General features: G+C 71.9%; 35 protein-coding genes, 1 tRNA gene and 1 pseudogene (1 of these 37 cut by a window edge). 24 read left to right on the top strand and 13 right to left on the bottom strand.

Going from position 1 to position 47,669, the window contains the following annotated elements; genetic code table 11:
- Window positions 1-255 precede the first annotated feature (255 nt).
- The 8 genes from ACIBA9_RS31000 to ACIBA9_RS30965 all read left to right on the top strand — a co-directional run bounded on the left by ACIBA9_RS31000 (window position 256) and on the right by ACIBA9_RS30965 (window position 13,045).
- Entirely contained in the window at window positions 256-867 is a 612-nt protein-coding gene (locus ACIBA9_RS31000; RefSeq protein WP_399368199.1) for a small secreted protein, read from the top strand.
- A gap of 140 nt (window positions 868-1,007) precedes the next feature.
- Window positions 1,008-2,537 (top strand): methyltransferase, encoded by a 1,530-nt coding sequence (locus ACIBA9_RS30995; protein WP_399368197.1) that lies wholly within the window; start codon window positions 1,008-1,010, stop codon window positions 2,535-2,537.
- 357 nt (window positions 2,538-2,894) lie between these two features.
- A complete protein-coding gene (locus ACIBA9_RS30990) occupies window positions 2,895-3,092 on the top strand; it encodes a hypothetical protein (protein WP_362150214.1) in 198 nt (65 codons plus the stop codon).
- A 270-nt stretch (window positions 3,093-3,362) separates the two neighbouring features.
- Window positions 3,363-6,209: a type I DNA topoisomerase gene (topA, locus tag ACIBA9_RS30985; RefSeq protein ID WP_399368195.1), complete on the top strand. Its 2,847-nt coding sequence runs from the start codon at window positions 3,363-3,365 to the stop codon at window positions 6,207-6,209.
- A 121-nt stretch (window positions 6,210-6,330) separates the two neighbouring features.
- On the top strand, window positions 6,331-9,672 hold the full coding sequence (gene tmk, locus ACIBA9_RS30980) for a dTMP kinase (protein ID WP_399368193.1): 3,342 nt from the start codon (window positions 6,331-6,333) through the stop codon (window positions 9,670-9,672).
- 231 nt (window positions 9,673-9,903) lie between these two features.
- Window positions 9,904-11,109: a DNA polymerase III subunit delta' gene (locus ACIBA9_RS30975; protein WP_399368191.1), complete on the top strand. Its 1,206-nt coding sequence runs from the start codon at window positions 9,904-9,906 to the stop codon at window positions 11,107-11,109.
- Window positions 11,110-11,235: 126 nt separating this feature from the next.
- Window positions 11,236-12,861, top strand: a complete 1,626-nt coding sequence (locus tag ACIBA9_RS30970) for an alpha/beta hydrolase (RefSeq protein WP_399368189.1) — start codon at window positions 11,236-11,238, stop codon at window positions 12,859-12,861.
- A 107-nt stretch (window positions 12,862-12,968) separates the two neighbouring features.
- A tRNA-Thr gene (locus ACIBA9_RS30965) sits at window positions 12,969-13,045 on the top strand.
- A 272-nt stretch (window positions 13,046-13,317) separates the two neighbouring features.
- On the opposite strand, the pseudogene ACIBA9_RS30960 reads toward ACIBA9_RS30965, so the two are convergent.
- Window positions 13,318-13,847, bottom strand: a pseudogene (locus ACIBA9_RS30960) (DUF3631 domain-containing protein); the annotation flags it as partial.
- 341 nt (window positions 13,848-14,188) lie between these two features.
- On the opposite strand from ACIBA9_RS30960, the gene ACIBA9_RS30955 reads away from it, so the two are divergent.
- The 3 genes from ACIBA9_RS30955 to ACIBA9_RS30945 all read left to right on the top strand — a co-directional run bounded on the left by ACIBA9_RS30955 (window position 14,189) and on the right by ACIBA9_RS30945 (window position 21,078).
- Complete coding sequence (locus tag ACIBA9_RS30955; protein ID WP_399368187.1) at window positions 14,189-15,715, top strand: FAD-binding oxidoreductase; 1,527 nt, start codon at window positions 14,189-14,191, stop codon at window positions 15,713-15,715.
- A gap of 404 nt (window positions 15,716-16,119) precedes the next feature.
- Complete coding sequence (locus ACIBA9_RS30950; RefSeq protein ID WP_399368185.1) at window positions 16,120-17,013, top strand: glycosyltransferase family 2 protein; 894 nt, start codon at window positions 16,120-16,122, stop codon at window positions 17,011-17,013.
- A 459-nt stretch (window positions 17,014-17,472) separates the two neighbouring features.
- Window positions 17,473-21,078 carry a BTAD domain-containing putative transcriptional regulator gene (locus tag ACIBA9_RS30945; RefSeq protein WP_399368183.1) on the top strand — a complete coding sequence of 1,202 codons (3,606 nt, stop codon included), beginning with the start codon at window positions 17,473-17,475 and terminating at the stop codon, window positions 21,076-21,078.
- A 19-nt stretch (window positions 21,079-21,097) separates the two neighbouring features.
- On the opposite strand, the gene ACIBA9_RS30940 is transcribed toward ACIBA9_RS30945, so the two are convergent.
- Window positions 21,098-22,795 carry a bifunctional 3'-5' exonuclease/DNA polymerase gene (locus ACIBA9_RS30940; protein ID WP_399368181.1) on the bottom strand — a complete coding sequence of 566 codons (1,698 nt, stop codon included), beginning with the start codon at window positions 22,793-22,795 and terminating at the stop codon, window positions 21,098-21,100.
- A gap of 153 nt (window positions 22,796-22,948) precedes the next feature.
- Complete coding sequence (locus tag ACIBA9_RS30935) at window positions 22,949-23,728, bottom strand: Clp protease N-terminal domain-containing protein (protein WP_399368179.1); 780 nt, start codon at window positions 23,726-23,728, stop codon at window positions 22,949-22,951.
- A 166-nt stretch (window positions 23,729-23,894) separates the two neighbouring features.
- Between ACIBA9_RS30935 and ACIBA9_RS30930 the strand changes: the two genes are divergently transcribed.
- The gene (locus ACIBA9_RS30930; RefSeq protein ID WP_399368177.1) at window positions 23,895-25,004 is read left to right on the top strand and encodes a DUF2786 domain-containing protein; all 1,110 of its coding nucleotides are present in this window, start codon (window positions 23,895-23,897) and stop codon (window positions 25,002-25,004) included.
- A gap of 86 nt (window positions 25,005-25,090) precedes the next feature.
- Here ACIBA9_RS30930 and ACIBA9_RS30925 read toward each other — a convergent pair whose 3' ends face one another.
- Window positions 25,091-25,606: a DUF4232 domain-containing protein gene (locus ACIBA9_RS30925; protein WP_399368176.1), complete on the bottom strand. Its 516-nt coding sequence runs from the start codon at window positions 25,604-25,606 to the stop codon at window positions 25,091-25,093.
- A gap of 176 nt (window positions 25,607-25,782) precedes the next feature.
- Window positions 25,783-26,265: a hypothetical protein gene (locus ACIBA9_RS30920; RefSeq protein ID WP_399368174.1), complete on the bottom strand. Its 483-nt coding sequence runs from the start codon at window positions 26,263-26,265 to the stop codon at window positions 25,783-25,785.
- 725 nt (window positions 26,266-26,990) lie between these two features.
- Between ACIBA9_RS30920 and ACIBA9_RS30915 the strand changes: the two genes are divergently transcribed.
- Entirely contained in the window at window positions 26,991-27,209 is a 219-nt protein-coding gene (locus ACIBA9_RS30915) for a DUF397 domain-containing protein (protein WP_048910258.1), read from the top strand.
- Between the two features lie 198 nt (window positions 27,210-27,407).
- Here the strand turns inward: ACIBA9_RS30915 and ACIBA9_RS30910 are convergent, their stop codons facing one another.
- The gene (locus tag ACIBA9_RS30910) at window positions 27,408-27,905 is read right to left on the bottom strand and encodes an ATP-binding protein (protein WP_399368171.1); all 498 of its coding nucleotides are present in this window, start codon (window positions 27,903-27,905) and stop codon (window positions 27,408-27,410) included.
- 344 nt (window positions 27,906-28,249) lie between these two features.
- Between ACIBA9_RS30910 and ACIBA9_RS30905 the strand changes: the two genes are divergently transcribed.
- From ACIBA9_RS30905 to ACIBA9_RS30895, 3 genes are all read left to right on the top strand, one after another.
- On the top strand, window positions 28,250-29,074 hold the full coding sequence (locus ACIBA9_RS30905) for a helix-turn-helix transcriptional regulator (protein ID WP_362150476.1): 825 nt from the start codon (window positions 28,250-28,252) through the stop codon (window positions 29,072-29,074).
- 69 nt (window positions 29,075-29,143) lie between these two features.
- Window positions 29,144-30,604, top strand: coding sequence for an aldehyde dehydrogenase family protein (locus ACIBA9_RS30900; protein ID WP_362150251.1), 1,461 nt, complete (start codon window positions 29,144-29,146; stop codon window positions 30,602-30,604).
- Window positions 30,605-30,791: 187 nt separating this feature from the next.
- Window positions 30,792-31,331, top strand: a complete 540-nt coding sequence (locus ACIBA9_RS30895) for a DinB family protein (protein ID WP_399368169.1) — start codon at window positions 30,792-30,794, stop codon at window positions 31,329-31,331.
- 97 nt (window positions 31,332-31,428) lie between these two features.
- Here ACIBA9_RS30895 and ACIBA9_RS30890 read toward each other — a convergent pair whose 3' ends face one another.
- Both ACIBA9_RS30890 and ACIBA9_RS30885 read right to left on the bottom strand, forming a co-directional pair.
- Complete coding sequence (locus tag ACIBA9_RS30890; protein ID WP_399368167.1) at window positions 31,429-32,835, bottom strand: glutamate decarboxylase; 1,407 nt, start codon at window positions 32,833-32,835, stop codon at window positions 31,429-31,431.
- Window positions 32,836-32,866: 31 nt separating this feature from the next.
- Window positions 32,867-34,153 (bottom strand): ion channel protein, encoded by a 1,287-nt coding sequence (locus ACIBA9_RS30885; protein ID WP_399368165.1) that lies wholly within the window; start codon window positions 34,151-34,153, stop codon window positions 32,867-32,869.
- Window positions 34,154-34,266: 113 nt separating this feature from the next.
- Between ACIBA9_RS30885 and ACIBA9_RS30880 the strand changes: the two genes are divergently transcribed.
- A complete protein-coding gene (locus ACIBA9_RS30880) occupies window positions 34,267-35,028 on the top strand; it encodes a MerR family transcriptional regulator (protein ID WP_399368163.1) in 762 nt (253 codons plus the stop codon).
- 96 nt (window positions 35,029-35,124) lie between these two features.
- Window positions 35,125-36,228 carry a DedA family protein gene (locus ACIBA9_RS30875; protein WP_399368161.1) on the top strand — a complete coding sequence of 368 codons (1,104 nt, stop codon included), beginning with the start codon at window positions 35,125-35,127 and terminating at the stop codon, window positions 36,226-36,228.
- 5 nt (window positions 36,229-36,233) lie between these two features.
- Here the strand turns inward: ACIBA9_RS30875 and ACIBA9_RS30870 are convergent, their stop codons facing one another.
- Window positions 36,234-37,889, bottom strand: coding sequence for a threonine/serine exporter ThrE family protein (locus ACIBA9_RS30870; RefSeq protein ID WP_399368160.1), 1,656 nt, complete (start codon window positions 37,887-37,889; stop codon window positions 36,234-36,236).
- 116 nt (window positions 37,890-38,005) lie between these two features.
- Window positions 38,006-38,497 carry an inorganic diphosphatase gene (locus tag ACIBA9_RS30865; protein WP_362150479.1) on the bottom strand — a complete coding sequence of 164 codons (492 nt, stop codon included), beginning with the start codon at window positions 38,495-38,497 and terminating at the stop codon, window positions 38,006-38,008.
- Window positions 38,498-38,653: 156 nt separating this feature from the next.
- Here ACIBA9_RS30865 and dacB point away from each other — a divergent pair, with 156 nt between their 5' ends.
- The 6 genes from dacB to folE all read left to right on the top strand — a co-directional run bounded on the left by dacB (window position 38,654) and on the right by folE (window position 46,429).
- Window positions 38,654-40,177 carry a D-alanyl-D-alanine carboxypeptidase/D-alanyl-D-alanine-endopeptidase gene (gene dacB, locus ACIBA9_RS30860; protein WP_399368158.1) on the top strand — a complete coding sequence of 508 codons (1,524 nt, stop codon included), beginning with the start codon at window positions 38,654-38,656 and terminating at the stop codon, window positions 40,175-40,177.
- A gap of 243 nt (window positions 40,178-40,420) precedes the next feature.
- Window positions 40,421-41,557 carry a zinc-dependent metalloprotease gene (locus tag ACIBA9_RS30855; protein WP_362150273.1) on the top strand — a complete coding sequence of 379 codons (1,137 nt, stop codon included), beginning with the start codon at window positions 40,421-40,423 and terminating at the stop codon, window positions 41,555-41,557.
- Between the two features lie 192 nt (window positions 41,558-41,749).
- The gene (gene tilS, locus ACIBA9_RS30850; protein WP_399368155.1) at window positions 41,750-42,808 is read left to right on the top strand and encodes a tRNA lysidine(34) synthetase TilS; all 1,059 of its coding nucleotides are present in this window, start codon (window positions 41,750-41,752) and stop codon (window positions 42,806-42,808) included.
- Between the two features lie 88 nt (window positions 42,809-42,896).
- Entirely contained in the window at window positions 42,897-43,457 is a 561-nt protein-coding gene (gene hpt, locus ACIBA9_RS30845) for a hypoxanthine phosphoribosyltransferase (RefSeq protein WP_399368153.1), read from the top strand.
- 217 nt (window positions 43,458-43,674) lie between these two features.
- Window positions 43,675-45,714 (top strand): ATP-dependent zinc metalloprotease FtsH, encoded by a 2,040-nt coding sequence (ftsH, locus tag ACIBA9_RS30840; RefSeq protein WP_362150281.1) that lies wholly within the window; start codon window positions 43,675-43,677, stop codon window positions 45,712-45,714.
- 109 nt (window positions 45,715-45,823) lie between these two features.
- Window positions 45,824-46,429, top strand: coding sequence for a GTP cyclohydrolase I FolE (gene folE, locus ACIBA9_RS30835; RefSeq protein WP_399368151.1), 606 nt, complete (start codon window positions 45,824-45,826; stop codon window positions 46,427-46,429).
- A gap of 44 nt (window positions 46,430-46,473) precedes the next feature.
- On the opposite strand, the gene ACIBA9_RS30830 is transcribed toward folE, so the two are convergent.
- The 3 genes in view from ACIBA9_RS30830 to folB are tightly spaced (at most 58 nt apart) and all read right to left on the bottom strand, a layout consistent with a single transcriptional unit that may run on beyond the window.
- Entirely contained in the window at window positions 46,474-46,962 is a 489-nt protein-coding gene (locus ACIBA9_RS30830) for a DUF3180 domain-containing protein (RefSeq protein WP_393901875.1), read from the bottom strand.
- A 58-nt stretch (window positions 46,963-47,020) separates the two neighbouring features.
- A complete protein-coding gene (gene folK, locus ACIBA9_RS30825; RefSeq protein WP_362150288.1) occupies window positions 47,021-47,632 on the bottom strand; it encodes a 2-amino-4-hydroxy-6-hydroxymethyldihydropteridine diphosphokinase in 612 nt (203 codons plus the stop codon).
- Window positions 47,629-47,669 carry the end of a dihydroneopterin aldolase gene (folB, locus tag ACIBA9_RS30820; protein ID WP_399368148.1) on the bottom strand. Its footprint extends 319 nt past the window's final position, so the window shows 41 of its 360 coding nt (coding positions 320-360); its start codon lies beyond the right edge, outside the window; its stop codon occupies window positions 47,629-47,631. Before folB ends, folK begins: the two co-directional genes overlap by 4 nt.

Here is a 47,669-nt window from a genome sequence, read left to right as displayed (position 1 = left end):
GTGGGGCGCCGGGGGGGGGGGGCCCCCCCGGGGGGGGGGGGGGGGGGGGGGGCGGGGGGGGGGGGCGCCGCCCCCGGGGGGGGGGGGGGGGGGGCGGCCCCCCCCCCCCCCCCCCCCCCCCCGCCTCGGTGTGTGGGCTCGGCCACGTGGTGAGCCTTCTCTCTCATGGTGCGAAGAGTCACAAAAGCTGACTTATAGGCCGTTCGAGGGGCGGGAGGCGAGCGTCCGCCGTGTAGATTCCGGGGCCCGAGAGCCATGGAAGGGACCTATCCGGTGAACAAGAAGCTCGCGGCCGCACTGTCCGGCGGTGCGGTACTGGTAGTGGCGCTGTCGGGATGCGCCGGCAGCGGCGACAAGGGGCCCGACCCCAAGCTGGAGGCCTGGGCCAAGTCCGTGTGCGACGCGGTGCCCGCGCAGGACGCCAAGATCAAGGCGGCGAACGCGGCGATCAGCACGACGGCCGCCGACACCGCCAAGCCCGAGACCCTCCGCAAGACGGACTCGCAGGCCTTCCAGGACATGGCGGACGGCTACAAGGCGATCGCGGCGGCGATCAGCGGCGCCGGCGCGCCTCCCGGGGTGGACGGCGGCGCCAAGCGGCAGCAGGACGTGGTGCGCAACCTCAACAGCCTCGCCGCCTCCTACACCGGCCTGAAGAAGCAGGTCGACGACCTGAACACCAAGGACCAGGGGAAGTTCGCCTCGGGTCTGCACGAGGTCGCGGTGCAGATGACGGAGCTGGAGAAGAAGCACAAGAGCGGCACCGAGGCGCTGAAGAACCTCCAGCAGGGTGAGGTCAAGGACGCGATCGCCCAGCAGGCCAGCTGCAAGAAGGTCGCCTCCGGCACATCGCCCTCGGCGGGCTGACGGCCCTCCCGGCGAAGTTCCGTGCGGACGGCGGGCCTCCCGGCGGAGCGCCGTGCGGTCCGCCGGCCCGCCCGGAACCTCGCCACACGCACGGGCGCGGGGCGTGCTGAGGCCGCCCCCGGTGGGCGCCGCGGGCCACAATGGAGGGCGTGACTGACTCCGGACTCGCCCCCCTGCCCGCTTCCGACCGCCCCGAGATCGCGGCGCGTCTACGGGACGCGCTGCTGGCCGCCTCCTTCACCGCCGACGGGCTGCTCGACCTGCTCGGCGCCCCCGCGTACGCGGCGCTGGCCCGCAGCGAGACCGTGCCCGCCCTGCGGGCGACCCGTGGCGACACGCCGCTGGAGACACTCGTCCGGTTGTTCCTGCTCCAGCAACCCGTGCCGCACGCGCGCGTGGCGTCCGTGCTGCCGGTCGAGGACGCCGTGGAGGCGGGCTGGCTCACCCGCGTGGGCGGCGACGAGGTGGCCGCGACCGTGGACGTGCGCCCCTACGGCGGCCCGGGCGGCGAGGACTGGTTCATCGTCTCCGACCTCGGCTGCGCGGTCGGCGGCGCGGGCGGGATCGGCCAGCGCGACGAAGGTGTCGTCCTCGGCGTCGGCGGCGCCTCCACGACCCTCGCCGGCATCACCGTCCGCACCCCCGTCGCCTCCTCCCTGGACCTCGGCACCGGCTCCGGCATCCAGGCACTGCACGCCGCCCAGCACGCCACGCGCGTGACCGCCACGGATGTCAACCCGCGCGCGCTGCACATGACCGCGCTCACGATGGCGCTCTCCGGCGCGCCCGCGGCGGAGTTGCGCGAGGGCTCCCTGTTCGAGCCGGTCGCGGACGACGAGACGTTCGATCTGATCGTCTCCAACCCGCCCTTCGTGATCTCCCCCGGCGCCCGGCTGACCTACCGGGACGGCGGTATGGGCGGGGACGATCTGTGCCGCTCGCTCGTTCAGCAGGCGGGGGAACGGCTGAACGAGGGCGGGTTCGCGCAGTTCCTCGCCAACTGGCAGCACGTGGCGGGGGAGGACTGGCAGGACAGGCTCAGGTCGTGGGTGCCGCGCGGGTGTGACGCCTGGATCGTGCAGCGCGAGGTGCAGGACGTCACGCAGTACGCCGAGTTGTGGCTGAGGGACGCCGGTGACCACCGCGCGGACCCGGCGGAGTACCAGGCGCACTACGACGCCTGGCTCGACGAGTTCGAGGCGCGCAAGGTCAAGGCGGTCGGCTTCGGCTGGATCACCCTGCGCAGGACCGCGGCCGCGGAACCCGTCGTCACCGTGGAGGAGTGGCCGCACCCGGTCGAACAGCCCCTCGGGGACACGATCCGGGCGCACTTCGAGCGCCTCGACTACCTCCGGGAGCACGACGACGCCGCGCTGCTGGAGAGCCACTTCGAGCTCACCGCCGAAGTGGTCCAGGAGCAGGTCGGGCTGCCCGGCGCCGAGGACCCCGAGCACGTGGTGCTGCGCCAGCACCGCGGGATGCGGCGAGCCACCAAGGTGGACACGGTCGGCGCGGGGTTCGCGGGGGTGTGCGACGGCACCCTGAGCGCGGGCCGCATCCTGGACGCCATCGCCCAGCTCGTCGGCGACGACCCGGTGCGGCTGCGTGACCGGACGCCCGCCCAGATCCGTCTGCTGATCGAACAGGGCTTCCTGAGGCCGGTGCGCTGAGCCGGAGGGCACGGCAGGGGGCCGCGGCCGCCCCCCGGACAAGGGCGGCGGCCGTCGCCGTAGGTGACTCCTCGGAAGCCCGAGAGGGGGCCTCGGATCCTTGGCGTATGCCGGTGGCAGGAGGCGGGACAGGAGGCCGGGCACGAGGCCGGGCGGGGCCGGCGGCGCGCGGGGCGCGGGTGGCGGCGGGAAAAAGGCCGGAAAAATATGTGCGCCGCTGCCGGCCGGAGGCCACGCCCGTCCGCGATGGGTGACGCGTCGACTGTTCGTTCACCCCGATGTCGCCCGCCGGACTCCCTGGCATGCCACCCTCCCGGCGCTGGGCGGAGCCGACGGGGCGGAAGGGGTGGGCGGGGGATGGAGAGCGTGCCGGCGGTCTTCGGGGGAACGGTGTTCGCCCTGTTCGGAGGCGCCCTGCTGGCCTGGACAGGGGTCCGGGTGCGGCGCGGCGAGCCGGTGGCCCAGGGTGTGAACCAGGTCGCATCGGCCACGCTCGCGAGCGTGGCCGGGACCGTCGCGCTGGCCCTCGCCGCGTACTGCCTGACCTGCCTCTGACGTCGGCCCGCAGGCGGCCGTCAGGTGCCGCGAGCGTGAGGGGAGCGTCACGCTCCGGACAAGGGGCGCTCAGTTGCCGGGTACTCCGGGCGGCAGGAATGGCGGTAGTCGGGTTACCGTTCGAGTGGCCGTTGTGGGCTTTTCCCGTTTGACACGGGAGCGGGATGTACCGTCACACTCCGCAGCGTCACACGAGCCAGCAGTACGCCGCGACCCCGGGATACGAAGGCCTGGGGAGGCCCCCAGCGTCGACCGGAGAGAAGAGCCAAGTTGTCCCCGACCAGCGAGACCGCACAGGGCGGCCGCCGACTCGTCATCGTCGAGTCGCCTGCCAAGGCGAAGACGATCAAGGGCTATCTCGGCCCCGGCTACGTAGTCGAAGCGAGCGTCGGGCACATCCGTGACCTTCCCAACGGCGCCGCCGAGGTGCCGGAGAAGTACACCGGCGAGGTCCGCCGCCTGGGTGTGGACGTCGAACACGACTTCCAGCCGATCTATGTGGTCAACGCCGACAAGAAGGCCCAGGTCAAGAAGCTCAAGGACCTGCTGAAGGACTCCGACGAGCTCTTCCTCGCCACCGATGAGGACCGGGAGGGCGAGGCGATCGCCTGGCACCTCCAGGAGGTCCTCAAGCCGAAGATCCCCGTCAAGCGGATGGTCTTCCACGAGATCACCAAGGACGCGATCCGCGAGGCCGTCGCCAACCCGCGCCAGCTCAACCAGAAGTTGGTCGACGCCCAGGAGACCCGCCGCATCCTCGACCGCCTGTACGGCTACGAGGTCTCGCCGGTCCTGTGGAAGAAGGTCATGCCGCGTCTGTCGGCCGGCCGCGTCCAGTCCGTGGCGACCCGGCTCGTCGTCGAGCGGGAACGCGAGCGCATCGCGTTCCGCTCCGCCGAGTACTGGGACCTCACGGGCACCTTCTCGACCGGCCGCGCGGGGGACCCGTCCGACCCGTCGGCGCTCGTCGCCCGGCTGCAGACCGTCGACGGCAGGCGCGTGGCGCAGGGCCGTGACTTCGACTCCGTCGGACAGCTGAAGAGCCCGAGCATCCTCCACCTCGACGAGGCCAACGCCCGCGCCCTCGCCGCCGCGCTGGAGAACACCCGCTTCTCCGTGCGCTCCGTGGAGTCCAAGCCGTACCGGCGCTCGCCGTACGCCCCGTTCCGTACGACGACCCTCCAGCAGGAGGCCAGCCGCAAGCTCGGCTTCGGCGCGAAGGCGACCATGCAGGTCGCGCAGAAGCTGTACGAGAACGGCTACATCACGTACATGCGTACGGACTCCACGACGCTGAGCGAGACCGCGATCGCGGCCGCCCGCGCCCAGGTCACACAGCTGTACGGCGCCGACTACCTGCCGCCCCAGCCCCGCACGTACGCCGGGAAGGTCAAGAACGCCCAGGAGGCGCACGAGGCGATCCGCCCCTCGGGTGATCGTTTCCGCACTCCGGCCGAGACCGGTCTGACCGGCGACCAGTTCAAGCTGTACGAGCTGATCTGGAAGCGGACCGTCGCCTCCCAGATGAAGGACGCCACGGGCAACTCCGTCACCGTGAAGATCGGTGGCACCGCCGCCGACGGCCGGGACGTCGAGTTCAGCGCCTCCGGCAAGACGATCACCTTCCACGGCTTCCTCAAGGCCTACGTGGAGGGCGCCGACGACCCGAACGCCGAGCTGGACGACCGCGAGCGCCGTCTGCCGCAGGTCGCCGAGGGCGACCCGCTGTCCGCCGAGGAGATCACGGTCGACGGCCACGCCACCAAGCCGCCGGCCCGCTACACCGAGGCCTCGCTGGTCAAGGAGCTGGAAGAGCGCGAGATCGGCCGCCCGTCGACGTACGCGTCGATCATCGGCACGATCCTCGACCGCGGCTACGTGTTCAAGAAGGGCACGGCCCTCGTCCCCTCCTTCCTGTCGTTCGCCGTGGTCAACCTCCTGGAGAAGCACTTCGGGCGGCTCGTCGACTACGACTTCACCGCCCGGATGGAGGACGACCTCGACCGCATCGCCCGGGGTGAGGCGCAGGCCGTGCCGTGGCTGAGGCGCTTCTACTTCGGCGAGGGCGCGGTCATCGGCGCCGCGGCCGACGCCGGCAACGGCGACGGGGACCACCTCGGCGGCCTCAAGGAACTGGTGACCGACCTGGGCGCGATCGACGCGCGCGAGGTGTCCTCGTTCCCTGTGGGCAGTGGCATCGTGCTGCGCGTCGGCCGCTACGGCCCCTACATCGAGCGTGGTGAGAAGGACTCCGAGGGCCACCAGCGCGCGGACATCCCCGAGGACCTGGCGCCGGACGAGCTGTCCGTCGAGCTGGCCGAGGAACTGCTCGCCAAGCCCAGCGGCGACTTCGAGCTGGGCAACGACCCCGAGAGCGGCCACCAGATCGTCGCCAAGGACGGCCGTTACGGCCCGTACGTCACCGAGATTCTGCCCGAGGGCACCCCGAAGACCGGCAAGAACGCGGTCAAGCCGCGCACGGCCTCCCTCTTCAAGTCCATGTCGCTGGACACGGTCACTCTCGCGGACGCGCTGAAGCTGATGTCGCTGCCGCGTGTCGTCGGCACGGACGCGGACGGCGTGGAGATCACCGCGCAGAACGGCCGGTACGGCCCCTATCTGAAGAAGGGCACGGACTCGCGCTCGCTGCAGACCGAGGACCAGCTCTTCACGATCACGCTGGAGGAGGCGCAGGCGATCTACGCCCAGCCGAAGCAGCGTGGCCGCGCCGCCGCCAAGCCGCCGCTGAAGGAACTGGGCGAGGACCCGGTCTCCGGCCAGCCGGTCGTGGTCAAGGACGGTCGCTTCGGGCCGTACGTCACCGACGGCGAGACGAACGCCACCCTGCGGTCCGGCGACAGCGTCGAGGAGATCACCCCGGAGCGCGGTTTCGAGCTCCTCGCGGAGAAGCGCGCGAAGGCACCGGCGAAGAAGACCGCGAAGAAGGCGGCCGCCAAGAAGGCCGCGCCGGCGAAGAAGACCGCGGCCAAGAAGACGGCCGCGAAGAAGACGACGGCCGCCGCGAAGAAGACGACCGCCAAGAAGACCACCACCAGGAAGGCGGCGGCCTCGAAGGCCACGGCTTCCAAGGTGACGGCTTCCGGCACGGAGGACTGAGGCGGACAACCTCCGCTCCTGCTTCGCGGAAACGTACGCCCCGGCATCACTTTGGTGTCGGGGCGTACGTACGCCCCGACGGGCGAGGTGTGGTGTCGGCGGCTGCGGATAGGCTGAACGCATGACGCGAGCCGAGCAGCCAACGGCCCCCACCACAGCCCCGGACGACGCCCTGGTCGCGGACTCCCGCGAGCGCGCCGTCCGTTCCCTGCTGCGCCGACCGCAACTGCGGCGCCTGTGGAGCGCACAGCTCGTGAGCGGGGTCGGCGACGCACTCGCCCTCCTTGTGCTGATCGTCCTCGCCCTCCAGGCGGCCCTGTCCGAAGGCACCTTCGGCGGCGGCTACCGGGGCGTGGCGTTCGCGGTGGCGGCGATCTTCGCGGCGCGCATCGTCGCCGTCCTGCTCTTCGGAGCGGTCCTCCTCGGGCCGATCACCGCGCTCATCGCCCAGGACGGCCCGCTCGACCGCCGCTGGACCATGGTCGGCGCCGACGGCGTGCGCGCCGCGCTGCTGATCGTCGCGCCGCTGTGGATCGACTGGACCCCGGACAACGCGCTCGCCGCCCTGCTGGTCACCGCCTTCGTGGTCGGCGTCGCCGAGCGGCTGTGGACGATGTGCCGGGAGAGCGCGGCCCCCGCGCTGCTGCCCGCCCCGCCCCCGGAGGGCGCCACCGTACGACCGCTGCCCGACCACCTGGACGCGCTGCGCCGTCTCGCGCTGCGCACCGGCTTCCTGGCGATCCCGCTGGCCGCCGTCGTCCTGCTCGTGGCCGCCCTGCTCAACAACCTGCTGGGCACCGGCCTGGCCTGGTTCGACCAGCACCAGGTGGCCCTCGGGTCCTATGTGGCGGCGGGCCTGTTCGCCGCCTCCCTGTCCGTGCTGACCTTCCTGGAACTGCCCGACACCCGCACCCCGCGCCCGCGGTCCCCGCTGGAGGGCCTGCGTCGCCCGCGCACCGGTGCCGGCGTCGACAAGGGCCGTACCGGCGTGATCCCGCTCCTCGTGCCGGCCTGCGCCGCCGTGGCCGGGGCCATCGCCGCCGCGGTCGCGGTGTGCGTGCTGCACGCCAAGGACCTGGGCGGCGGCCCGGCCCTCTACGGCCTGCTGGTGCTGGGCCTGACCGGCGGTGTCGCCGTCGGTATCCGCACCGCCCCCGCCCTGCTGCCCTCGCTCTCGCGCCGTCGGCTGCTGGCCCTCGCCATCGCGTTCACCGGTGTCGCACTGCTGGCCGCGGGACTCGTCCCGGACGTCACCACGGTGCTGCTGATCGTCACCCTGGCCGGTATCGGTGCGGGCGTGGCCGCCAACACGGGACACTCCCTGCTCGACCAGGAGGCCGAGGAACACCGCCGGGCGCGCACCACCGAGCACCTGCACGCGGTCGTCCGGGTCGCCATCGCGCTCGGCGCCCTCATCGCACCCCTGGTCGCCGCGCTGATCGGCCCGCACCGGCTGGAGAACGGCAAGTTCGTCTTCGCGCACGGCGGGGCCGCCTTCACCCTGATGCTGGTCGGGGCGCTGCTGCTGCCGGTGGCCGCGCTGGTGCTCGCCAAGGTCGACGACCGGTCCGGTGTGCCGCTGCGCCAGGACCTCAAGGACGCGCTCCTCGGCGGCGACGACCCGGTCCAGGCGCCGACGTCGAACGGATTCTTCATCGCCCTGGAGGGCGGCGACGGCGCCGGGAAGTCCACCCAGGCCGAGGCCCTCGCCGAGTGGATCCGCGCCAAGGGCCACGAGGTCGTGCTCACCCGCGAGCCGGGGGCCACCCCCGTCGGCAAGCGGCTGCGCTCGATCCTGCTCGACGTGTCCTCGGCCGGGCTGTCGCACCGCGCGGAGGCGCTGCTGTACGCCGCGGACCGCGCGGAGCATGTCGACACCGTCGTCCGTCCCGCCCTGGAGCGTGGCGCGATTGTCATCTCCGACCGCTACATCGACTCCTCCGTGGCCTACCAGGGCGCCGGCCGCGATCTGTCGCCGACCGAGATCGCCCGCATCAACCGCTGGGCGACCGACGGTCTCGTCCCGCACCTCACCGTCCTGCTGGACGTCTCCCCGGAGGCGGCCCGCGAGCGGTTCACCGAGGCGCCTGACCGGCTGGAGTCCGAACCGGCGGAGTTCCACGCGCGCGTGCGGTCCGGTTTCCTCACGCTGGCCGCCTCCGACCCCGGCCGCTACCTCGTCGTGGACGCCGGACAGGAGCCCGAGGCCGTCACCACCGTGATCCGGCATCGCCTCGACACCGTGCTGCCGCTGTCCGAGGCCGAGATCAAGGCCCAGGAGGAGGCGCGGAGGAAGGCCGAGGAGGAGGCCCGCCGCAAGGCCGAGGAAGAGGCCGCCCGCAAGGCCGAGGAGGAGCGGCTGGAGCGTGAGCGCCAGGAGCAGCTCGCCAGGCTGCGCGCCGAGGAGGAGGAGCGCAAGCGGCGCGAGCTGGAGGAGGCGCAGCGCCGCGAGGCCGAACGCCAGGCGGAGGAGGCCCGGCTGCGGGCCGAGGAGGCGCACCGGCGTGCCGAGGAGGAGCGGCAGCGGCTGCTCGCCGAGGAGAAGGCCCGGGCCGAGGAGGAGGCCCGCCGCAGGGCCGAGGAGGAGCGTCGGCGCCGACAGGCCGAGGAAGAGGCGCGGCTGCGCGCCGAGGAGGAGGCCCGGCAGGCCCGGCTCCGCGCGGAGGAGGAGGCGCGGCGCCTGGAGAAGCAGCGCAAGGCCGAGGAGGCGCTGTTGCGCGCCGAGGAGGCCCGACGCCAGGCGGCCGCTGCCGCGGCCGCCGCAGACGCGGCGGCCCGCAGGCCCAGCACGCCCCGCCCGGGCGTGACGCCGGACGCGGCGACGGTCGCGACACCGGCGGTGTCGTCACCCGCGGCGCGGCCGGGCACCCCTGAGGCGGGCGTCGAGGAGACGGCGGTGCTGCGGCCGGTGCGCGACCAGCGCGGCGGCTCGGGCGCGGGCGCTCAGGAAACCCACGCCGACTCCGAGGTGACCGCCGAGCTGCCGCAGCCGCCGGCCGCTGTGGGACCCGCGGACGAGACGGCGGTACTGCCGCCGGTGCGCCCGGTGGGCGCGGCCGACGAGACGGCCGTACTGCCTTCCGTTCCCCCGGCGGGCGCGGCGGACGAGACGGCCGTGCTGCCGCCCGTACGGGACGAGGCCCCGGCGCACCGGGTGCCGCCCGGCTTCTTCCGGGACGAGTGGTCCGGCGACGGGTACGCCGGTGCGGCCGGCCCCGCCGGTTCGGCCGGCCCCGCCGGTTCGGCCGGTGCGGCGGACCCCGAGGACCGTACGCGCGAGATGCCCCAGATCGACGCCGACGGCAACCCCCGGCGCCGGCCGCGCTCCGACTGGGCCGAGGAGACCCCGCTGGACCATCTGCCGTCGCTGGCGGACGAACTGCTGGGCGGCTCGTACGACGGACAGGGCTTCGACGAGCACGACGACGACCAGGGCCGCCAGGGCCGCGGTCGGCGCGGCTGAGGCGCGCGGCACCGCTCCGGGTGTGGCCCGGCGGCGGGTCGACGCGGCGCCCGTCGGATCGCCGACGGGTGCCGCCGGGCCATGCCCGACGACCGGCGGTCCGCGTTGTCAGTGCCCACCCGCACAATGGGTCCCGGAGCGCGAAATGCGACGGAAAGCATCACAGCGTGACGGAAAGCATGACGGCGTGACGGAAAGCGCCGGTGGCGTGACGGAAGGGCGGCGTGACCCATGACCGTGTGGGACGACCTCGTCGGGCAGGAGAAGGTGAGCGCGGTGCTGGACGCGGCCGCGCGGGACGCCGACGCCCTCGTCACCGCGGCGGCGGCCGACGAGCCGCTGCCCGAGGCGTCGAAGATGACGCACGCGTGGCTGTTCACCGGCCCGCCCGGAGCGGGCCGCAACCAGGCGGCCAGAGCCTTCGCCGCGGCCCTGCAGTGCGTGAGCCCCGACCGCGCCCTCGGCGGAAGCCCCGGCTGCGGCTTCTGCGACGGCTGCCACACCGCGCTGCTCGGCACGCACGCGGACGTCAGCACGGTCGCCGCGGTGGGCGCCGAGATCCTGGTGCGGGACATGCGGGACACGGTCCGCAAGTCGTTCACCGCGCCCGCCAACGGGCGCTGGCAGATCATCCTGGTCGAGGACGCCGAGCGGCTGAACGAGAAGTCGGCCAACGCGGTGCTCAAGGCCGTCGAGGAGCCCGCCCCACGCACGGTCTGGCTGCTGTGCGCGCCCTCCGTCGAGGACGTCCTGCCCACGATCCGCTCCCGCTGCCGGCATCTGAACCTCAGCACACCCTCCGTCGCCGCGGTCACCGACATGCTCGTACGGCGCGACGGCGTCGAACCCGAGGTCGCGGCGGCCGCGGCCCGCGCCACACAGGGCCATGTCGACCGCGCCCGGCGCCTGGCCACCGACCCGGCGGCCCGCGAGCGCCGTGCCGCCGTGCTCAAGCTGCCGTTGCGCCTGGACGAGGTCGGCGCCTGCCTCAAGGCCGCCCAGGAACTGGTCGACGCGGCCGCCGAGGACGCCAAACAGCTCGCCGAGGAAGTGGACGGCAAGGAGACCGAGGAACTGAAGACGGCGCTCGGCGCCGCGCAGGGGGGACGGCTGCCCCGGGGCACGGCGGGCGTGATGAAGGACCTGGAGGACATGCAGAAGCGCCGCAGAACCCGCACGCAGCGCGACAGCCTGGACGTCGCCCTCGGCGACCTCACCGCCTTCTACCGCGACGTCCTCGCCCTCCAGCTCGGTTCGCGCGTGGCGATCGCCAACGCCGACGCCGAGGACGCCCTGGAGCGACTGGCCCGGAGCAGCGCCCCGGAATCCACCCTCCGCCGCATCGAGGCGATCGGCGCGTGCCGTGACGCCCTGGACCGCAACGTGGCCCCGCTGCTGGCGGTGGAGGCGATGACCATGGCCTTGCGGGCGGGCTGAGCGGGCGAGCCCGCGCGGTTCGGGTGGGCCACGCGCATCCCGCATCCGTCGCTTCCCCCATCCCCCGTACGAGCCACAATCCATACACTGCGCACCCGTCCGATCGCACAGCGTTACGCTCGCCTGATGCACACCAGGCCATCTCCCCGCCGCCGAACCTCCCACCGGACCCGGGACGCCCGCCCCCGGATGACGGCCCGCCTCCTGGCCCCGCTGCTCGCGGCCGCGGCCTCCGCGCTGCTCGTGACCGCCTGCTCTCCCGGGGTTCCGCCCACCTCGACGGTCGGGACGGTGGACGCGGCGCTGGCCGCGCTGCCGCGTTCGACGCCGTCGACCCTGACGTCGTACTACGCGCAGCGGCCGAACTGGCGGAGCTGTGGTGTCACCGGATTCCAGTGCGCGACGCTCAGGGCCCCGCTGGACTACACGAAGCCCGGCTCGGGTGACGTCCGGCTCGCCGTCGCCCGCAAGAAGGCCACCGGCAAGGCACGGCCGCTCGGTTCGCTGCTGGTCAACCCGGGCGGCCCGGGCGGCTCGGCGGTCGGCTACCTCCAGCAGTACGCGGGCATCGGCTACCCGGCGGTTGTCCGCGCCCGCTACGACATGGTCGCGGTGGACCCGCGGGGCGTCGCCCGCAGCGAGCCCGTCGAGTGTCTCGACGGACGCCGGATGGACGCGTACGCGCGGACGGACCTGACGCCCGACGACGCGAAGGAGCGCGACGCGCTGGTCGCGGCCGACAAGGGGTTCGCCGAGAGCTGTGGAGCGCACTCGGCACGGCTGCTCAGGCACGTGTCCACCGTCGAGGCGGCACGGGACATGGACATCGTGCGGGCGGCGCTGGGCGACCGGAAGCTGAACTACGTCGGAGCGTCGTACGGAACGTTCCTCGGGGCCACCTACGCCGGTCTCTTCCCGGGGCGGGTCGGCCGCATGGTCCTGGACGGCGCGATGGACCCCACCCTCGGCGCCCGCGAGCTGAACCTGGACCAGACGGCGGGCTTCGAGACGGCGTTCCAGGCCTTCGCGAAGAACTGCGTACGGCACTCCGACTGCCCGCTCGGCGGGAAGGGCACGACGCCCGCCCGGGTCGCCGACCACCTCAGGGCGTTCTTCCGCGAGCTGGACGCCCACCCCCTGCCGGCCGGCGACGCGGACGGCCGCAAGCTCGGCGAGGCGCTGGCCACCACCGGGGTGATCGCGGCGATGTACGACGAGGGGACCTGGGGGCACCTGCGCGCGGCGCTGGCCTCGGCGATGAAGCAGAAGGACGGCGCGGCGCTGCTCGCGCTCGCCGACAGCTACTACGACCGGGACGCCAGCGGCCACTACAGCAACCTGATGATGGCCAACGCCGCCGTGAACTGCCTGGACCTGCCGCCGGCCTTCACCAGCCCCGAGCAGGTGGAGAAGGCGCTGCCCCGGTTCAAGAAGACGTCCCCGGTCTTCGGCGAGGGCCTGGCCTGGTCCTCCCTGAACTGCGCGTACTGGCCGGTGAAGGCGACGGGCGAGCCGCACCGCATCGAGGCGAGGGGCGCGGCGCCGATCGTGGTGATCGGCACCACCCGCGATCCGGCGACCCCCTACCGCTGGGCGCAGTCGCTGTCCCGCCAGCTCTCCTCGGGCCGCCTCCTGACCTACGCCGGCGACGGCCACACCGCCTACGGCCGGGGCAGCGCCTGCATCGACTCGGCGATCAACACCTACCTGCTCCACGGCACCCCGCCGACGGAAGGAAAGCGCTGCTCATAGCCCCTCCACCCGCCTCGCGGCCCGGCGCTCCGAGGCGGGTGCGAAGCACCTCGGGAAACTGTGTAGACTTACCGTCGTTGCCGATCGCACCATAGTGCGGGCGACGCGCCGCTTTAGCTCAGATGGCCAGAGCAACGCACTCGTAATGCGTAGGTCTCGGGTTCGAATCCCGAAAGCGGCTCCACCAAAACCCCAGGCCAGGCATCAACTGGCCTGGGGTTTGTTGTTCAGCGGATGCGGCGGCGACGTTGGGAACGGGCCGCACGGGTGTCGGTGGTCTCAGTCTTGGTCTCAGTAGGGCCCGGAATCGAAGGCGCGCGGGCGGAGGCACGAAGAACTCGCCCATGCGTCGCATAGCGTCCTTCGACAGATGGGACCGGCCCTTTTCAGGCTGCAACTTGTCGATGTGGCTGCCGCCGCGCGGGGTGCGGCGGCGACAGCCTCGGGGATGGCCGGTCAGCCGGCGATGCGGAGCTGGCGTGTGTCGGTTTCGGCGAACATGTGGCGGCTCTCCAAAGGGGCTTCCGCCACAGATTCACCCTCGTTGCCCTGCGGTGCTGCGGCTGTTGCGGATCCCCCGGAGGGAGGGGGCAGTAGCGGTCCCAGGCGTCGCTGAGGTCCTCCGCGTAGTAGCCCTTCGGGGTCGTGCTGCCGACTCGGATCCCGATCCCGCGGGGCTTGATCGGGCTGTTGTCGGGGCGCACGTACTGGCTCAGGAGCCGAGACAGGCCGCGTGCGGTGAGCGGCTTGCTGCTCTGTCAGTCCTCGCTCAGGTCGGACCAGGGCGCGTCATCGAGCTGGAGGAGGACTTCCAGGAGGGCGGCGGTCGGCATCCGATCCACACCGCAGAACACGCGGTCGCACAGGTCGGTGAGCAGCTTGACGCCAAGGGAGGCTTGGTCGCCCTCGGACGCGGCCTTGATGAGCGCGACGCAGGCCGCCCGAGCGCGCTCGGGCCAGTGCCCGCCGGCTGCGTCCGCGACCGCGTAGCTCGCACCTCCTGGCCGTGGGAAAGGCTCCCGCTGACATCAACACCTGACATCAACGGTGGCGAACAGTGACGAAAGCCACGGCCGTCCCGCCCGGGGTACAGACCGGTTTGGGCGTACGGGACAGGGGGGCGGGAAGCGCACTCACCCGGTTATGACGGAATTTCGCTGAGTTACTCCTTCAGGCTGTCGTCATCGTCCTCAATTGGCGTGTTGGAAAGCACCGCATGGTTGCCCCGTTACCGTGCGGGGGTCGACCACAAAGGACTGCCCGCGGCTCGCGGGTAAGGGCTCACTCAGCCGCGTACCGGCGTAGCCCGATCGAGAGGATCTGGACCTTGAGCGATTTTTCCCGCCGCTACCTGCTCAGGGCGTCAGCGGCCGCCGGCGCCGGGGCGGTCGTCGTTCCGGGTCTAACAGCCGCGGGCGCGCCGGACATTGCGGCCGCGAGCACCTCGGGCCTTCCGGCCGCGAGCGACCCGACTAAAGGGTCGTCGGGATGTCCGCCGGCGAAACTGACCGGTCACGTCGTCCGCCCTGGCGACCCCTCGTACACAGACGATCGCATCGACTACGACCAGCTGTTCTCTCACTACCCGCTGGTCATCGTCTTCGCCCAGAAAACCCAGGACGTGGTGAACGCCCTCACCTGGGCGCGGCAGCACAACGTCGCACTGCGGGTACGCAGCGGCCGCCACGCCTTGGAGGGCTGGTCGAACATCGACAACGGCATCGTGATCGACGTCAGCCGGCTCAAGTCGGTCCACATCGACACCAACGCTCGTATCGCGACGGTCGGCGCCGGCCTGACCCAACAGGAAGCGGTGACGGCGCTCGCCAAGCAGGACCTCGCGGTCACGACCGGAAGCGAGGGCAGCGTTGGTTTGGTCGGCGCGACGGTCGGCGGCGGCCTTGGCCCCCTCAACCGCTATCTCGGCATGGCCTGCGACAGCCTGATCGGGACCGAAATCGTCGTCCCGTCGGGTCGCGACTGCGCCAAGGTGATCCGTGCCGACCTGAAGGACCACTCAGACCTCCTCTGGGCGCTCCGTGGGGCAGGAAACGGCAACTTCGGAATTGTCACGCAACTCACTTACAAGGTGCACCCGCTCAAGCGCATCGCCTACGTGACGGCGACCTGGGACGGCCTTACGGACCTGCATGGGATCTTCGATGCCTGGCAGCGCACGGTACCGTTCGCCGACAACCGCCTCGGATCCGAAGTCGAGATCCACAAGTCCCAGATTCTGCTGTTCGCGTGGCTCGCGGAGGGCACGGCGGCAGAGGCCAAAAAGATGCTGGCCCCGATCCTGTCGATCGGCACGCCCGATGTGAAGGTGCAAGTCGGTAACTGGGGCCCCATCTTTGCCGGAGCCCAGGTCCCGCGCTCGCAGGAGCCCGCCAACGTCAAGTTCTTCTCGCAGTTCGCCAAGAAGCTGTTCCCGAAGAAGGCGATCGACGTCATCGGCTACTACATGCGACACGCTCCCACGGAGGACAGCAACTACTTCGTCGATGCCTTCCGCGGGGCGATCAAGAAGGAGCCCCGCGGCGGCACCGCGTTCGTGCACCGCGACGCGATCTTCTACGGCGAGATCGGCGCAGCCTGGGGGACTCCTTCCACGACACCAGGCGTCTGCGACCCGCTCACCTCGACATGCCAGGCCTGGACCGCCGAATTCAGCCAGGCGATGCGCAGCTTCGTGGACGGCGCCTACGTCAACGTGCCGAACGTCGGCATGCAGGAGTGGGAGACCGCCTACTGGGGGAGCCCCCACTTCGAGCGGCTGCGCAAGATCAAGGCGAAGTACGACCCCTACAACGTCTTCCAGTACGAGCAGAGCATCCCGCCCGCGTCACGCTGATCGACAGCTCGCCGTCGGGGCCCAGCCCCGGTCGGGCTCGGCCTTTCACGCAGAAGGGCCGACGCAGTCGAAGGGGTGTTGTCAGCCTCGATCATGCATGAGGGGTCGTCAGCTTGCTGACGATCCCTTTGCTCGTTCAGAGTGAAGATTTCTGTTTGCGGGCAGGGCTGATGGTCCGGCTGTCGTGCACGGTCCGTGCCGAGGCCGGTGTCCTCCCGGCCCGCCGTCAGTGTCGTCGGCACCGTCCGCCCGCGGGCCGGCTCGTCGGCAAAAAACGCGGCAAAACGTACCGCGAAGTGAATGTTCGTCAGGAGAATTCGCGCATCCGAGGCAACATCTCGGTGAACAGCGGGCGCCGCGCGGTCGGGGTGCGGTGCCGCCGTCGGGCGGATGGGGTGAGGGACGTGAGCGAGCCGAGGATCGCCGTCGCCGTGGTGACCATGGGCAACCGGCCCGCAGAGGTCGACGCCCTGCTGGAGTCCGTGGCCAAGCAGGACCTCGCCCCGGCCCGCATCGTGATCGTCGGCAACGGCTGCCGGCTGCCCGAGTTCGCCCGCCGGCTCTCCCTGCCCGGCGAGGTCACCACCATCGACGTGGAGGAGAACCTCGGCTGCCCGGGCGGTCGGAACGTCGCCCTCGGCCGACTGCGGGAGTTCGGGGACGTCGACGTCGTCGTGGAGCTGGACGACGACGGGCTGCTCGTCGACGCCGACGTGCTGCGCCGCGTACGGGACCTGTACGCCGCCGAGCCCCGACTCGGCATCGTCGGCTTCCGTATCGCCGACGAGCGGGGCGAGACCCAGCAACGTCACGTGCCCCGGGTGGGGAAGTCCGACCCGACGCGTGGCGGATACGTCACCGGATTCCTCGGCGGCGGACACGCGCTGCGCATGGCGATGCTGGCCGAGACCGGGGACTGGCCCGCCGAGTTCTTCTTCGCGCACGAGGAGACCGACCTCGCCTGGCGGGCCGCCGACGCCGGCTGGCACATCCGCTACGCCCCCGAGCTGCTGCTGCGGCACCCCAGGACCTCGCCGGCCCGGCACGCCATCTACTACCGGGTCAACGCCCGCAACCGCGTCTGGCTGGTCCGGCGCCGGCTGCCCCTGTCGCTGATCCCGCTGCACCTCGGGGTGTGGACGCTGCTCACCCTCGCCCGCACCCGTTCCCTCGCGGGGCTGCGGGCGTGGTTCGGCGGATTCGTCGAGGGGGTCCGGGAGCCTGCCGGCGAGCGGCGGCCGATGCGCTGGCGGACGGTGTGGCGGCTCACCCGGCTCGGGCGCCCGCCGGTGATCTGATACGGGGGAGAGGCCGGTTCGGCCCGGCGGTCCGGGCGATCCCGGCTTCCCGGCCGTAGGGGCGGCCGAGGGGAACGGGACGGAACCCCGGTCGTTCACCTCCGCCGACCGGGGCCCCTTTGTGTCCCCGGATCCAGCCGGCGGCGACACTCCCCCGAGTTACGCGACTACGCGCGCACCGTCGAACCGGATCCGATGAAATGATCACATCAGGATTCGCCAACGGATCGCTAACATGTGGCCAACGGTTCGATGGATGGTCGCGGATCGGTTGGCTTGAAGTCGCCCGGCGACCATGGCACATACCCCGGGGCAGGGTGATTAAGCCCTGGGTCGACGACCACAAGGTGGCGGGAATCCGTTGCCGGCAGGGCGGGAATGCGCCAGGCGACGGCGGGCGCACACCCGCCCCGGAGCGCGGCCGGCCCCGGCCGCGCGGGAAGGGAGGGGAGCGGCGTGATGCGGCGGTACGAGCTGCGGTTCGGACTGCTGGGGCCGCCGGTCCTCTACGACCGTCCGCCGTACGAGATCGCCTACGGCACGCCCGGCGGCGACCCCGGCGACCCCGGTGGTCCCGGCGCTCCCGGTGGTAGTGAGAGCGCCGGTCCCGGTGAAGCCGACCTCGCCCCCGCCCGGCCCGGCTTCACCGACGACGGCGTCCGGGCCATCGGCAGCCCCAAGGTGCGCGCCCTGCTCGCCGCCCTGCTGCTGGAACCCGGCCGGGTCGTCTCGGTCGAGTCGCTGAAGGACGCGCTGTGGGGTGGCATGCCACCCGTCTCGGCGAAGGCGTCCCTGCACAACCACGTCACCCGGCTGCGCCGGCTGCTGGACGACCCCGACCGCCTCAGGGCCGTACCCCCGGGGTATCTGCTCCGCGTCGACCAGGGCGAGTTGGATCTGCACGTGTTCGACGTACGGGTCGGCGAGGCACGTGCCGCGCATGCCCGCCGGGACTGGTCGGGCGTCGTGCGGGCCTGCACGGCCGCGCTCTCGCTCTGGCGGGGCACCCCGCTCAGCGGGCTCCCGGCCGAACTCGGCGGCTACGCCCTCGTGCAACGCCTGAAGGAGGCGCGGCTGCTCCTGTTCGAGTGGCGGTACGACGCGGAACTCGCGCTCGGCGGCGCCCGGTCGGCCGCGCTCGTGCCCGAGCTGGCGGCTCTCGTCGCCGAGCATCCGCTGCGCGAGGTGTACCACCGTCAGCTGATGCTCGCCCTGCACCGCACCGGGCGCCAGGCCGAGGCGCTGGCCGTCCACCGCGACCTGCGGGCCCGCCTGGTCGAGGAACTCGGCATCGAGCCCGGCCCGGCGGTCCGCGAGGCGCATGCCGAGGTGCTGCGGGGGAGCGGCGGGAGGCAGCGGCGGGCGGAGGAGCGCGGGGAGTACGCCCGGCAGGTGGAGGCCCCACGGGGAGAGGAGCGCCGCGAACAGTCGCGCACCGGCGAGATCGGCCCGGCGCGACCGGCCGACGCTCACCCTGCCGCGGGGCCCGACGCGGACGCGGGGCTCGACGCGGAGTCGGGGCTCGACGCAGGCGCGGCGGCCGACGCGGGGACATCGGCCGACGCGGACACGCCCGGCGACGCGGACACGCCCGCCGACGCGGGCGATGTCGTCCACGCGAGCCCGGCGGTCGAGGTGGGTAGGACGGTCGAGGTGGCTACGGCGCTCGACGCGCGCACGCGCCCTCCGGCCACAAGCACAGCCGGAGCCGCCTCCCCGTCTGCAGCCACATCCCCGTCTCCGACCCCGACCGCGCCCGCAGCCGAGGGGGGCGGTGCCGCGCGGACCGCCCCGCGCCCGGCACAGCTGCCCGCTCCTCCGGCCCACTTCACCGGTCGCGCCGACGTACGCCGGAGGTTGCGCCAGGCGCTGACCGAACCGCCCGCGCCGGCCCCCGCCGTAGCCGTGGTCAGCGGTATGGCGGGTGTCGGCAAGAGCGCGTTGGCCCTGCATGTCGCGCATGAACTGCGGGAACGTTTCAGCGACGGCCAGCTCTACGTCAACCTGCACGGCGCCACCCCGGGCATGACCCCGTTCAGCGCGACGCAGGCCCTCTCCGCCCTGCTGCGCGACCTCGGGACGGAGCCCCGCAACATCCCCGAGCACCCCGACGCCGCCGCCGCGTTGCTCCGCTCCCTGCTGGCGCCCGCACGGGTCCTGCTGGTGCTGGACGACGCGGCCAGCGCGGCCCAGGTACGCCCCCTGCTGCCGGCCGGCCCCGGTTGCGCGGTGATCGTCACCAGTCGTTCGCCGCTGACCGCGCTCGACGGCGCCCGCCGCTTCCCGCTCGGGCCGTTGACCGGCGAGGAGAGCGCGGCCCTGCTGCGCGCGGTGAGCGGGCGCGAGGGCCTGGAGGCCGGGCACGCCCTGGTCGAGCTGACCGGCCGACTTCCGCTCGCGCTCCGTGTCGTCGCCGCCCGGCTCGCCGCTCGCCGCGCCCTCACCCCGGACGTACTCGCCCGGCAACTGGCGGTCAGCGGACAGCGGTTGCACCATCTGGAGTACGACGACCTGAGCGTCCGGCGTTCCCTGGCCGTCGCCCATGACTCCCTCGCCGTCGCCGAGCGCGAGGCCGACCGGGACGCGGCCCTCGCCCTGCGCCACATCGGCGCGCTCGACCTGCCGGTCTACGGTGCCCCGCTGATCGCCCGGCTCACCGGCACCGACGAGCGCCGCGCCGAGGCCGCCCTGGACCGCCTGGTCGACGTCGCGCTGCTGGAGGAGACGACGTTCGGCCGCTACGCCCCGCACGACCTGGTCCGCGACTTCGCCCGCGAACTGGCGGACACCCGTACCCCGGTCTCGGCGGACACGGCGACGAACTGCGTCGACGGCCATCCCCGACCCGCCCCCACAGACACCGCCACCACCACCGCCACGGCCGCCGGTCGCACCTCACCTCCCACCACCCCGGCGCCGAAAACCACCCCACAACCCCCCGACCTGACCGCACTCCGCTGGTACGCCGCCGTCGCCGAGCGGCTGCTGATGGCGATCGCGGAGCCGGGGCTCGATCAGGACGACCGGCGTCGGCCGACCGCCGCGCAGCCGGCCGCCCATGCCGAGGACGTCGCGGCCCTGCCCATGTTCGAGTCCGCCGAGGTGGCCTTCGCCTGGGGCGAGGTGGAGTTGGAGAACATCGTCGTCCTGGTGGCCAGGAACGCCGGAACAGCCGATGCGCGCCGGGCCGCTCAACTCTCCACGCTCGTACGGCTGCTCTTCCCGTACGTCCAGCGCACCGGTCGCGTCGCGGAGATGGCGGTGCTGGGCGAGGCCGGGCTCCGGGCGGCGCGGGGGCTCGCCGACGCGGCGGCCGAGGCGTACGCGCTGGGGGACCTGGCGGCCCTGCGCTTCCTGACCGGGCGGCAGAACGACGCGCTCGCCCTCACCGACCAGGCGCTGGAGATCTGGCGACGGCTCGGTATGGCCGCCAGGATCCGGCGCTGTCTGAACAACCGGGGTCTGCTGCTGGAGGGGCTGGGGCGGTTCGAGGAGTCCGGAGAGGCGCTACGCCAGAGCCTCGCGTATTCGCGACGGCTGAACGACCCCTACGGCGAGGCGGTCACCCACAGCCACCTCGGCAATCTCTACGAGCACAGCGACCCGCGCGCCGCCATCGACCAGCACCGGCGCTCGCTGGCGATCGGAGAGGCGATCGGCGCGGTCATCGTGCGGCACTCGGCGCACTGCAACATCGGCTACGCCCATCTCACCCTCGACGAACCGGATGCCGCCGCCCGGCACTTCGAGGAGAGCCTGCGCATCCTCGGCGGCCACGGCGACTGGCACGGGGAGTCGCAGACCCGGCTCGGACTGGTCCGGGCGCTGCGGGAACTGGGGGAGAGCGAGCGGGCGGGCGGTGAGTGCGCGGAGCTGTTGCGCCGCGCCGAGGCCCGTGCCGACCGCTACACGGGCGGTCTGGCCCGGCACCAGTACGGCCTGTTGCTGCGCGCGCAGGGGCGGCGGGCGGAGGCGCGCGAGGCCTGGCGCGCGGCGCTCGCGGCGCTGGACGGAACGGACGAGCAGACGGTCCAGGCCGAGCTGCGGGAGCTGCTCGCGCGCTGAACGGCCGCACCGGACCGGCTCACTTGGCGTCGGCATAACACTCCACCACCGCCGTGCTGAACGGGAACCGCACCGGTGTCTCACCGAAGGTCAGCCGTCCGGCGAGGGCGGCGGACTCGCGGATGGCCTCGACGACGGCGTCGGCCTCCTCGGCGGGACAGTGCACGATCACCTCGTCGTGCTGGAAGAAGACCAGCTCGGCCTCCAGGCCGGCGCAGGCCTGGCGCAACGCGGCGAGCAGCAGCAACGCCCAGTCGGCGGCGCTGCCCTGGATGACGAAGTTCCGCGCGAAGCGGCCCCGCGCGCGGGAGTCGGCCGAGGAGTGGCCGGATGTCCGGCTTCGGCCGTCGTCCCGTGTCCCGGTGTCGTCCTCGCCGACGGGGATGCCGGCCTCCTCCGCCGGGTCCCCGTCCGAGCCGGCCACCGGCGGGCAGGTCCGGCCCAGCCAGGTGCGCACCAGCCGGCCCTCCTCGCCCGCGCGTGCGGCGTCGTCGACGTAGGCGACGGCCTTGGGGAAGCGGCGGCGCAGCGCGGCGAGGTTCTTCAGGCCGTCGCCGGAGGTCTGGCCGTAGACCGCGCCGAGCACGGCGAGCTTGGCCTGGTCGCGGTCGCCGGAGAAGGCGCGGTCGGAGACGGACTGGTACAGGTCGCTCTCGCGGCCGGCCACCTCCATCAGGCCGGGATCGCGGGAGATGGCGGCCAGGACGCGCGGCTCCATCTGGTCGGCGTCGGCCACCACCAGCCGCCAGCCGGGGTCGGCGACCACGGCTCGCCGGATCACCTTGGGGATCTGCAGGGCGCCCCCGCCGTTGGTCACCCAGCGCCCGGTGACCGTGCCGCCGGCGAGGAACTCGGGGCGGAAGCGGCCCTCGCGCACCCAGTCCTGCAGCCAGGACCAGCCGTGCGCCACCCAGATCCGGTACAGCTTCTTGTACTCCAGCAGTGGTTCGACGGCCGGGTGGTCGACGGACCGGATCTCCCAGCGGCGGGTCGACCCGACCTTGATCCCGGCCTGCGCGAAGGCTTTGATCACATCGGCCGGCAGGTCCGGCCGCACCCGGCGGCCGAAGGCTGCGGACACCTCCTCCGCCAGTTCGGCGAGGCGGCGCGGCTCGCCGCGGCCCGCGTACCGCTCGCCGAGCAGGTCGCGCAGCAGCTCGCGGTGGACCTCGGCGCTCCAGGGCAGGCCCGCGTGGTTCATCTCGGCGGCCACGAGCATGCCGGCCGACTCGGCGGCCGTCAGCAGTCGCATCCGGTCGGGGTGGGCGGTCCGGCGGTGACGCCGCTGCTGGTCGGCGTAGACCGCGAGGAGGTCCGCGAGGGGCAGCTGGACGCCGGCGGGCTCGAACAGTGGGGACTGGGCGTTCGGGACAGCCGCGCGCAGCGGCGGGTCGGGCGGTACGGGGCCGCCGCGGAGGCGGGCCACGGCGGCGGCGGCCGAGCGTGGCTCGCCGTACCGCCCCTCGTGGCCCAGCAGGAGTGTCTCGGCGTCCTCGATGTCGTAGCACCGCTCCACTCGCACCCCCGTGGCGAGCAGACGCGGATAGACCTCGGGGGTCGACCGCCACACCCAGCGCGTCACCTCCGGGCGGCCGCGCACCGCCCCGGCGAGAGTGCTCTCCCGCCGGACCGGTCCGGCGGGCAGCCCGTCCGGGCCGAGGGGGGCGACGTCCACGCCACCGTCCTCGGCCGGCGCGAGTGCCCACCGGTCGGTCATGACGGCGAGTGTGGCAGGCGGCTCTGACAATGCGTCCTACCTGCGGTTTCGGTCCCCGGACCGACCTGGGGTTTCGGTCCCCCCTGACCGGCCTGGGGTTCCGGTCCCCCTGACCGACCTGGGGTTTCGGTCCTTCCGGATCGACCCGCGGTTTCAGTCCTCCGGCCGGGCCGTGGGGCCGGTCGCGGACTCGGCCGCCGCGGCCGCCTCCTTCGTCTGCTCCAGCAGCACCGCCAGCACCTTGCGGACGTACTCCTCGGTCCTCGTCTTGGTGATGCCGAGTCCGCTGAGCACGCCCTGGCCGTTCTCGTGCTCCAGCAGGGCGAGCAGGATGTGCTCGGTCCCGATGTAGTTGTGGCCGAGCCGCAGAGCCTCGCGGAAGGTGAGCTCCAGGACCTTCTTGGCCTCGGGGCCGTAGGGGATCAGCTCGGGGATGTCGTCCGCCGCGGGTGGCAGCGCGGCGGCCGCGGCCTGCCGTACGGCGTCCAGGGTGACGCCCTGTTCGGTGATGGCCTTCGCGGCCAGGCCCTCCGGCTCGGCCAGCAGCCCGAGGGTCAGGTGCTCGGGCCGGCCCTCGGGGGTGCGGGCGGCCACCGCCTCGCCGTGGGCGGCCATGACCGCGTGCTGCGCGCGTGGGGTGTAGCGGCTGAAGCCCTGGTTGAGGTCGGGGCCCGTGGACTCCTTCGGCACGAACCGCTTCTGCACCGCCTGCCGGGTCACGCCCATGCTCTTGCCGATGTCGGTCCAGGAGGCGCCCGAGCGGCGGGCCTGGTCCACGAAGTGGCCGATCAGATGGTCGGCCACGTCTCCGAGGTGATCGGCCGCGATCACCGCGTCCCGGAGCTGGTCGAGGGGTTCGGTGTGAACCCGCTTGATCGCCTCGATGAGGTCGTCGAGGCGCACGGATGCCGTGATGTTCCCGTTGGTCGCCATGTGTCAACCGTAGGTTGCGCCTCTGCCGGTGTCAACCTTTGGTTGACACTCTCGGCGCCTCCATTCCTCTGGTCCGCGACGGCCCTGGCGTGACGGTCGAGGATGTTATCCACAGGCTGTGGACGACTTCGGCCCGCTGTCGGCCGGGCATGGCACGATCGACGACGTGACCAGCACTGCCAGCACCGTCGAGCGGGCCCTCGCGGCCTCCCTGTACGACGACACCGACACCGGCCTCGACACGGGCGCCTCCCTGCTCGCCGCCGACCCCGGCGCGGACACCGAACTCGCCCGGCGGGGCGAGGAGTTCATCGCTGCGGCCTGGCGGCGCGGCTGGCAGCCCGCCGACGTCATACGGTTCGTGCGCCGCGAGCTCGACAAGCCGCATGTCCGCCTGGCTGCCGCACTGGTGCGGGCGCAGACCGGCCGCGACCGGCCGCGCGGGCCGCGCTGGACCGCCCAGCTGGAGGCGCTGCCGGGGGACCCCGCGCCCGGAGCCGATCGTTTCGCGTACGCCACCGTCGTCCTGGAGCTGTACCGCCTGTTGTTGCGCCTGCCCGCCCTGGAGCCGTTGGAGGAGGAATCCCGCCGCGCTCCCGGCCCTGCCGCCTCCCGCATGCTCACCCGCATCCGGGCGCTGCTCGCCAAGGCCGAGGCGACCGGCTACCCGGAGGAGGCGGAGGCGCTCAGCGCCAAGGCGCAGGAGCTGATGGCCCGGCACAGCGTCGACGAGGCGCTGATCGCCGCCGAGGCGCCCGCCCCGGACGCGCCCGGCGCCTGCCGGATCGGAGTCGAGCCGCCGTACGAGCAGGCCAAGGCGGTGCTGCTGGACGCCGTCGCCACCGCGAACCACTGCCGGGCGGTGTGGAACGAGGCGCTCGGTTTCTCCACGGTCGTCGGCTTCGAGGCGGACCTGGAGGCGGTCGAGCTGCTCTACACCTCCCTGCTGGTGCAGGCCACGCACACGATGACCCGGGCGGAGGCGGCGCAGAGAGCCGGCGGCCGCAAGCGGACCAAGACCTTCCGGCAGTCGTTCCTCGCCGCCTACGCGCACCGCTTGGGTGACCGGCTCGCGGCCGTGGCCGAGACGCAGGTCACCCGGGACCTGCTGCCGGTGCTGGCCACGCGCGCGATAGCCGTGACCGGCCACATGGAGCGCATGTTCCCCGAGACCACCACGACCCGGCTGCGCGGTGTGAGCGATGCCGCGGGCTGGACCGAGGGCACCGCGGCGGCCGACCGGGCCCAGGTCGAAGGCCGTCGCCGGCTGCCCTGAACCCCGGTGCGACCGTGATCCCGGGCCCGGGACCGGCCGCCGGGCCCCGGCCCCGGCGGGTCGCGAGGCCCCGGGCTCGGTGTGTCTCAGTCTCCGACCTGCTGGAAGGCGCTGACGGCGGCGTTCGGCCGACCACTGGCGTCCTTGAGGGCGACGGGGCCGTACGACCACGGGAAGCCGCGGGTGGCGGTCGAGCCGGGCAGGCTGATCTCCACCGTCTTCGCCGCCAGGCCGCTCTTGTCGTTCGCCTTGCCGCGCACGTAGCTGATCGTGAAGGACGCGGAATCGCCCTTGGCGAGCTTCAGCTTCTGCGGCTTGGCGCCCGCCAGGACGCCGACCTTGTGTTCGGTGCCGCCGTCCTTCAGGACGGCGCCGGGGAAGTCGTCCAGGGTGCAGGGGGCACTCTGGTTGGTGATGCTGACCGGCACCTCTCCGCTGTCACCGGCGGCCGGGGCCACGCTCGCCGACCCGATCTGCAGCGACACCCCGCCGATCTTGCAGGCCGAGCTGTTCTTGTTACCGCTGTCGCCCCCGCCGCTGTGGCAGGCGGTGAGCAGCAGGGCGGCGGCGAGGGCGGTGACGGTGAGCGGAAAGGCGCGCATAAACAGGTCCCCATCGAGTGCGTGACGGTGCCCCTGCATCATGGCGCCTTCGACCGGGCCCCGTTCGCGCGCCCCTCCCGAATCACCGCTTCGAGCGTCCTTCCGGACCACCGCGCCGAGCCGCGCCGGGCCACCCCGCGCCGAGCGCCCGGCCCGGCCGGCGCCAGATCAGCGCGTCAGTGGGACGGCAGCCCCGACGGCAGCTTGCCGCCCTCGGCCCTGGTGTAGGTCTCCTGGCCGAGCTTGCCCGACCAGGTCACCTTCATCGTCTTGGCGTCCACCGAGTCGACCATTCCGCTGACCCGGTCCTTGCTGCCGTCGGTGCAGGTCAGATGGATCATGCGCATACCCGACTCGCTCCCGGCCGTCCCGCTGCACACCGTCCCGCCGGTCGCGAAGACGCCGGCCTTCTTCCCGTTGATCACCAGGGCCACGACCTTGCCGCCGGCGGTGGTGATCCAGCTGCCCTGAAGCTGACCGGAAGTACCGGTCACGCTTGTGGAGCCGGTGCTCGGCGACGGGGTCGTACCGGCGCTGGACGGCGATGACGAGTCGCCCTTCGAGTCGCCTCCGCCGCACGCCGTCAGCGCCAGCGCCAGCGCACCCGCCAGTCCCGCGGCCAGTGCCGCGCTCCGCACCCTCGCTGTCGCAGAAGTCACCGGAAAGCTCCCATGCTGTAGCGGCCGGCCGCCCTCGGCCGGACGGCCCGCAGCAAGCTACCAGCAGGCTCCCGGAGTGCTCCCGGTCCCCGCACCGCGATCCTCCGCGATCCTCCGCGATCCACCGTCATCCCCTCGGGCCGGCCCCACCCGGGCCGGCCCGAGGACAAGCGACCCGTCCCTGCCCGTCGGAGCGGTCCCGGCGCGGTTCCGGGTCGGCCACCGGTACCGGATGACCTCCGTCACGCGTCCCGACTCCCGCCTTCGCGAGGCGCGAAGGTGCGGGTACTCGCCTACGCCGTCGAGCGGATGCCGTCCCTCCGGTGGGCGGACGCCGATCCGGCCGATCACCCGCACGGGATCCTCACCTGAACCCGGGAACAGGAAGGGCCCGGTACGCGTCTCTCCCTGATGCGCACGCAACGCGACCCGGAGGACCCGGCGCGGACGACGGCATGGAAGATCACGAAGGGGATCGTCGAGGGCATGTGCTGCCTGCTCCGGGGCAGGCGCTGGAGCGATTCGGGTAAAGCACACGTCAAAGCTGTAACTGCGGGAACACCGCCCGTGCACGTGCATATGCCCGAGCGTCTGCACGTGAACGGGGTTATGATCCGGAACAGTTGACCACGGCATCCATGGTCACATCAGCCAGCACCACCGGGGAGCGACCTGTGGATCGCGACGTTGACGGCCTTTACGGGGGGTTTGACGTGCACAACGGCATGGCTGCCACGCAGCTGGACGGGGTGGCCTGGCAGAAGAGCAGGCACAGCAATTCGCAGGGTTCCTGTGTGGAGTTCGCGCGACTTCCGGGGGGCGAGGTCGCCGTACGCAACTCGCGTTTCCCGGACGGCCCCGCGCTCGTCTACACGCGCGCGGAGATCGAGGCGATGCTCCTCGGTGTCAAGGACGGCGAGTTCGACCATCTGATAGCGAGTTGATCAGGGATCCGTGCCGGACTCGCGGGGAATGGCAACGATGTCCAGGGTGCGCTCGCATGGAGGAGCGCCTCGCGTCACCGCGGGGACACGCCCTGGAGAGCGGCCCCGGAGTGCCCCGCGTCAACGCGCGTCGTCACGGTGCCTGAAGGCTCCCTTCAACGCGCGTAGACCCGGGGCGTCCGCCGGTGCCGTGGAGCGTCAGTCGCAGGGTGGGAGCCGGAACATGGCCCAGACGACCTTGCCGTCGAGGGTGCCCGCGAGCGGGTGCCAGCCCCAGCCGTCGGCGAAGGAGTCGACCAGGAACAGCCCGCGCCCCGACTCGGCCGAGAAGTCGTCCGAGTCGCGCGGGGCCGGGGTCTCGTGGCTCGGGTCGCGCACGGCGCACACCAGCCGCTCGGTCCAGCGCATCAAGTGCAGCCGTACGCACGGGCTCTGTTCGTCGCGGCGGCCCTGGTCGGCCGGCACGGCGTGGCGCAGGGCGTTGGTGACGAGTTCGGAGACGACGAGGCATATGTCGTCGAAGCGCTCGCCGGCGTCCCACTTGTCGAGCGTGTCGCGGGTGAAGCACCGGGCCTCGCGCACCGCCTCGTAACGGGCGGGCAGGGCGCAGGAGGCGGCATCGGACACGGCCGTGGGGTCCAGTGGCGGAAGGCCCTGCCGTAACGGCTTGAGCATGGTCGATCCATTCGTCCCCATGCGAGGCACTCCCGGAATTCGCGGTCGTTGCGATGCAGCGGTGGCGCGGCACCATGGTTTCGGAAGCCAAGAGCAGATGCAAGGGCAGATGCACGTGCACGTGACCGAAATGAGCCCACCCGTACCGCTTCTTGGCCATTTTTTCTGTCATTCTCCTGGCGGTTTCCGCCAGTGGTCCCGACCTTTTACCGGTCCGGAGCGGACGGAAACGGCCGACCTCTTTCCGTTTCCGTAACCGTCCGAGTACTGCTCGAAGTGTTTTAGTGGCAGACTGCGGCACCTGAAGACGGTTGGGGAGGCTGGCGAAAGTGAGCGCGGGAGAGCCCGGATCGGTGGTGCGGCGGATGCTGCTCGGCTCGCAACTCAGGCGACTGCGTGAAGCGCGGGGGATCACGCGCGAGGCGGCGGGTTATTCGATCCGCGCTTCCGAGTCGAAGATCAGCCGGATGGAGCTGGGCCGGGTGAGCTTCAAGACCAGAGACGTGGAAGACCTGCTGACGCTGTACGGCATCACCGACGGGGCCGAGCGCGAATCGCTGCTCTCCCTCGCCCGCGAGGCCAACGTGGCGGGCTGGTGGCACAGTTACACCGACGTCCTGCCGAGCTGGTTCCCCACCTATGTGGGCCTGGAGGGCGCCGCCTCGCTGATCCGCGTCTACGAGGTGCAGTTCGTGCACGGACTGCTGCAGACCGAGGAGTACGCGCGCGCGGTGGTCCGGCGCGGCATGAAGGGCGCGAGCGTCGCCGACGTGGAGCGGAGGGTGGCGCTGCGGCTCGAGCGGCAGAGGTATCTGCTCGCCGGCAACGCCCCGGAGTTCCACATCGTCCTGGACGAGGCCGCCCTGCGCCGCCCCTACGGCGACCGCGACGTGATGCGTGGCCAGCTCCAGCATCTGATCGACGTCTCCCAGCGGCCCAACGTGCGTCTGCAGATCATGCCGTTCGGCTTCGGCGGGCACTCCGGCGAGAGCGGCGCCTTCACCATCCTCAGCTTCCCCGACGCGGACCTGTCCGACGTGGTCTACCTGGAGCAGCTGACCAGCGCCCTCTATCTCGACAAGCGCGAGGACGTCGCCCAGTACGAGCAGGCCCTGAAGGAGCTGCAACAGGACAGCCCGGGCCCGGACGAGAGTCGTGATCTACTCCGGGGCCTGCTCCAACTCTCCTGACACACAAGTACGATGATGGGTGATCAGACGTGGCGTAGATCCGGTGTCCGCTAGCGATGGAGAGATCACATGTCGTCCTACTTCACCGACCTGGCCCAGCAGTTCATCGACGGCGAGTGGCGGCCGGGCTCGGGCTCCTGGGACGTGATCGACTTCAATCCCTACGACGGCGAGAAGCTGGCCTCGATCACGGTGGCCACGGTCGGCGAGGTGGACGATGCGTACCAGGCCGCCGCCCGCGCCCAGAAGCGTTGGGCCGAGACCAACCCCTACACCCGCCGCGCGGTCTTCGAGCGGGCGCTCAGACTGATCGAGGACCGCGAGCAGGAGATAGCCGACCTGATCATCGCGGAACTGGGCGGCACCCGCGTGAAGGCCGGCTTCGAACTGCACCTCGCCAAGGAGTTCCTGCGCGAGTCGATCCACCTCGCGCTGCGCCCCGAGGGCAAGATCCTGCCTTCCCCGGTCGACGGCAAGGAGAACCGCGTCTACCGGGTGCCGGTCGGGGTCGTGGGCGTGATCAGCCCCTTCAACTTCCCGTTCCTGCTGTCGCTGAAGTCGGTGGCCCCGGCCCTCGCGCTCGGCAACGCCGTCGTCCTCAAGCCGCACCAGAACACACCGATCGCCGGCGGCACCCTGATCGCCCGGATCTTCGAGGAGGCCGGACTGCCCGGCGGCCTGCTCAACGTCGTGGTGACCGACATAGCCGAGATCGGCGACGCGTTCATCGAGCACCCGGTCCCCAAGGTCATCTCCTTCACCGGCTCCGACAAGGTCGGCCGGCACGTCGCCACCGTCTGCGCCCGGAACTTCAAGCGCTCGGTGCTCGAACTGGGCGGCAACAGCGCGCTGGTGGTGCTGGACGACGCCGACCTCGACTACGCCGTGGACGCGGCCGTCTTCAGCCGGTTCGTCCACCAGGGCCAGGTCTGCATGGCCGCCAACCGGGTCCTCGTGGACCGTCGCGTCGCCGACGAGTTCACCGAGAAGTTCGTCGCCAAGGTCCGGACGCTCAAGGTCGGCGACCCGCGCGACCCGGAGACCGTCATCGGTCCGGTGATCAACTCCGCTCAGGCCAACGCCGTCTCGGGCACGGTCGAGCAGGCGCTCGCCGAGGGCGCCACGGCCCTCGTGCGGGGAGCCGTCACCGACAACCTGGTCGAACCCAGCGTGCTCACCGATCTCCCGGCCGGCTCCGAGCTGCTCCAGCAGGAGGTCTTCGGGCCGGTGGTCTTCCTCGTCCCGTTCGACGACGAGGCGGAGGCCGTCCGGATCGTCAACGACACCCCCTACGGCCTCAGCGGCGCCGTCCACACCGGGGACATCGAGCGGGGTGTCGCCTTCGCCAAGCAGATCGACACCGGCATGTTCCATGTGAACGACGGCACCGTCCACGACGAGCCGCTCGTGCCCTTCGGCGGCGAGAAGCACTCCGGTCTCGGCCGTCTGAACGGTGAGACGACGCTGGAGGTCTTCACCACCGTCAAGTGGATCTCGGTGCAGCACGGCCGCAGCGGCTTCCCGTTCTGAACCGGGTGCTTGAACCGGGTGCCTGAACCGGTCTGCTGAACCGCTCTGCGAGGCGTCCCGGGCCGTTCTCGATTCCAGCGGCTCCCGCGCGCCATTGAGGACAGGATCTGACCTCAATCGTTTCTATTGTCCAGGGAGTCGGGGAAAAGGAGCCCGGCGCAACCGGAGCGACGGAAGGCGGCAGGTCATGGTCACTCATGTGCCGGCGGAGACGAAGGGCGACGAGCGGGGGGCGCTGCTCGCGTTCATCGAGGAACAGCGCGGCGGGATCCGCAGGGCGCTGCTGGGGCTGACGGAGGAGCAGGCCCGTACCCGGCCCAGCGCGAGCGCGCTGTCCCTGGGCGGTCTGCTCAAGCATGTCACCGAGGTCGAGCAGAGCTGGATCGCGCGGGCCGGGCAGGAGCCGCCGGCGATACTGCGCGACGAGTCGAACTGGCACGAGACCTTCCAGCTGGTCGGTGACGAGACGGTCGCCTCGCAGCTGGCGTACTGGGAGCAGGTCGCCGCCGCCACGGAGAAGTTCATCCGCTCCGCGCCCAGCCTGGACGACACCTTCCCGCTGCCGCCCGACCCCTGGTTTCCGCCGGAGGGCCGGGTCTCGCTGCGCTGGGTGTGTCTGCACCTGATCCGCGAGATGGCCCGGCACGCCGGCCACGCGGACATCATCCGCGAGTCGCTGGACGGCAAGACCGCCTTCGAGCTGGTGGCCCTGGAACAGGCGGGATAACCGCCGGGGGAACGCGACCCGGGGGCGACCACCGATCACCTGATACGAGACCGCACCGGCCGCCCGTGGGTGACCGGTGCGCGGGGTGGTCCGGTCGTCAGTGGTGGAAGCCGGTGGCCGCCTGCTTGTCGCGGGTCAGGGGGCGTTCCTGCCGGCGCAGCTCCGGCAGCAGACGCGTCAGGTCGTCCACGAACAGGTCGGCCAGGTCGTGGGAGAAGCCGTTGCGGCACACCACCCGCAGCACCGACAGGTCCTCCCGGTCGGCCGGGAAGGTGTACGCGGGCACCAGCCAGCCGCTCTCGCGCAGCCGCCGGGAGACGTCGAAGACGTCGTACGCCGTGACGTCGTCGGCCGTGGTGAGCGCGAACACCGGGAGCTGGTCCCCGCGGGTCAGGAGCCGGAAGTCGCCGAGCGCCTCGATCCGTCCGGCGAGTGACACGGCCACGTCCCGCGTCGACTGCTGCACCGCCCGGAAGCCCTCGCGGCCCAGCCGCAGGAACGTGTAGTACTGGGCCACCACCTGGGCGCCGGGCCGGGAGAAGTTGAGTGCGAAGGTCGGCATGTCGCCGCCCAGGTAGTTGACCCGGAAGACGAGTTCCTCGGGCAGCGCCTCCTTGTCCCGCCACAGGGCCCAGCCGACGCCCGGGTAGACCAGCCCGTACTTGTGCCCGGAGGTGTTGATCGAGGCCACGCGCGGGAGCCGGAAGTCCCACACCAGGTCCTCGTCCAGGAAGGGCGCCACCATCGCGCCGGAGGCCCCGTCGACGTGTACGGGGACGTCCAGGCCGGTGCGCTCCCGCAGGGCGTCCAGGGCCGCGCACAGCTCCGCGATGGGCTCGTAGGACCCGTCGAAGGTGGAGCCGAGGACGCCGACGACCCCGATGGTGTTCTCGTCGCACAGCTCCGCCGCGGCCTGCGGGTCGAGATGGAAGCGGTCGCCCTCCATGGGGACCAGCCGGGCCTCGACCTCCCAGAAGTTGCAGAACTTCTCCCAGCACACCTGGACGTTGATCCCCATGACGAGATTGGGGTGCGCGCCCGGGTACCGGTCCGCGTTGCGCTGCGTCCAGCGCCGCTTGAGCGCCATCCCGGCTAGCATGCACGCCTCGCTGGACCCGGTGGTCGAACAGCCCACGGCGGCCGAGGGGTCCGGCGCGTTCCACAGATCGGCGAGCATCGCCACACAGCGCCGCTCCAGTTCGGCGGTGCGCGGGTACTCGTCCTTGTCGATCATGTTCTTGTCCCGGCACTCCGCCATCAGCACCCCGGCCTGCGGCTCCATCCAGGTGGTGACGAAGGTGGCCAGGTTCAGCCGGGAGTTGCCGTCGAGCATCAGCTCGTCGTGCACCAGCTGGTACGCCGTGGCCGGGGGCATCGGGGCGTCCGGCAGCCGGTGTGTGGGCGGGGCCTCGGTCATGCCGCCGACGGGGTTGGCCTCCCCGAAGAACGGGTTGATCGACATCGTCCGCCGCTGGCGCTTCGCGGAACCTTTGTGCAGGGCCATGGGGTGTGCCTCCGGAAGATGGGGGTCGGGGTCAGCGGACCGGGGTGCCGTCCCGGTGCAGCTGCATCTGCGGGCGCCCCGTCACCAGCAGCCAGGCCGGCAGCGAGGCGACGCACAGCAGGGCGAGGATGCCGGGCGAGGTGATCAGGACGGCGGCGGTGAACAGGCTCACCCAGCCCTGCCGGGTGATGGCCAGCAGCATGCCGAGAACGCCCGTGGCCACGCCCACCGAGGGATGGACCGCCGGGACGAGCGCGTGCGCGCACAGGCCGAGGGCGGTGCCGACGAAGACGGCGGGGAAGATGCGGCCGCCCCGGAAGCCGCAGGACGCGGCGACCAGCAGCGCGGCCAGCTTCACCACCGCCATCAGCGCGAACTGCCCGGCCGACCAGCCGCCCGGGTCGTGGGCCAGCTCCCCGACCTCCGACAGCCCCTTGAAGAGCGTCAGACGACCGCCCAGGGCCGCCAGGGCCCCGAGGACGACCGCGCCGGCCGGAAGCATCAGCATGGGGTGCCGCAGCCGCCGGAAGGCCGCGTGGACGTAGGGGAAGGCGTAGACGGCGCACATGCCGAGCAGGGCCGCCACCGGGGCGATCACCACGGCGGCGAGCAGATCCCCCCAGCGGGCGTGGCCCAGGGGCGGCAGACCGAGATCGAAGGTGGGATGGGCCACCAGGGTGGTCGTCAGGGCCCCGCACGCGCCGGCGGTCAGCGGCGCGAACAGGTTGTCCCACAGCCGGCCCGGCATCGGCCGCCCCGCCAGCGCCTCGGAGATGACCAGCGCGGCGGCCACGGGCGTGCCGAACAGCGCCCCGAGCGTCGCCGCCTCGGCCAGCACCGGCCACAGCGTGTCGGGCGCCCGGCGTACGAGACGTCCGCCGAGCCAGGCGGCGAGGGCCACGTTCACGGCGATGATCGGGTTCTCCGGGCCGAGGCTCGGACCACCGGCCAGCATCAGCGCGGTGGCCAGCACCAGGCCGGGGAGCACGGCAGGCCGCATGACGGGAGCGTCGAGGCCGAGGGTGGCCGGATCGGGACCGGCGTGGCCGGGCACCTTCCAGACCACCAGACCGACGGCGAGCCCGGTCGCGAGGAGCACGGCGAACATCCACGGCACCGAGTAGCGGCCCACCCCCAGTGCGTCCGGCAGGGGACCCCACAGCACGCTCTGGAGCCGATCCGCCGCCGTGCTCAGACCGACGAGGACCAGACTCGCGGCCACGCCCACGACGACGGCGGGCAGGATGAACGGCAGCAGAGCCCGTGCCGGGGCCGTCGGAGAGGTCGGGGGCGTCTGCCGTGCCGTTTCCTGGGCCACGGGGTCACCATAAGCGGACGAAACGCTCACAACCTCCCGAACGAGAACGGGCTTGCACCTCACGCCACGTCAGGCCTCATCGTGGTCGTACCGACGACGACAAGGAGCGGAACGTGAGCTACTCCGTGGGACAGGTCGCGGGGTTCGCCGGGGTCACGGTGCGCACCCTGCACCACTACGACGAGATCGGCCTGCTGGTGCCGGGCGAGCGCACGCACGCCGGGCACCGGCGCTACACCGACGCCGATCTCGACCGGCTCCAGCAGGTCCTGTTCTACCGGGAGCTCGGCTTTCCGCTCGACGAGGTCGCGGCCCTGCTGGACGACCCGGAAGTGGACCCGCGCGCACGACTGCGCCGGCGGCACGGGCTGCTGACCGCCCGGATCGAGAGGCTGCGGCAGATGGCCGCGGCCGTGGAGCACGCCATGGAGGCACGCACGATGGGCATCGACCTCACCCCCCGGGAACGGTTCGAGGTCTTCGGGGACCAGGACCCCGAGCGCTACCGCGAGGAGGCCGAACAGCGCTGGGGCGGCACCACGGAGTACGCCGAGTCACAGCGCCGCGCCGCCGGCTACACCAAGGAGGACTGGAAGCGCCTGCGGGCCGAGGCCGACGAGTGGGGCACGCGGTACGCCGCGCTGCTGGCCGCCGGCGCCCCGGCGGACGGCGAGGCGGCCATGGACCTGGCGGAGGAGCACCGGCGGCACATCTCCCGGTGGTTCTACGACTGCACGTACGCCATGCACCGGTGCCTGGGGGAGATGTACGTGGCGGACGAGCGCTTCACGGCGCACTACGACGCCATACGACCGGGTCTGGCCGGACATCTGCGCACCGCCATCGCCGCCAACGCCGACCGGGGCGGCGCCTGAGACACCGGTGGAACCCGGGGCGGTCACCTGACGTTGGTAGCTTTGAGCGGTCCCCCAGGGACGCCGTAGCCGCCTCACCCCCAGGAGCCCGGACTCGTGATGACACTCGCCCTCGGCCCGAGCTGGCTGGATCCCAATTATCTGCTCAGCACCTACAGCGTCTGGGGCCTGCTGCTCATCGTCTTCGCCGAGTCCGGCCTGCTCATCGGGTTCTTCCTGCCGGGTGACTCGCTGCTGTTCACCTGCGGTCTGCTGATCACCTCGAACAAGCTGGACTTCCCGCTGTGGGGCGCGATCGCCCTGATCTGCGTCGCGGCGGTGCTGGGCGACCAGGCGGGCTACATGTTCGGCAAGAAGGTCGGCCCGGCCCTGTTCAACCGCCCCGACTCGCGCCTGTTCAAGCAGGAGAACGTGAACAAGGCGCACGAGTTTTTCGAGAAGTACGGCCCGAAGTCCCTGATCCTGGCCCGCTTCGTGCCGATCGTGCGCACGTTCACGCCGATCATCGCGGGCGTCAGCGGTATGAAGTACCGCTCGTTCCTGATCTTCAACGTCATCGGTGGCGCCCTGTGGGGCGCGGGCGTCACCTTGCTCGGCTCCTGGCTCGGCAAGATCGACTTCGTCAAGAACAACATCGAGGCGATCTTCATATTGATCGTGCTCGTCTCGGTGGTCCCGATCGTGATCGAGCTGCTCCGCGCGCGCGGCAGGGGCAAGCAGGCGGCCGCCCGACCCGAGCCCGAGCCCGGCCCCGGTGGCCGTCAGCCCGAGCCCGAGCCCGCGTACCAGTACCGGCAGCCGGCGATGGACGACGCGACGACCCGCCTGCGCACGATCGACCCGGACCAGCCCTACGACCCCCGGCAGCAGCCCTACCAGCAGCAGCCCTACCAGCAGTCCCCGCAGCAGCACTGGAACCAGGGCTACGGCGACCAGGGCCACGGCGATCAGGGCTACGGCGACCAGTACTACGACCAGCGACAGCACGCTCAGCAGCAGTACCCCCCGCAGCAGTACCCCGAACAGCAGTACGGACAGAACCAGTACGACCAGAGCCAGCCCGTTCAGAACCAGCACGGTCAGAACCAGCACGGTCAGCAGCAGCGGTACGACCAGCAGTACGACCAGCAGTACGACCAGCAGCACTACGGGCAGAACCCGTACCCGTACGACCAGCGCGGCGACCAGCGCGACCACTGACCGGCTCAGAAGCCCCTGGTGCGCTTCGCGGCCCGCCGCTTGCCCGCGGAGCCGACCCGCAGGAACAGCCGGGAGATCTCCGAGCCGAGGTTGACCCCGATGGCGATGGCCATGGCCAGGGAGGCGGCCTTGGCCAGGGACACCAGCCCCTTGTCCACCTCGTTCTGCGCCATGGACAGCAGTCCGAAGTAGGTCGCCGAACCGGGCAGCAGCGGCCCGATCGCAGCCGTCGTGTACGGCAGCGCCGACGCGAACCGGTACCGCGACAGCAGCTGCCCGAACAGTCCGACCAGCCCGGCCGCCGCCGCCGTGGAGGCCACCGGCGAGATGCCCCCGGCGTAGTGCATCGCGCCGTACACGGACCAGGCCACGCCCCCGTTGAGGGTCACCCAGAGCACGGTGGACCGTTCCTGCTGCAGAAGCACCGCGAAGGTCAGGGACAGCAGCATGGAGGCCGCGATCTGCAGCAGCGGCCGTTGGGAGAGCGCCAGCCCCGCGTCCGGATTCAGCTTGCCGCCGACCTTCACCCCGAAGTACAGGACGAGCAGCACCCCGGTGACGATGCCGACGAAGAAGTACATGACCTCCAGCAGCCGCGCGGACGCGGTGATGTAGAAGCCCGTCAGGCCGTCCTGCACGCCCGCGACCAGCGCCCGCCCCGGCAGCAGGGCGAACAGACCACCGGTGACGACGGCGGACGCCTTCACGTCGACGTGTGCCAGCGCGAACGCCACACCGACCGCGGCGGGCGGCATCGCGGCCACCGTGAACTGGTAGAACTCCGGCAGCCCCCGCCCCGCGCACAGCCAGGCCAGGCGGTCGCCGAGCATCGCGCCCAGCGCGGCCGCGACGAACACGATCAGGTCACCGCCGACCAGCAGGGAGGCCGCGCCGGCCAGCAGTCCGCTCGCCAGGGTCAGCGCCCAGCCGGGGTAGGGGTGCCGGTTGCGGCGGATCTCCGCGAGGCGCCGGTAGGCCTCCTCCAGGGAGACATGCGTCTCGGGGTCGGTCAGGTCGTCCACCAGCCGGAAGACGGCCGCCAGCCGCGTGTAGTCGGTGCCCCGCCGCCGTACCGTGCGCGACGACGTCACCGGGTCCTCGACCAGCGACGGCTGATGCGAGATCGACAGCAGGGTGAAGGTGACGTTCGGCTCGCAGCGGTCCAGGCCGTAGGACCGGCACACCGCGAACATCGCGGCCTCCACGTCCTCCGCGCCCTCGCCGCCCGCGAGCAGCAACTCCCCGATACGCAGCGTCAGGTCGAGCACGCGCGGGACGGCCGGGCCCTCGTCCTCGGTCCGCTGCACGATCTCCGGCGCCGGCCGCTCCGCCACCGGCATCCGCAGCATCGTGCGCATCCGGTCCTGCCAGGGGGCGTCCTTGACCAGGCTGACCAGCGGCACCCCGGTGGCCGGCGTGAACGCGGGCGGGGCGGTCCTGGCCTGGTAGGTGGCCGGCGTGCTGAACGCCGAGCCCTCCGGCTCCGGGCTCGGCGCCTGGGCCACCTCGAAGCCGCGCGGGACGGCGAACTCGGAGGTCGTCTCCGTCTCACCGCCGGGCTTGGGGACATCGAGCCCTTGCGGAACGGCGAACTCGGACGTGATCTCCGGGTCGTACCGCGCCTCGTCCGACCGGGGCTTGCGGTCCTCCGCCTCCGACACCTCGCACCGCTCCCTGAACGTTCACCTTCCCAGGACCTCAGTATGCGCATCAATACGCACACGGGCCGCGCCACCCCCCTGAGGGTGCCGCGGCCCGTGGAAGGCAAACCGGCCGGTCAGTGGCCGCCCGTCTCCTTGAAGCGCTTGTACGACCGCTCGATCTCCACCTCGGCGTCCGTACGGCCCACCCAGTTGGCACCCTCGACCGACTTGCCGGGCTCCAGGTCCTTGTACACCTCGAAGAAGTGCTGGATCTCCAGGCGGTCGAACTCCGACACGTGGTGGATGTCGCGCAGGTGCTCCACGCGCGGGTCCGTGGCCGGGACGCACAGCAGCTTGTCGTCGCCGCCCGCCTCGTCCGTCATGCGGAACATGCCGATGGCGCGGCAGCGGATGAGGCAGCCGGGAAACGTCGGCTCGTCCAGGATGACCAGCGCGTCCAGCGGGTCACCGTCCTCGCCGAGGGTGTTCTCGACGAAGCCGTAGTCGGTCGGGTAGGCGGTCGAGGTGAAGAGGCGACGGTCCAGGCGGATCCGACCGGTCTCGTGGTCCACCTCGTACTTGTTGCGCGAACCCTTCGGGATCTCGATCGTGACGTCGAACTCCACCGGTGGCTCCTCCATGATCAACACATAGTTCTGGTGGTTAAGTGTCCCTCACGCAGGTGTGTGATCGCGAAAGGGGCTGGTGTCGTGCCAGAGCTGAGGCCTTGGCGAGCCGCGAGACCGCGGCTGACGCGGATCGCGAACGCCGTGGGACCGCGGATGACGCGGGCCGTCTCGGCCGCGCGACCGGGGATCACGCGGCTGGCGACCGCCGTACGGCTGCGACCTGCGCACCTCCCCCGTTCGCGGACCGTCAGGACCTGGCAGTACACCGCGGGCGCCGCGACCGCCGGCCTGGCTCTGGCCGCCGGCGTGGTGACCGTGGCAGGCCCCTTCGACGCCAATGGTCAGCGTACGGCCGAGCGGGACCGGGCCGCCGCCCTGGAGCGGGCAGGTGGCGCAGATCACGGCCGGCCGGCCGGATCGACGGGCGTGGCACGGCCCGCGCCGAGCGCCCCACCGGTCCTGACGGGCCTGGGCGGCATCGCGGGCGCCATCGGCACCAAGAAGACCGCCCCGGACGGGAAAACCCTCTCGGACGTCCTCGGGCCCCTCCTGGGCGCCTCCGAGCTGGGCGACAGCCACGCCGCCGCGGTCGTCGACGTGACGACCGGCGAGCGTCTCTACGCCGCCGACGCGGGCAAGGCCCTCACCCCCGCCTCCACCACCAAGATCGCCACCGCCGTCGCCGCCCTGTCCGCGCTCGGCGCCGACCACCGCCTCACCACCCGCGCCGCCCTCGAACCCGACACCGGCGAACTCGTCCTGGTCGGCGGCGGCGACCCCACCCTCACCGCGCACCGGAACGCCGGCGGCTGGGCGAGCCTGCGCACGCTCGCCGACGGCACCGCCCGGGCGCTGCGCAAGCGAGGCATCGACCGGGTCACGCTGTCGTACGACACGACGCTCTTCTCCGGCCCCGCCCTGCACCCCATCGGCGTCAACGACAACCTCGCCGCCGTCAGCGCCCTGAGCGCCGACGAGGGCCGCACCGACGGCTCCGTCAGCGGTCCGGCGACCCGCGTGGGCGACCCGGCGGCGGACGCGGCCGGCAAGTTCGCCGGCTATCTCGAGAGCGCCGGCATCAAGACCACGGCCCCCGGCCCCTCCAAGGCCACGACCCGCGCCGAGACCCTGGCCACCGTCTCCTCACCCCCGCTGTCCGCGCTGGTCGAACGCATGCTGACCAACAGCGACAACGACATCGCCGAGGCCCTGGCCCGCCAGACCGCGCTCGCCGGCGGCCGGCCGGCCGGCTTCGCCGGGGGTGCCCAGGCGATCGCCATGCAGCTCAGGAAGCTCGGACTGCCCATGTCCGGCGCCTCCTTCCACGACGGCAGCGGCCTCGACCGCGACGACCGGCTGACGGCCGACCTGCTCACCGCCCTGCTGGTGAAGGCCGGCGACCCGGGCCGCCCCGGTCTGCGCTCCGTCCTCACCGGCCTGCCGGTCGCCGGCTTCACCGGCACGCTGACCGACCGCTACGCCGACGGCGCCTCCGGTCTCGTCCGCGCCAAGACGGGCACCCTCACGGGCGTGAACACCCTGGCGGGCACTGTCGTCGACGCCGACGGCCACCTCCTGGCCTTCGCCTTCATGGCCTCCGGCACCACCGACCCGCAGGCCGCCCAGTCGGCCCTGGACCGGACCGCGACGGCCCTGGCGGCGTGCGGCTGCCGCTGAGGCACGTGCCGGCGACCAAGCGCCACCGCACCCCGCTCGCCACCACGGGCGTCGTGCGACGGGGCCCAGCACCACCGTCCCCGGCGAGCCCGTGTCCGCCGAGCACCGCGCACCGGCGGACGCGCCCGGCACCGCGCCCCGCACCCCCGAACGCGCGGCGCCGTCCCCGCCGGTGACACCCCGGACGCCCCGCCGACTTCACGGGCCTGCCCCAAAGCGAGCACGCTCACGTACGGTTGACGCATGACTGGCTTCGGTGGCACCACATCTCCCGGGATGGTCGACTGGAACCTCGCGGTGGCGACCGCGACCCGGCTCGTACGGCCGGGCCCCGACGTCAGCCGCGACGACGCCAGGGCCGTCGTCGCGGAGCTGCGACGGCACGCGAAGGCCTCGGAGGAACACGTCCGGGGCTTCACTCGTATGAGCACCGAGGAAACCCACGACACCCCGGTCCTGGTGGTCGACCGCCCCGGCTGGGTCCGCGCCAACGTCGCCGGCTTCCGCGAGATCCTCAAACCGCTCCTGGAGAAGATGCAGGAACGGCGCGCCGGCAGCCCCGCCGGCGCCGTCCTCGGTGCCGTCGGCGGCAAGGTCACCGGCGTCGAACTCGGCATGCTGCTGTCGTTCCTGTCCTCCCGCGTCCTCGGCCAGTACGAGACCTTCGCCCCGGCCGGCCGCGACCTGCCCGCCGGTCAGAACGGCGGCGGCCGGCTGCTGCTGGTCGCCCCCAACATCGTCCACGTCGAGCGTGAACTGGACGTGGATCCGCACGACTTCCGGCTCTGGGTGTGCCTGCACGAGGAGACGCACCGCACGCAGTTCACCGCCGTGCCCTGGCTGCGCGACCACCTCGAAGGTGAAATCCAGTCGTTCTTGGCGGAGACCGACGTCGACCCCATGGCCTTCCTGGAGCGCATCCGGGAGGCCGCCCAGTCCCTCGCCGGGGGGCGCCCCGAGGGCGAGGAGGGCGAGGACGGCGGCCGCTCCCTCGTGGAGCTGGTGCAGACCCCGGCCCAGCGCGAGATCCTCGCCCGGCTCACCGCGGTGATGTCCCTGCTGGAGGGCCATGCCGACTTCGTGATGGACGGCGTCGGCCCCAGTGTCGTGCCGACCGTCGCCGAGATCCGCGAGAAGTTCCAGCAGCGACGCGCCAAGGGCGCCTCCCGCCTCGACCTGGCGCTGCGCAAACTGCTCGGCCTGGACGCCAAGCTCCGACAGTACCGGGACGGCGAGCGCTTCGTCCGAGCGGTCGTCGGCGAGGTCGGCGTCGACGGCTTCAACCGGGTGTGGACCTCCCCGAACACCCTGCCCACCAAGGCCGAGATCGCCAAACCGGCGGACTGGGTCGCGCGGGTGCACCGCAAGACCGAGTCGTGAACGGCGCTGGGGGAGTCGTGAGCCGAATCCGGCCGACGGCAGGCGAACGCCCCTCCAATCACCCGTCCGAGGGACCGTGAGCCCCGCGTAGGCGTGCAATGCTCGGGTATCGGCCCGGTTCTGTCACCATCTACACACTCTGAGTGACCGAACTCGGGCTCACCCCCCGAAACTTCATGAAGGGAACCGGACATGGGTCCCCATCCTGCGGTCGCGGCGATACGCCTGGCGGTCCGCCGCGTACTTCACGACATCCTCAACAACGTCCACACCACCGGCCCACAGCCGGACGGGCAGGCCCTCGGCCGGCACCCGGACCGAGCAGCCGAGCGGCCCCCCTCTCCGCTCGTGCTCGTCGCCTGTTCCGGAGGCGCCGACTCCATGGCGCTCGCGTCGGCCCTCGCCTTCGAAGCCCCCAGACTCGGCCTCCGCGCCGGCGGCGTCACCGTCGACCACGGCCTCCAGGCCGGTTCCGACCTCCGCGCCGACGAGGTCGCGCTGCGGCTGCGCCGGCTCGGTCTCGACCCGGTCGATTCCGTCGCCGTGACCGTCGGCCGCGACGGAGGGCCCGAGGCCGCCGCCCGCGACGCCCGCTACGCCGCCCTCGACGCGGCGGCCGAACGCCACGGCGCCGCCGCGGTCCTGCTCGGCCACACCCGCGACGACCAAGCCGAAACCGTCCTGCTGGGCCTCGCCCGCGGCTCCGGCATCCGCTCCCTGTCCGGGATGGCCGCGGTCTCGGGGGCCGACGGCCGTTACCGGCGTCCCTTCCTGCAACTGGACCGGCAGACCGCCCGCAAGGCCTGCATGGTCCAGTCCCTGCCCGTCTGGGACGACCCGCACAATGCCGACCCCGCCTACACCCGCTCCCGGCTGCGGCACGAGGGCCTGCCCGCCCTGGAGAAGGCCCTCGGCAAAGGCGTCGTGGAAGCGCTGGCCCGCACCGCCCAGCTCGCCCGCGACGACGCCGACGCCCTCGACGCCTGGGCCGGCCAGGCCGAGGCCACGGTACGGGACGGGGCGGGGCTGCTGGAGTGCGCCAAGCTGTACGCGCTGCCGCCCGCCGTACGCCGCCGGATCCTGCGCCGGGCCGCCATCGAGGCGGGCGCTCCGGCCGGTTCGCTGTTCGCCCGGCACCTCGAGGAAGTCGACCGCCTGATCACCGGCTGGCGCGGCCAGGGAGCCATCAACCTCCCGGGCAAAGTCGTCGCCCGGCGGCAGGGTGGCAGACTGGTGATTCGGCAAGGCTGAATCCCGACCTCCCGGAGCGCTCCTCCGGCGGCCGGTCGGGCGGCCGGAGGCCGTGCATACGGCCGTAAGTGCGGGACGACCGAAAGTGATGCGGGTGGACGCGAAAGACATGGGTGCCGACCTCCAGCGGGTGCTCATCACCAAGGAAGAGATCGACGCGAAGCTGGCCGAGCTGGCCGCGAAGATCGACGCGGAATACGCGGGCAAGGATCTCCTCATCGTCGGTGTCCTCAAGGGCGCGGTGATGGTCATGGCGGACCTCGCCCGGGCGCTGTCGTCCCCCGTCACCATGGACTGGATGGCCGTGTCCTCCTACGGCGCGGGCACCCAGTCCTCCGGTGTCGTCCGGATCCTCAAGGACCTCGACACCGACATCAAGAACAAGCACGTCCTGATCGTCGAGGACATCATCGACTCCGGTCTGACCCTGTCCTGGCTGATCAACAACCTCGGCTCCCGCGAGCCCGCCTCCCTGAAGGTGTGCACGCTGCTGCGCAAGCCGGACGCCGCGAAGGTCGACATCGACGTCGAGTGGGTCGGCTTCGACATCCCGAACGAGTTCGTCGTCGGATACGGCCTCGACTACGCCGAGAAGTACCGCAACCTGCCGTTCGTGGGTACGCTCGCGCCCCACGTCTACGGCGGCTGAGCCTCACGGGGTCCCCGGCTGGGCCAGTCGGCCCAAGCCGGTAGGACGATCGGGAACCCCGGCGGCTCCCGTGCCGTTGAAGGTTGCAGAGACGGGTTTCCCGGCCGTCGGAAGCGGCTTCGTGCGGCTTCGGGCATCCATGCTGGGGTACCGTCAGAAGAACTGTCTTATCAAACTCACTATGGCAGGAGGGACGGGGCGACACCGCTCCGTATGGATGGACGTGAAGCGATACTTCCGTGGGCCGGTCATGTGGATCGTGCTGGCCGTCCTTGCCGTGGTCGTGTTGATGCAGGTCGTCGGCTCGTCCGGCGGCTACAAGACGGTGGACACCGGCCAAGTCGTGGCGGCGATCAACAACAACAAGGTCGAGTCGGCCAAACTCACCACCGGTGACGAACAGAGCATCAAGGTCACGCTCAAGGACGGCACCAAGGTCGAGGGCAGCTCCAAGATCCAGGCGAGCTACATCGGCGATCAGGGCGTGACCATCGCCGGCACCCTGCAGACCAAGTACCAGGACAAGCAGATTCCGGACGGCTACACCGTCTCGCCGTCGAAGCAGAACCCGTTCCTCGGCGTTCTGCTCTCGCTGCTGCCCTTCGTCCTGATCGTGGTCGTCTTCCTGTTCCTGATGAATCAGATGCAGGGCGGCGGCTCCCGGGTCATGAACTTCGGCAAGTCCAAGGCCAAGCTCATCACCAAGGACACCCCGAAGACGACCTTCTCCGACGTCGCCGGCTGTGACGAGGCCGTCGAGGAACTCCAGGAGATCAAGGAGTTCCTCCAGGAGCCGGCCAAGTTCCAGGCCGTCGGCGCCAAGATCCCCAAGGGCGTGCTGCTCTACGGCCGCCCGGGTACCGGCAAGACGCTCCTTGCGCGTGCCGTGGCCGGCGAGGCGGGCGTCCCCTTCTACTCGATCTCCGGTTCCGACTTCGTCGAGATGTTCGTCGGTGTCGGTGCCTCCCGGGTCCGTGACCTGTTCGAGCAGGCCAAGGCGAACGCCCCGGCGATCGTCTTCGTCGACGAGATCGACGCGGTCGGCCGTCACCGCGGCGCCGGCCTCGGCGGCGGTCACGACGAGCGCGAGCAGACGCTGAACCAGCTCCTGGTCGAGATGGACGGCTTCGACGTCAAGGGCGGCGTCATCCTGATCGCCGCCACCAACCGTCCGGACATCCTCGACCCGGCCCTCCTGCGCCCCGGCCGCTTCGACCGCCAGATCGCGGTCGATCCGCCGGACCTGCAGGGCCGTCTGGAGATCCTCAAGGTCCACCAGAAGGGCAAGCCGGTCGCCCCCGACGTCGATCTGGCCGCCGTCGCCCGCCGTACGCCCGGCATGACCGGCGCCGACCTCGCCAACGTGCTGAACGAGGCCGCGCTGCTCACCGCCCGCGGTGACCAGAAGCTGGTCGACAACAAGGCGCTGGACGAGGCGATCGACCGCGTGGTCGCGGGCCCGCAGAAGCGGACCCGGATCATGTCGGACAAGGAGAAGAAGATCACCGCGTACCACGAGGGCGGTCACGCCCTGGTCGCGGCGGCCTCGCCGAACTCCGACCCGGTCCACAAGATCACGATCCTGTCCCGCGGTCGCGCCCTCGGTTACACGATGGTCCTGCCCGACGAGGACAGGTACTCGACCACGCGCAACGAGATGCTGGACCAGCTCGCCTACATGCTGGGCGGCCGCGCGGCCGAGGAACTGGTCTTCCACGACCCGACCACCGGTGCCGCGAACGACATCGAGAAGGCCACCAACCTGGCCCGCGCGATGGTCACGCAGTACGGCATGACCGAGCGGCTCGGTGCCATCAAGTTCGGCGGCGACAACAGCGAGCCCTTCCTCGGCCGTGAGATGGCTCACCAGCGCGACTACTCGGAAGAGGTCGCCGCGCTGGTCGACGAAGAGGTCAAGAAGCTCATCGAGACCGCGCACAACGAGGCCTGGGAGATCCTGGTCGAGAACCGCGACGTGCTCGACCAGCTCGTCCTGCAGCTGCTGGAGAAGGAGACGCTCGGCAAGGAGGAGATCGCCGAGGTCTTCGCCCCGATCGTCAAGCGTCCTCCCCGGCCCGCCTGGACCGGCTCCTCCCGGCGTACGCCGTCCACCCGACCGCCGGTGCTCTCCCCCAAGGAGCTGGCACTGACCAACGGTGCCAACGGCGCGACGGCCGCGATCAGCACGGTCAAGTCCACCGCCTCGGAATCCGCCCCGGTCACGGAGCAGACTCCGGAGGACCGCTCCGAGAGCTGACCCGTTCCGGTCGTGGACCGGAATGGATGCCGCGCCCCCCAGGTTTTAGCCTGGGGGGCGCGGCGCTTGTCTATGCCCGCGGGTAAGACGTACAGGAACGAGGCATCAGATGACCGACCCCGTGACGCTGGCCGGAGCCGGCTCCATCGGCGAGTTCGACGAGAAGCGCGCCGAGAACGCCGTGCGCGAGCTCCTGATAGCGGTCGGCGAGGACCCGGACCGGGAGGGCCTGCGGGAGACCCCGGCTCGGGTGGCACGGGCTTACCGGGAGCTGCTGGCGGGCCTGAGGCAGGAACCCGAGGACGTGCTGACGACGACGTTCGACCTGGGACACGACGAGATGGTCCTGGTGAAGGACATCGAGATCGTCTCCCTCTGCGAGCACCACCTGCTGCCCTTCCACGGCGTGGCGCACGTCGGTTACATCCCCGCCGAGACGGGCAAGATCACCGGTCTGTCGAAGCTGGCGCGTCTGGTGGAGGTCTTCGCCCGTCGCCCGCAGGTGCAGGAACGTCTCACCACCCAGATCGCGGACTCCCTGGTACGGATCCTGGAGGCGCGCGGCGCGATCGTCGTGATCGAGGCCGAACACATGTGCATGTCGGTGCGCGGTATCCGCAAGCCCGGCGCCAAGACGACCACCTCGGCGGTGCGCGGCCAGCTCCGGGACGCCACGACCCGTGCCGAGGCGATGAGCCTGATACTGGCGCGCTAGGACCTGTCCGCGGAACCGCCGCCCGGCCGGCCCCGCGGGGGGCGTCAGGCAGCCGGTTCCGCGCCCGGGGTGTTCTGGTCGTCGTCCTCGGGGAGCTTGCAGACCCGTTCGAGGAAGAGGGCCGCCGCTATCACGCCGAGGCCCGCCAGGACGGAGAAGCCGGCGTAGATGGCCTGGTCCCGGCGGGCGGGGATGTCGAGGAGCTCCAGCAGGAAGACGCCCGCGCCGCCGTACATGCCGGCGACCAGGGCGGCCACCAGGGCGCTCGCCTGGCCGAAGACGACCGCTCGGGCGGCCATCATCGGGTCGACGCCCTTCGCCTCCGGGCGGCGCTCGCGCTGGGCCCTCAGCCGGGTCCGCAGCGAGAGCGCCGTCGAGAGCAGGACCACGGCGATCAGCGCCAGGACGATCGGCGCGGCCAGGGGGACGCCGGGCAGGGTCCCGATCGAGTTCCAGAGGCGGGCGCCCGCCCAGGACAGGACGCCGGCCACCACGAACACACCGACCAGCACCCTGATGCGCAGCTCTCTCACGGTGTCCCTTCAGTTCCCCCGGACCGATCCCGGATCTTGGTCGTCTTGACCTTAACGACTACTCGGGCAGTCGGAGTTCCAGGTCCCCGCGAGCCTCGACGCCCTCGCGAGTGACGAGCGAGAGGAGATCGGCCACCGGGCCGCGGCCGGGCAGCTGGGCCTGGGGGTCCACGTCGTGCCACGGGGCGAGCACGAAGGCGCGCTCGTGGGCCCGGGGGTGGGGCAGGGTGAGGTGCGGGTCGTCGGAGGTGACGTCGGCGTAGGCGACGATGTCGACGTCCAGGGTGCGCGGCCCCCAGCGTTCGTCGCGCACGCGGTTGAACGCCTCCTCGACGGCGTGCGCCCGCTCCAGCAGGGAGGACGGGGGCAGGGTGGTCTTCAGCAGTACGACGGCGTTGAAGTACGAGGGCTGGCTGCCGGGCTCGACGCCCCACGGCTCGGTCTCGTACACCGGCGACACGGCCTTGATCCGCACGCCCGGCGTGTCCTCCAGGGCGTCGACGGCGCCCTGGAGGGTCTCCAGGCGGTTGCCGAGGTTGGCGCCGATGGAGATCACGGACCATTTGGGGTTGCTCAGCGTCGTGTCGGCGGCGTCGACCCGCTCGACGACCGAGGCGGGCACCGGCTGGACGGTCGGGTCGCTCTGACCCTGGGTGAAAGGTCGGGTCATACTCGGCTCCGGGTGATGGTGACGGTCACGTCGTCGA

The sequence above is a fragment of the Streptomyces sp. NPDC051452 genome (assembly GCF_044454765.1).
GTDB lineage: Bacteria > Actinomycetota > Actinomycetes > Streptomycetales > Streptomycetaceae > Streptomyces.
Note: the sequence above shows the minus strand (reverse complement) of the source record. Positions and strands in the feature narration are given on the sequence as shown.

What these genes read in the sequence shown, in the direction of transcription:
- ACIBA9_RS31000 (WP_399368199.1), top strand. Translation starts at nt 256, where the DNA reads ATGGAAGGGACCTATCCGGTGAACAAGAAGCTCGCGGCCGCACTGTCC.
- ACIBA9_RS30995 (WP_399368197.1), top strand. Translation starts at nt 1,008, where the DNA reads ATGGAGGGCGTGACTGACTCCGGACTCGCCCCCCTGCCCGCTTCCGAC.
- ACIBA9_RS30990 (WP_362150214.1), top strand. Translation starts at nt 2,895, where the DNA reads ATGGAGAGCGTGCCGGCGGTCTTCGGGGGAACGGTGTTCGCCCTGTTC.
- tmk (WP_399368193.1), top strand. Translation starts at nt 6,331, where the DNA reads ATGACGCGAGCCGAGCAGCCAACGGCCCCCACCACAGCCCCGGACGAC.
- ACIBA9_RS30975 (WP_399368191.1), top strand. Translation starts at nt 9,904, where the DNA reads ATGACCGTGTGGGACGACCTCGTCGGGCAGGAGAAGGTGAGCGCGGTG.
- ACIBA9_RS30970 (WP_399368189.1), top strand. Translation starts at nt 11,236, where the DNA reads ATGCACACCAGGCCATCTCCCCGCCGCCGAACCTCCCACCGGACCCGG.
- ACIBA9_RS30945 (WP_399368183.1), top strand. Translation starts at nt 17,473, where the DNA reads ATGCGGCGGTACGAGCTGCGGTTCGGACTGCTGGGGCCGCCGGTCCTC.
- ACIBA9_RS30940 (WP_399368181.1), bottom strand. Translation starts at nt 22,795, where the DNA reads ATGACCGACCGGTGGGCACTCGCGCCGGCCGAGGACGGTGGCGTGGAC.
- ACIBA9_RS30935 (WP_399368179.1), bottom strand. Translation starts at nt 23,728, where the DNA reads ATGGCGACCAACGGGAACATCACGGCATCCGTGCGCCTCGACGACCTC.
- ACIBA9_RS30925 (WP_399368176.1), bottom strand. Translation starts at nt 25,606, where the DNA reads ATGCGCGCCTTTCCGCTCACCGTCACCGCCCTCGCCGCCGCCCTGCTG.
- ACIBA9_RS30915 (WP_048910258.1), top strand. Translation starts at nt 26,991, where the DNA reads ATGGCTGCCACGCAGCTGGACGGGGTGGCCTGGCAGAAGAGCAGGCAC.
- ACIBA9_RS30910 (WP_399368171.1), bottom strand. Translation starts at nt 27,905, where the DNA reads ATGGGGACGAATGGATCGACCATGCTCAAGCCGTTACGGCAGGGCCTT.
- ACIBA9_RS30905 (WP_362150476.1), top strand. Translation starts at nt 28,250, where the DNA reads ATGCTGCTCGGCTCGCAACTCAGGCGACTGCGTGAAGCGCGGGGGATC.
- ACIBA9_RS30900 (WP_362150251.1), top strand. Translation starts at nt 29,144, where the DNA reads ATGTCGTCCTACTTCACCGACCTGGCCCAGCAGTTCATCGACGGCGAG.
- ACIBA9_RS30895 (WP_399368169.1), top strand. Translation starts at nt 30,792, where the DNA reads ATGGTCACTCATGTGCCGGCGGAGACGAAGGGCGACGAGCGGGGGGCG.
- ACIBA9_RS30890 (WP_399368167.1), bottom strand. Translation starts at nt 32,835, where the DNA reads ATGGCCCTGCACAAAGGTTCCGCGAAGCGCCAGCGGCGGACGATGTCG.
- dacB (WP_399368158.1), top strand. Translation starts at nt 38,654, where the DNA reads ATGACGCGGGCCGTCTCGGCCGCGCGACCGGGGATCACGCGGCTGGCG.
- ACIBA9_RS30855 (WP_362150273.1), top strand. Translation starts at nt 40,421, where the DNA reads ATGACTGGCTTCGGTGGCACCACATCTCCCGGGATGGTCGACTGGAAC.
- tilS (WP_399368155.1), top strand. Translation starts at nt 41,750, where the DNA reads ATGGGTCCCCATCCTGCGGTCGCGGCGATACGCCTGGCGGTCCGCCGC.
- hpt (WP_399368153.1), top strand. Translation starts at nt 42,897, where the DNA reads ATGCGGGTGGACGCGAAAGACATGGGTGCCGACCTCCAGCGGGTGCTC.
- ftsH (WP_362150281.1), top strand. Translation starts at nt 43,675, where the DNA reads ATGGACGTGAAGCGATACTTCCGTGGGCCGGTCATGTGGATCGTGCTG.
- folE (WP_399368151.1), top strand. Translation starts at nt 45,824, where the DNA reads ATGACCGACCCCGTGACGCTGGCCGGAGCCGGCTCCATCGGCGAGTTC.
- folK (WP_362150288.1), bottom strand. Translation starts at nt 47,632, where the DNA reads ATGACCCGACCTTTCACCCAGGGTCAGAGCGACCCGACCGTCCAGCCG.